Origin of the sequence: Bradyrhizobium sp. U87765 SZCCT0048 (assembly GCF_018131225.1) — a bacterium.
GTDB lineage: Bacteria > Pseudomonadota > Alphaproteobacteria > Rhizobiales > Xanthobacteraceae > Bradyrhizobium_A.
This window is the reverse complement of record NZ_JAFCMM010000006.1, coordinates 399,784-454,872: the sequence shown is the minus strand read 5'-3', so window position 1 is coordinate 454,872 and position 55,089 is coordinate 399,784. Positions and strand designations below refer to the sequence as shown.

The window sequence follows — 55,089 nt, the reverse complement described above, 5'->3', positions numbered from 1 at the left end:
TGCTTCACCCACGCTTGAAGGCAGAGGAAGCGCTAGAGAAAATTGCACAACCTGTTTGCCATAATGGCGCGCAACCTTGTCCCTTAACTCCCTCATGTCATGGCATTCCTTCGCCATACCGATCACTTCATAGCAGCGAGAGACCAATGCTCTCACACCGATATTTTCGGTCAATTGGCGATGCCAACGCACCCCCGGTGGAGGCTTATTGTTCTTCAGATACTCAGCAACAGCAGGATCAAGCGTGTCATAGATCAACTCTATAACCAGTTTGCCCCACCACTTTGGACGACTGTTGAGACTTCCCTGCCAACCCGTGAGCCGACCAAACTCAACCCACAGTTCGTCCGGGAACGTCTTTTCCCACGCTCGCAATTCGTCAGCTATGAACGCCCGCAGTTTTACTTGGAGCGCGTCCTCTGCGCGCTCGTACTGATAGCCGGTGGCCTCATCAATCAGCGCCTCGAGGCCTACCTTCGCGCAAGCAGACAGAAAGATGCTTGCCTTCATTGCCATCTGCATTTGGCGGTCAGTTAACTTTGGCTGGCTAGAGTCTCGAGATGGGTCCAGAGACGATTGAAGCGCCGCCACAAAGCCTTGGCAGACCTCAATCATGAGATCGGCAGGCAATCCCTTTACAGCCCGCTCGAGACCTTCAACTTCGAGTAGCCTGAACGGCACAAATCTCTCGAGCACTAAGTCTTTGTTTATAAAAGGCTCAAGCGCTCTCACGGCTATGTACTTCTCGAGCGCTCCGCCCCCCTTAATGCCGGTCAGAAGTTCGGTAGCAGAGGTGCGGCCAATGATCTTCCGGCCATCATCGAGAACGTAGCAAGGCACCTCCAGCCCCACGATGTTGAGGCTTCCTCGCCACCTAGCAATCGGCATCGCAGGAACCGGCTCGAGCAATTCTTCCGTATCATGCTCGGGGAGTTCTTCCGGTTCGGGGGACGCCTTATCCTTACTCCACCTTGCGGCCGCAGCTCTCCGCGCAATGTCGCGACGCTCCTCGTCCGTCAATGCCGCAGCGCGAGCATCGCCCCCCTTCTTCCCCGCCTCACTAAATCGATCATCTTCCATGACCATCCTCCTGATGCTTGGCATATAGCATACACAGAGACGCCAAGCAATATGCTTGGCATATGCTAAGCATATTGCTTGGCCAGACATCACTGCACGGGCTCGGCAGCCTTTCGGGCGGGGTGCGCAAAAACGCTGCGGAGCGGCCTACTACGCTGAGCATCCCCTTCGGCAGACCTTAGCCAAGATCGTCCAACGCCCAGGCCAATCGCGCGGTCCGACCTACCGACCATCTGCCGGGCCGCGCCTTTCGCAGGCACGGCCCGCGAAGACGCCCTGCCCTGCATGCCTACCCCTGCACCGTCTCCCCCTGCTGCATCTGCACCAGCGGCCGGTAGTGGTGCGGCAGGCGCATCACCATCAGATCCTTGCGGCGGACGACGTTGGTGGGATAGGGCGAGGCGAGATTGGTGGTGTCGACCACGGCTGTTGCATGGCCCTCACCCGCCGCAGCGATCGCTTCGCGGCGCGGAAACTCGAAGGTGTCCGGCCCGAACACGCCGCTGAGGCCGGGATAGCCGTTCGCCGGATCGCGGACATTGGCGAAGGCGAAGAAGACGTTGTTCTCGCCGGCGCGCACCCGGTAGTGATGCCAGTGATGGGGATCGGCCCCCGTCGGGATCGGCGCAGGCTGCGCCACCACCGTGCCGGCATGGGCGGCGCTGAAGCCCTGCTTGATGGCCGCCGGACAGGCGATGACATCGCAGCCGCGCAGCGCCAGCACCCGCCCGGCTTCGGGAAACGATGCGTCGTGGCCGATCAGAAGGCCGACGCGCCCGACCGGCGTGTCGGCGACCGTCCATGTGTCGCCGGCCACCGCCCAGGCCTGCTCAGCCGCCGTGAGGTGGAGCTTGCGGTGCACCGCGGTCACCCCGTCCGGCCCGACGAGGCAGGCGCTGTTGTAGATCGCGCCGCCGTCACGCTCTGCTAGGCCGACGACGAGATGAATCTGAAGGCGCGCGGCGAGCGCGACCAGGCTGTCCGCGACCTCGCCGGCGAGCGGCTGCGCAGTGGCAGCGGGATCGGCGAACCCGGTCAGCGCCAGTTCTGGAAACACCACCAGCGCGGCATCGTCGCCGCGCGCCCGCCCGGCGAGCGTGGCGATCGCAGCGAGGTTGGCGGCCATGTCGGCGGTCGGCGCGAACTGCGCGACGCTGACGCGCGAGCGCCGTCCCTCGGGCCACGGCTGATGGCCGTAGAGGCCGAAGAAGTCGCGTGGATTCCAGCTGTGGGGATTGGTCATCAGCTCGGCATAGAGCTCCGGCCGGCGCTGGGCGAACACCGCCTCGCCCGCGACCTTGCGGGCGCGCGCCCGGCCGAGATCGACCTCGGCGAGCGCGAAACCGTCGCCGCCGTCGATCACCGCGGCGATGGTGCCGTCGGGCGCGATCACGCAGCTGCCGCCGCTGAACTGCACGGTGCGCTCCAGCCCCCAGCGGTTGCTCTCGATGACATAGCAGCCGTTCTCGTAGGCGCGGCTGATCCAGTACGGCGCCGGCGCGCGCTCGGCCAGCCAGTTGGAGATGTGGCAGATGATGTCGGCGCCGCCGAGCGCGGCGAGGCGCGCGGTCTCGATGAAGTGGATGTCCATGCAGATCAGCAGCGCGATGCGCCCGATCGGCGTGTCGAACACCTGGTGGCCGACATCGCCGGGCGCTGCCCATTTCGGCTCGGCGATATAGGGATGGCTCTTGCGGTGCGTGCCGATCACGCCCCGCGGTCCGATCAGCACCGCGCTGTTGAAGTAGATGTCGTCGTCGTCGACCTCCGGCAGGCCGAGGACGATGTAGCAGTCATAGGCCCGCGCGATGGCGACGAACCGCGCCGTGGTCGGCCCCGGCACTGTCTCGACAAAGGGACGGACCTCGTCGCGGTCGAACCAGCAGTAGCCGGTGGTGCCCATCTCCGGCGTCACGATCAGCCGCGCGCCGGCCTTCGCCGCCTCCTCGCAGAGTTCGAGCAGGCGCGCGATGTTGCGCTCCTTCTCGAACATCGTCGGCTCGAACTGCACGGTGGCGACCTTGTGAATTCCCGACATCGCTCTGCCCTCGCTCACCGCAGGTAGGATTTCTTGATCGACGCGCCGATGGTGTATTTGGGATCGACCATGTTGCCGAGCCGGACGCGGCCGGCCTGGGTCAGCAGCATGTAGGCATCGATCTCGTCGAAGCCGTAGTCGGCGGCCATCCAGCGGCAGAGATCGCGATAGGCGATGCGCGCGGCATCCTCCATCGGGCGGCCCGAGCCGATGGTCATGATGAAGTCCGCCGTCTCCAGCCGCGGCCAGGCGATGGTCCAGCCCTTGATGAGGTCGATCTGCACCGTGGTGACGGTGGGATGCTCGATGGCGACGCCGCAGAGTTCGCCGTCGCCCTGCGCGGCATGGCAATCGCCGAGATAGAGCAGCGCGCCGGCGGTGTTGACCGGCAGATAGATCACCGCGCCGACGCCGACATCGGGCAGGTCCATGTTGCCGCCATAGTAGTCCGGCTGCAGCGAGGAGATCGCCTCGATCTCCGGCGAGGTGCCGATGGTGCCGATGAACGGCTCGTAGGGCAGCGTGATGGTGTCGCTCCACTTCGTGCCGGTCGTGGCGTCGATCTCCAGCTTCTTGACCCGTTCGGGCAGCGGCGCGTGCAACAGCGCGGTCTGGTTGGTGCTGACGAGACCGCCGAAGTCCGGCATCACCACCGTCGTGCCGCGCGGCTGCGGCCCGCGCGGCACGATGCTCTCGATGTAGACCGCGAGCGTGTCGCCCTTCTCCGCGCCGTTGACCCAGATCGGGCCGTTCTGCGGATTGAGGTAGGGAAAGTTCAGGATCTTCGAGGGGCTGTCGGTCTCGTGCCGGATCTTGCCTTCGAACGCGTCGTGGGTCTCGGCCGACACCACCGCGCCGGGATCGACGGTGAGCACGGGTTTGGCGAACGGCCCGTAGACATAGTGATACGTCCCCTGGTCGGCCTCGGTGATCATGTGGCGGCTGCCGGCCTTGCCGCCGGCGATGCCCTTGCGCGCCATGATGGAGTTGTCGTGCCAGGCCATGAATGCTCTCCTTGCTTGTTGTCGGGCGGTGGTGGTGTTGGCTTGCGGTGCGGACCGGGGAGGATCAGACCGCGAGATGGCGGCGCATCTCGGCGGCGTCGTCGAGCGCCTCGCGCTCCAGCGCGGCGACGATGCGACCCTTGTCCATGACGTAGCAGCGCTGCGCCATGGCGCGGATCATGTCGAGGTTCTGCTCGACCAGCACGACGGTGACGCCGGTGCGCTGGTTGAGCGCCACCATGTTGCGGGCGATGTCCTGCACGATGTTGGGCTGGATACCCTCCGACGGCTCGTCGAGCAGAATCAGCGCGGGGTCGGCGACCAGCACGCGGCCGATGGCGAGCTGCTGCTGCTGGCCGCCGGACATGGTGCCGGCGCGCTGGCTCCAGCGCTCCTCGAGGATCGGGAAGGCTTCCGTGAGGCGGCGGCGGTCGGTCGCGGTCATGCCGCCGCGGATCGCGGCGCCGACCGCGAGGTTCTCCGCCACCGTCAGGCGCGGAAACACGTCGCGGCCCTGCGGCACATAGCCGATGCCGAGCCGCGCACGCTTGTGTGCCGGCAGTTGCTCGACCGGCTCGCCGCGATAGACGATCGCGCCCCCGGTGGTCGGCACGAGGCCGATCAGGCTTTTCATCAGCGTCGACTTGCCGACGCCGTTGCGACCGATGACCGCGACGATCTCGCCTTCGCGGACCTCGATGTCGAGGCCTTGCAGCACCGGCTTGCCGCCATAGCCTGCGCGCAGGCCCACGGTGGAGAGGATGACGTCCTTACGCATGAGCCTGCCCCAGATAGATGGCGGCGACGCGCTCGTCGGCGACGATCTCGTCGATCGAGCCCTGCGCGAACACCTGGCCGAGATGCAGCACGGTGACCTTCTGTGCGACCTGGCGCACGAAGGCCATGTCGTGCTCGATGGCAAGCACGGTCATGCCGTCGGCGTTGAGCCGCCGCACCATCTCGCCGGTGGCATGGGTCTCCTCCGGCGACATGCCGGCGGTCGGCTCGTCGAGCAGCAGCAGCCGCGGCCTGAGGCTGATGGCCATGCCGATCTCCAGCCACTGCTTCTGGCCGTGGCTGAGATTGCCGGCGGCCTGCCCCTGCTCGGCCTCAAGGCCAAGGAAGACCAGCAGGCGGTCGATCTCGTCGGCGAGCTCGGCGCCGCGATGCAGGCGCTGCAGCGCGGTCTCGAGGTTCTGGCGCACCGACAGGCCCTTGAACACGCCGGGCACCTGGAATTTGACCGACAGCCCGCGATGGATGCGAGCGAAGGGCTTCAGCGCGGTGACATTGTCGCCGGCGAAATAGATGTCGCCGCTGCCCGGCTGATACTCGCCGAGGATCAGGCGGAACAGCGTGCTCTTGCCGGCGCCGTTGGGGCCGATCAGGCAGTGGATCTCGCCGGACTGGAGCGCGAGATCGACCGAGTTGGTGACATGCAGGCCGCCGAAATGCTTGTTCAGAGCGCGCAGTTCGAGCAGCGGCATCAGGCTTCTCCGGTCTTGCGGCGGCGGCCGAGGCGCGCCAGCCCCTGCATCAGCGCCAGCACGAGGCCGTTCGGCGCCAGCAGCACGGTCAGCACCAGCAGCACGCCCATCACCACCAGCGCATACTGGCTGCCATAGATGGTCAGCGCCTGGAACGCGGCGAGCACCAGCAGCGTTCCGATCACGGTGGAGGTCAGGTCCGAGCGGCCGCCGACGGCGACCCAGATCAGCGGCAGCGCCGCCGCGGTCATGCCCATGCTGGACGGCGTGATGTACTGGCCCCAGGCGGTGTAGAGCACGCCCGAGAGGCCGGCGAGCGCCGCGCCGACCACGAAGGTCAGCAGTTGATACTTGCGCACGTCGTAGCCCAGCATCTCGGCCCGCTCGGGATTCTCGCGGATGGCGACGATGACGTTGCCGAACGCCGAGTTGAGAAGAATGCGCAGGCCGAGATAGACCACGACCAGAATGCCGAGCACGACATAGTAGAGACCGACATCGGCGAACAGCACGATGTCGCCGCCCGGCCAGGGGATGGTCAGCGGCGGCATGCCGCTCATGCCGTTGAAGCCGTTGAGCCGCGCCGCGCCGACGCGCCACTCCGGCCCCGCGGTCTGCGCCATGAAGCGCTCCAGCATCAATGTCACCGCGAGGGTGACGATGCCGAGGAAGACGCCGGCGATGCGGCCGAAGAACATGAAATAGCCGAGCAGCAGCGCCACCACCGCGGCGATGATCACCGCCAGCACCAGCGCGACGAAAGTGAAGCCGTAAGCCGAGCCGAAGTTGATGGTGAGGATGCCGTAGCTGTAGCCTGCGATGCCGAAGAACGCGGTCTGGCCGAAGCTGAGCGCGCCGCCATAGCCCCAGATCACGCACAGGCTGAGGGCAATGAATACCCAGATGAAGAAGTACACGGTGTTGCCGACGGTGTAGCCGTCGCTGAACAGCGGATAGGCGCAGGCGGCGGCGAGCACGACCGCGAAGGCGAGCCAGAATGCCGGGCCTCTGCCCATGGTCTGGGGGCCTTCGAGATGGCGCAGGAAACGGACGAGGCCGGCCATGGTCAGGTCCTCTCCCGCAGCAGGAAGCCCGACAGGCCCTTGGGCAGGATGCGGATCACCAGGATGACGGCGACCAGCAGGCCGATCTGGCCGAACAGCTGGCCCTGCCACGATGTCAGTGCCGCCCGCACCACCGCGAGCACGGCGGCCGCCGGCGCGGTGCCGAGGAAGACGTCGGCGCCGCCGACCACCACGGTGACGAACGCCTCCATGATGAAGGTCGCCCCCATGGTCGGCACCAGTGTCATGGTCGGCGCGTAGAGGCCGCCGGCGAGGCCCGCGAGCCCTGCGCCGCACGCGAATGTCAGGCTGTAGATCAGGCGGGTGTCGACACCGAGCGCCGCCGCCATGTGCGGCACCTGGATGGTGGCGCGGGCGATGACGCCGAAACGCGTCCAGTTGAACAGCGCATAGAGGCCTCCGAGCACCGCGACCGCGGCGACGAACAGTACGATGCGGTAGACCGAATAGGAGTAGTGGCCGACCTGGAAGCTGCCGAACGGCGTGCCGACGCCGGCCATGGACGAGCCCAGCACGATCAGTGTGCCCTGCGTCGCGATCAGGCTGAGGCCCCAGGTCGCAACGATGGTGTCGAGCGGCCGGTCGTAGAGATGGCGGATGACGAGGAGCTCGACCAGCGCGCCGACCAGCGCCGAGACGATGGTGCCGGCGGCGATCGCCAGCGGCAGCGGCAGGCCGGCATGGGCGGCGGAGACGGTGACATAGGCGCCGCACATGATGAACTCGCCGTGGGCGAGATTGATCACGCCCATCATGCCGAAGATCACGGCTAGCCCGCAGGCCGACAGCACGAGAAAGGCGAACGCGTCGCCGAATTGATAGAGCGGCGAGAAGACGAGGCTTGCGATATCCATGGATCGTCCGGTTGGCGGAAGGTGGCGCGCTGGCGTGTCGGAAGACCGGCGGTCGTCGTCCCGGCGCTCAGGAGCAGCCGCCGGGACGACGCCTCACCGACGCCGCGTCAGGGTTTGGGCGGCGGGTTGGAGGGCGTGTACTGCGCCATCGGGTCCTTCCGGGTCAGGTCGCAGCCAGCGTCACCGAGCCAGTACGGCTTGATGTCCTGCCACACCTTCGGGAAGGTGATGGAGTGATCGGCCGCGACCTTGGCCAGGTAGATGGTGTGCGACATGTGCTGGCTCTTGGGATCGATGCACACCTTGCCTTCCGGCGCGTCCATGCAGACGTCGCCCTGGGCGATCACCTTGCGGATCTCCTCGCGCTTGGTCGACTTCGCCCGCTCGACCATCTGCTTGTAGAGGTAGACCGCGAGATAGGAGTTCTCGGCCTCCTGGTTGACATAGGGCTCGTTCGGGAACTTGGCCTTGAACTTGGCGACGAACGCCTTGCTCTGGGGCGTGTCGATCTCCTCGACATAGTTGGTGGTGACGTGCATGTCCTTCAGGCTCGGCGGCTTGAAGCGCTTGTGCTCGTAGGCCTGGCCGACATTGATCGACGAGGCCATCGGCAGGCTGACGTTGGCCGCGGCCGCCTGCTCGTAGTAGGACGCCTGCGCGGTACCGACGAGGAGCGTTACGACGAAGTCGGGCTTGGCCTTCTGGATGTTCTGGATGCTCTGGGAGAACTGCGACACGCCGAGCGGGATGAACTCCTCGCCGACCATCTCGCCGCCGTTCTCCTTGACGATGTTGCGCACCCACTCCGCCGAGATCTGGCCGAAATTGTAGTCGGCGGCGAGCGTGTAGACCTTCTTGCCGTAGGTCTGGATCATGTAGGGCAGCAGCGTCGAGAACTGCTGCTCCGGCACGGCGCCGGTGACGATCATGTGGCCGTCGCAGACGCCGCCCTCGTACTGGTTGTTGTAGAACGCAAAGCCGTTGAACTGGTCGACGATCGGACGATACGCCTCGCGCGACGCCGACGAGAAGCCCGCGAACACGGCGTCGACCTTGTCCCGCTGCAGCACGCGCCGCATGAATTCCTGATAACGCGTGTTGTCGGACTGGGTGTCGTAGACGACGAGTTCGAGCGGCCGGCCGGCGATGCCGCCGGCCTTGTTGATCTCCTCGGCGGCGAGCTGAATGGCGTGCACCTTGCCGATGGTGGCGACGGCGAAGTCGCCGGACTGGTCTTCCAGCACACCGAGCTTGATGGGATCGGCGGCGAAAGCGTGGCCATACGCGAGGACAAGCGTCCCCGTGAGGGCTGCGGCACGCAGCCCTCGCAACACATTGCTGGTCATGTGATCGTCTCCTAGGTCGCTTGCTTGTCGCCGCCTCGCAGCTCGACGCCGCTCGTTCGGCAGGACTTGTCGGGCGGTTCGGCCCGCCTGCGGAGTAACTCCTCGCAGTACTGTTCCAGACTGATCCGCGCGCGCATGCTGGCGCCGCGAAGCTGGGAATAGGCTTGATCCTCGTCGAGGCCGGCCTCGCGCATCACCGCGATGATGGCGCTGACCACGGCGCGGCGGCCGCGCCGGCGCGCCTCGAGATCCTGCAGGCGGCCATACATGTCGTTGCGCAGCAGGAACTGGTTGATGCCCATGAACAGCGATGTATAGACCGCGCCGCCATGCACCGGCTTGCGCAGGAACGACGTCGCGCCGAGATTGACCAGCGCCTTGAGGCGGCTCGGCGCCTCGACGCCGACAAGGCCGATCACCGGCACCAGCGGCAGCCGCGACGCCTGATCGACCTCCATCGCCACCACGCCGTCGAGATCGCCGTCGACGAACAGGATGTCGCGATCGGCCTGCAGGCTCGCCATGTCGATCTGCGCGCGGCCGTCGACGATCGCCGGATACTCGCTGACGACGCCGAGCTTGGCGAGCGTGCTCTCCAGCGTCGGCTCCGTTCCGCGCCCGCTGACGATGACAGCGCGGCCGCCCTTGAAGTTCTGCAGCAATCGAGACGTCATGACACCACCCGGAGAATCGGAGCGCGCATCGCCACCGCAAAACGCGGCGACGTCTGGACGAGATAGGGATCGGGCGCCAGTGGCTCGCGCGCTTCGAGCAGCACCTCGAACGTGCCGCTCGACGTCGAGCGCGCGATGCGCGGCGTGAGCCAGGCATGATAGGTCTGCGGATCGATCCGCACGTCGCCCTGCGGCGCCAGCATGGAGCGGCCGGCGACCGCGGCACGCACGGCGCGCGCTTCGTCGGTGCCGGCCTGCGCCAGCGACGCGGCAAGCAGCTTGACCGCGTTGTAGGACGATTCCGCATCGGCGGACGCCACAGGGCCGTCCGGGAATGCCCTGGCATAGGCTGCGACGAAGGCCGCGCTCGCCGGCGAGGACAGCGAGGAGAAGTAGACGCTCGAACTGAGATGGCCGTCGACCGCCTCCGGTCCGATCTCGGCGAGCTCCGGCTCCGACAGCGTGCAGCTGGCCACCGGAATGTCGCTGGCCTGGTCGATGCCACGCGCGAGGCAAGCAGCGCGGAACGCGCGGAAGAAGGCGTAGGCGCTGGTGCCGATCAGGTTGTTGAACACGAAGTCGGGCCGCTGGTCGACGATGGCCGCGACCACCTGGTCGAACTCGGTGTCGCCGACCGGCAGGTAGCGTTCGGCGACGACGCTGCCGCCGCGTGCGGTCAGCGCCTCGCGAAAGATGCGGTTGTTCTCCCACGCCCAGATGTAGTTGGAGCCAACGCAGAACGCACGCTTGCCGCGACGCGCGGCGAGATAGTCGACCAGTGGCAGCACGTGCTGGTTCGGCGACGCACCGGTGTAGATGACATTGTCGGAGCTCTCGAAGCCCTCATAGTGTGACGGGTACCACAGCACGCCGTCGAACTTCTCGAAGCAGGGAATGACTTCCTTGCGGCTCGACGACGTATAGCAGCCGACCACCTGGCGGATGCCGCTGCCGAGCAGCTCGAGACTGAGCGCGCGATAGCGCTGCAGATCGCCGGCCGGGTTGACCACCACTGGCTCGATGGCGATGTCGCCGTCCGTCGCCGCAATCTCCTGGAAGGCGAGCAGCGCGCCGTTCAGCATCGAGCGCACGACGACGCTGTAAGAGCCCGTCGTCGAGAACATCACGCCGATCTGAAACGTCTTGCGCGCCATCCGTCGTTCCAAAATAAAAGCGCCCGCCGGCCGTCAGACCGTGGGCGCTATTGCCACCAACCGAACACGCTGCAAACCGCGTGGTGTTGGAAATCATCGAAAAACTTGCTGCGTTACTGGGCAGCTTTGCCCAACGCTGTAACTTTAGGCTCGCTTAGATCATTCATGATGTCAAGCCGCGAAATCGAGCGAAAGTTGCCTCAAATCATTTCGATGCGTCGAAAAAAGATGCAGCGCACAATGAGACGTCGCGCGCGCGACACCACACGGGTTCATCGTCGCGCGGATGCATCGTCGGCGTGCATCCGCGCGATCGAGCCGACGATCATGCGCGATATCAGGTCACGGATTGCCGGACAGGGAATGCCACGATGAGAGGCCCATCGCCCTGCTGTTCGCCATCGCCGCTACGCAAGCATCGGCGCAGACGCCAAAATGCCCGACATACAGCAATTGCTGGCATCCTGCGCATCGCCATCCGCGACGCATGGATCGCGCTCAGCGACGGGCGCGGCGAGCGCCGTAATCGCTGAGCCGCCGGATACGCATGTCAGGGCAATGCCCGCACCAGATGAATCGCCGCGACCAGCGCGCCGACCGACAGCGCCACCGACGCCAGCATGTAGGCGAACGACGCCATGCTCTGCCCGCGCTCGATCAGCGTGAAGGCATCGAGCGAGAAGGTGGAGAACGTGGTGTAGCCGCCGCAGATACCGACGGTGAGGAAGATGCGCGCGGTCTGCGACAGATCCCACTTCGTTGCGAACAGGCCGACGAACAGGCCGATCAGGAACGAGCCGGTGACATTGATGAACAGCGTGCCCCAGGGAGACGCGATGCCGAGCAGCCGGCCCGACATGACGCCAACGACATAGCGCGCCACCGATCCGATGGCGCCGCCGGCGGCCACGGCGAGAATGAATTGAGGTTCCATCGGCGCGTACTCCTTCCTGCGCTCACGCGCATTGGCAGGAGTCATCAGCCACCATGGCGGTTATCGGGGGAACCCCATCCCCATCCGGAAAGCGTCAGGCTAGCAACTCCGCCGCGAAGCACAAGGCCGCCGTGGCCGGCCGCCGCCATCCCCCACCGCGACCCGCGACCGTCCGGATGCGAACGGCCCGCCGATGATGCCCCGCCGGAAACCGTGCGTTCATCATGATGACCGCTTTCGTGCCAAACGGAGGTGCACAACCGCGAGCACCGCCTTGCAATGACATTTTTTGGATCATTTCCTGGTCCAGATGTCGTGGCCGCCCTCGACGACGCTTCATCCTTTGTGGAAGATTCCCCACCCTCCCTTGATCGGTTTCCTTGACCCAGATCAATGAGGCCGGATCGGCCTCATGAGATCCTTGAACGAACACCCCGCGCAGCAGCAGGTGGCTCATGCCTCGCTACTACTTCCACTTCAAGGACGGCACCCTCTTCAGGGATGAGGAAGGCGAGGATCTGCGCGACGTCGAACTCGCGCGCTGTCATGCCCGGCGGCTCGCGCTCGAACTCGCGTCCGGCGGCGAGCGGGCCGGCTGCATCGAGGTTGCCGACGACAGCGCCCGCCTGTTCGCGGTGCCACTGCCGCGGCCGCTGCCCATCATGACGATCGGCAGCCGTCCGCTGCAGCGAGGCGTTCGCTGATCCGCGTCGACCTCCCCCATCGTCACCGGTCGTATCGTCCGACAAATTCGCCTGCTCCCACATCATGAGCAGGTCGCACCGCCAGCAATGTTCTAGAACGGCCCGGAACCTGAAGACGGTGATTCGTGTTCCAACTTCACGATATGCGGTTGTTGTGCCATGGAAGGACCATGGGAAGGCCGGATGGCACTGTCGTACCTGACAGCGTCCGGCCGCCACGGACTTCGTTCAGCGCGTTTGGGGACACCAGGATGATGCCAGAGCAAGACGACACCGAGGCTCATCACGAGGAAGCCATTCGCACCGAGGAAGCGCTGCGCCTCGTGAAGGCATTCCGCAATGTCGAGAACCGTGCGGTGCGCGAGGCGCTGATCGTGATCGCGGAGCATCTCGGCGGCAGCAAGGAATCGCTGCAGTAGCTTATCGCCCACGATGATCGCGCGTGCGGTAACGCCAGCCGGCGCGATTTATTCCATAACGGGATCGTGCGCGGCCGCCGCGGCCAAATGTCCGGTTTCGACCTTTTTCATATTGCGACTCACAGCGTTCAGGAATCCGATGGCGGCACCGGAGGGCCTGGAGGACTGAATCCATGAACAGCCCATTTGCGGTGGCTGCCCACATCGGGCCTGCGTGCCTGGAGATGAAACGGCTCGCGGAAAAGGCCAACCTGACCCTGCTCGCGCACATCCTCGACATGGCAAGCCTGCAGGCGTCGAAAGACCAGCTCGCCGCCATGCCCCAGCAGCCCGTTGAAGCGACGCCCGAAAACACGGTGCGTCTGCATGCGGTGCGCGGCGGACTCGCAGGCAGCAAGGCGCGCGACGCGCTGCGCTGAACTGCGGCCCGCGCGACGATTTGACCGCGCGTGCCCCAACGTCGCTTGATGCGCCCCGGCGGCGCCGGTCTTCAGCACGTCCCCAGTCCTTATTCGTCCCAGGCCCGGTCTCGCGCGGCGATCCTGCGCGGGTTTTGTGACGCCTGAACGCGCACTGGTTGCAAAACAGGCTTCTGAGAATCAATCTGATATTTTACGATCATGCCGTTGCCGGACGTCCCCGTCGCTGCCGACGGAGTGACGCGTTCGGCAGCCGACAGTTTGTCAGCTTCGTTACTTCATCACGTTCATTGCGACATTGTTCGATAACGTCTTTGCTTGACAGCCGGCGAAGACCCGGCTCGCTCGTTTGTTCGATACCGTTCGTCACAGGATCATCGTGCCGCGGATGGGAGCGCGGCACGCAACGAACCTTGGGGGAAGATCATGATCTGGGGGAAGTCCATCGGCAACGGCGCCTTTGACGATCCGGACGAGATCGGAGAACCGGATACGGAGGCCTTCAGTGCAGAGGAAGGGCTGGAGCTGATCCAGGTATTTCAGGGCATCCGCTATCGCGCCGATCGGCGCGCCGCGCTCGACCTGATCCGCCACCTCGCCGCACACAACAAGCTGTCGGAGGGCGCAACGGTCAAGCCGCACGCCTGACGGGCCGCACAGGAGCCCGCGCCGAAACGACGCGGCCGCCGCCATGATTGCGCCCGGCCGCGCTGGGACAACGTCGGCAGCATGCGACTGGCCGGGTGCGTGCAGGCTTGTCGTTCGCCGACCGGCGACGACGGCCGCAGGCCGCCCCGCAGTGGACGACGGAGCCCAAAGATGACCATGACGCGAAAAACCCTGCTCGCCGGACTGCTGGCCACCGGCGTCGCGGCCTGCATCGGCCAGGCCCAGGCCCAGGCCCAGACTCAGGGACCCGGGCGCTCGGGGCTCGACGGCGGGCGGCTGACCGGGACGGTCGCCTATCGCGAGCGCATCGCCCTGCCACGCGACGCGGTGATCGAGATCAGCCTCGTCGACGTGGCGCGGCAGGACGCCCCGGCCCGGCGTATCGCCCGCACCCGCATTGTCAGCCGCGGCCGGCAGCCGCCGATTCCGTTCGTGCTGAGCTATCCATCCGATCGCTCCCGCGACGGTTATGCCGAATATGCCGTTCAGGCCCGGATCGAGAGCCGCGGGCAGCTGCTGTTCATCACCGACACACGCAACGCGCTGCCCCCCGGCGGACGGATCGACCTGATGCTGGTACGCGTCGACCGCTGACGGCGCAGGCCGTCACTGCGCGGTGGCCGGCGGCTTGGCCTGGGTGGTCTTGGGAGCTTTGGGGGCCGTGTGAGCCTTGGGGTGCGCCGGCAGGGGATTGGCCGCCGGCTTCGTCGCCGCGGACTTCGCCGAGTCGGAGCCGCGGACCGTGCTCCAGGGGTCGGAACTCGCCTTGCCGTTCGGGATCTTCTTCAGCGATTCCTTGTAATCGCGCTCGATCGCCTGCTCGCGCTCGATCTGGTCGGGCGTCTTGGCCGGCGCCTCCGGAATGATGCTGGTCCCGAGGCTCTGGGCCGCAGCCGGCCCGGCCAGCAGCGCCGCGATGATCACCATCATCGCCATACGAAACGTCTTCACTCTCACTCTCCCCGTGGTGTCATCTGCACCCCGCCCGAAACTACCCAATCGCCGGCCGCGAGGAAACCAGGCAGATGCAATCCTTCGCCGCGGCTGAAAACCCCCGCCACCCCCTCCCCAAAGCGGCCGGGGGCCGTTAGGGTGCCGGCGCTCCACATCGGAGCCACAATTATCGCGTGACGCTTGGCCCGGGGGGATCGCGGGCGCCGCGGTTCCGATCGCCTTACCGGGCCCAGACGAGGAGACTGGCATGAAACGGGTTCTGATCGCCCTCTCGATCATGGCGCTGGCGTCGCCGGCGATCGCCGCACCGGTCCGCGGCAGCGACGGCCCGGCGCCGCCGACCGAATCGCAGAACCGCGCCGCCGCGCGCAAGGCCAAGGAAGACGAGAGGGCCTACAAGGACGCGCTGGAGCGCATCCCGACGTCGAGCAAGAAGCAGGACCCCTGGGACAAGATGCGGTGAATGCGTACGCATTTTACCGACGTCCTGTTCTGAATTCCGGCACGAAAGATTAACGGTGCCGGCCTAGCTTGCTGCACGGCAAGATTGAAGGCGCTGCGAGCAAACGCGCACCCTTGCAGGAGGCATCGGGTCGGCACCATGGACGAACATCGCACGAGTCCGCGGCAGCGGGTCCTCAAGGCGGGCACCATCGCGTTCAACGGCAATGCCGGTATCAGCTGTACCGTGCGCAACCTGTCGACCACGGGTGCCGCGCTCGACGTGGTATCGCCGCTCGGCATTCCCGATCATTTCACGCTCGTGTTCGAGGGCGACCGAACCACCCGCCCCTGCCATATCGTGTGGCGCAAGGAGCGCCGCATCGGCGTCGCCTTCGACTAGCGGGACAGTCAGCGTTTCGTCACCTTGCCGGCTGCGGCCACGGGCTTGTCCGGTGCGCGCCATTCCATCACCGGGGCATAGCGGCAGTTGGCGTCGCCCGGCTGCAGCGGCGGTGCGCCGGGCTTGATGTCCACCCCCATCACCGCACGCGCCGAGCCGAAGCTGACCACGATGATATCGCGGGTGCGCTGGTCGGGGCGCGGCTGGGCGTCCTCGATGCGCAGCAATCCCGGCTCGTTCAGGCGCATCCGGCCAGCCTTCCACCACTTGCCGGTGCGGGCCTCGCGGAAGTCGTCCACCGTCTCGCCGGTGAACGCGATCTGGTTGGCCGAAACGCGATAGCCATGCCGCGCGAAATACGCGACGACCTCGTCGTCGCTCATGCGAATGCGTTCACGGGCGTTCTGCATGTTTCCCCCAAAGGGATCCCAGAGATCCCGCGCCGGTGTTGCCACACCCGTCAACAGGATCGTCTTGTGGAGGCCGTCTTGCTGCGGCCCTGTGCTGAGGTACGATAGTGCGCGGCAAGTTTGAGCAAATCCTTGCCATCGCACTCATTGCGCGCCACGCGACGCTTCATGGTGAAGAAAGCATGAAGGCCACGCCGGCAATTTGACGCGCTTCACGCACGTAATTTTTCGATCTGCCCCGTAACGTCACACCATCACAGGGGAAGACGGCGCCGCGCCGGGAACGCGGTGCAGGGGATGGACAGCGTGATCGACATCACGAACATGACACAGGCCAGCGGAGCGCGACGCGACATCGGCGGTCTGCCGGACCGGCCGCAGCCGTTGCGCGCAACGCCCTATCGTGGAGCAGGCGCCGGTGCGCCGCCACTGCGGACGACGCCCCCGCGGCTCGACCGCCCGGTGCCGCTGTCCGATATCGGCAGCGAGGCCTGGCAGCGTCTCGCGGACGCCGCCATCGAACCGAACGGCTATTTTCTCCCCGACTGGGAAGCCGCCGTGAACGCCTTCGCCCGCGGCCGCGGTGGTGCTTCCGCACTCACCGCCTGGGGACGCGCCGACGACGCCACGAGCGCCGCGCCACTGATCGGCCTGCTGCCGGTGATCTCCGCCTGGCGCGCCTACCGGATTCCGCTCCCGGCGCTGGTCAGCGCCGATCCCTATGGTTCGCTCGGCACGCCGCTGCTCGACCGCGACGCCGCCGAGGACGCCGCGCGGCGGCTGATGCGGCAGGCGCGCGACGCCGGCCAGCATGCGCTGATCCTGCGCGAGGTGCCGCTCGCTGGCGCTGCGCTTGCCGCTTTCAGCCGCGTGCTCGAGGCCGATGGCCTGCGCCTGCGCGTGCTGCAATCCTGGCAGCGTGCCGCGCTCGACGCCACCGCTGCGGCGGAGACGCGGCTGAGCGAAGGCATGAGCGGCAAGAAGCTCAAGAACCTGCGACGGCTGCGCCATCGCCTGACCGAGCACGGCGAGGTCGTGTTCTCGGTCGCGCGTACGCCCGCCGAGGTCGCCGCCGCGCTCGACGTCTTCCTGGCGCTGGAAGCCCGCGGCTGGAAGGCCCAGCGCGGCACCGCCCTCGCCCAGCACGACGGCGACATCACATTCATGCGCACCGCGACCGCGGCGCTCGCCGCGCGCGGCGCCTGCGAGATCGTCACGCTGACCGCCGGCGACACGCCGGTCGCCGCCGGCGTGGTGCTGCGCCATCAGGACCGCGCGTTCTGGTTCAAGATCGGCATCGACGAGCGCTTCGCCAAGGTGTCGCCCGGCGTGCAGCTCGCGCTCGACCTGACACGGCACCTGTGCGCCGACGCAACCATCGCCTGCGCCGATTCCACGGCGATGCCGGGCCATCCGATGATCGACCCGATCTGGAGCGCGCGCCTCGCCATCGCGGACGTGCTGGTCCCGCTGCGGCGCAACGACCCGATGCCTGCGGCGATTCATGCCGCGCTGCGTCTGCGCGAGGCGGCGCGCGTGCCCGCCCGCCGTCTCGTCCATACCCTCAGAGCGATCAAGGAGCGTCAACAATGAATGCCACGTCGCCGCTGTCTCCGGTCATCAGCGCCGCCCACAACGCGCTGCGGCTCGACTTCCCGCTGAAGCCGTTCGCCATCCGCCATCAGCTCGCCAGCCATCCGCTGCTGACGCTGCCGGCGATCGCCCATCTCGCCGCCAGCCTGCCGCGCGACCTCATCGAGTACAACTCCGGCGACGCCGCGATCAGCCAGGATCCGGACACCGTGAAGCTGGTGCCGCTCGATCCCGTCGAGGTGGTCAACCGCATCGAAACCGCCGGCGCCTGGATGGTGCTCAAGCGCATCGAGACCGCGCCGCAGTATCGCGCGCTGCTCGAGGACACGCTGCTGTCGGTTGCCCGCGCCCGCGGCTTCAACAGCCTGCAGGACGCCGGCTTCGAGCAGGTCGAGGGCTTCCTGTTCGTGTCGTCGCCATACTCGACGACGCCGTTCCACCTCGACAGCGAGGACAACTTCTTCGTCCAGATCCATGGCGAGAAGTTCTTCACGATCTACGACAACCACGATCGCAGCATCGTCTCGGACGACGAGATCGAGCGCTCGATGACCAGGCACCGCAACCTCAAGTTCGACGACAGCTTCGCGCCGCGGGCCAACGAATTCCACCTGTTCGAGGGCGACGGCTGCTTCGTGCCGTACCAGTGGCCGCACTGGGTGCGCACCGCCTCCAGCTACTCGATCTCGGTCGCAATCACCTGGAAGACCGCGGCCGTTCGCCGCAACAACGACCTGCACTTCTGCAATTCGCTGCTGCGCAACCTTGGCATGCCGCAGCTGCCGCCGGGCGCGCACCCGGCGCTCGACGCGGTCAAGCTCGCGGTCTACCGCTCCGTCGTCGGCCTCATTCAGCCGCTCCGCCGCAGCGAATCGCTGCGCCGCGTGATCCGCCGCATCGCGCTCGGCAAGCGCGCCAACTACTACCTCAAGGGCGCGTAACCGCGCGCTGCGACATGCGTCGCGTGCGTGCCCTCCTCACGCCGCGACGCGCCAGTCCGCCTCACATGCACACACAGGCACAACGCGACAATTCGCTGCGAATTGTCGCGCGTGTCGGCGTGCGCGACGCCTGAAAGTGAGACAATTTTAACGGCCAGAGCCGAACACTTCGCGGCAGCCGGCGCACGAGAGGGAGCGCCGGCCGTTTTTCATCCGCGAAGGTGACGCAGTCGCGCAAGACCGACCGCCCTTCGCGATGCGCACCGAGGGGCTTTCATGATCACAATCAACCGTATCGGCTACAAGCTCGGCGCCGCCGCACTTGTCGGTATCATCGTGTGCGCAGGCATGGCGGTGAACCAGCAATTGACCCAGCGTGCAATCGCCGACGCGACGCGGCGCGCCAACGTCGAAGACAAGATCCGCAAGCATGTCATCGAGGCCGGCGGCGACCTCAACGCCATGCGGCTCGCCAACGCCAGCCTGCAGATCGCCCGCTCGCCGGCGGAAGCCGCGGCGCTGCGCACCGATCTCGACCAGGCGCGCGTGCTGCTGTCGACCCACCTGCAGGAAGCGCTGTCGGCGACGACCGACGACACCGTGAAGCAGCGCCTTGCCGCGATCCAGCAGGCCGCCACCGACTACGTCGACGCCGCGCGCGAGTTCGCCGAGCTGCAGATCAGGATCCTCGCCGCCAACGGCAAGCGCAGCGAGATCGCCGCGACGTTCGCCAAGGGCCTCGACACGCTGCGCGCCGCGCCCGCGCTCGCCGGCTCGCTGCAGCGCGCGGTGGTCGAGGAGCGCCTCGGCGCCGCCGACGTCGCCTTCGGCGCGCTGCGCGAGGCCGCCTGGCACTATGCGGCGACCGCCGATTCCTCGCTGCGCGACGTCATGGACAAGGCGACCGAGCGGGTCGAGGCCGAACTCAAGGCCGCCCGCACCGCCCTTGCCGACGACAGCGCCAGCGGCGATTTCAACGCCCTCGGCGCGGCGCTGACGGCCTATGGCGAAGCGGTGCAGACCACCGTCTCCAGCCAGAACGACATGGCGAGCGCGATGATGCTCAAGATCCGCCCCGCGGTCGACCAGGCCACCGGTATCATGCACGACGCGGTCGCGTTCGCCGAGCGCGGCGCGCGCGACACCAAGGACGCCGCCGAGGCTGAGGCGGAGCGCGCCGGCCGCATCGACTTCGCGCTGTCGCTGGTGGTGATGCTGGCGATGATCGGCGCCGCCGCATTCGCCTTCATCGGCGTCGCCCGTCCCCTCACCCGCCTCACCCGCGCACTCGGCCGCATGGCCGCCGGCGAGACCGCACTCACCATTCCCGGCGCGCGCCGCGGCGACGAGATCGGCGATCTCGCCCGCACCGTCGTCGTGATCGCCGACAACGCCGAAGCCAATGCCCGGACGGAAGCGGCGACGCGCATTCGCCAGGACGAGGTCGTCGCGCAGCAGCGGCGGCAGGAAATGCGCCGCCTCGCCGGCGACTTCGAAACCCGCGTCGGCCAGATCGTCGAGACGGTGTCGGCCGCGGCCCACGAGCTGGAGACCTCGGCGGGCATGCTCGCCGGCACGGCGGATCGGGCCAGGGAACTGACCAGCGCCGTGGTTGCGGCCTCCGACGTCGCCTCCAGCAACGTGCAGTCGGTGGCGACCGCGACCGAGGAGCTGAGCTCGTCGGTCGGCGAGATCAGCCGCCAGGTGCAGGATTCCGCCCGCATCGCCGGCGACGCGGTGGCGCAGGCCGAGCGCACCAACGCCCGCGTCGGCGCGCTGGCGCAGGCAGCAAACCGTATCGGCGACGTCGTCGAGCTGATCAACACCATCGCCGGCCAGACCAACCTGCTGGCGCTCAACGCCACCATCGAGGCGGCGCGCGCCGGCGACGCCGGCCGCGGCTTCGCTGTGGTCGCCTCGGAGGTCAAGCAGCTCGCCGAGCAGACGGCCAAGGCGACCGGGGAGATCAGCCAGCAGATCGGCGCGATCCAGGCCGCCACCGGCGAGTCCGTCGGCGCGATCCGCGACATCGGCCAGACCATCGGCCGGATGGCGGAGATCGCCTCGGCCATCGCGGCCGCCATCGAGCAGCAGGGCGCGGCGACGCAGGAGATCTCCCGCAACGTGCAGCGGGCGGCACAAGGCACCCAGCAGGTGTCCGGCAACGTCACCGACGTGCAGCGCGGCGCGGCCGAGACCGGCATGGCATCGTCGCACGTGCTCACCGCCGCGCAGGCGCTATCGGTCGAAAGCGCCCGCCTGAAGAGCGAGGTCGCCGGCTTCCTCGACACCGTGCGCGCGGCATGACGATGGTCGCGGGTATGGCGGACATCACCTCCGGAGAGGCCCTTCACCCCTCATGGTGAGGAGCGCGGCAGCGCCGCGCATCTCGAACCATGAGGCCGAAGCGTTGCGGCCTTCATCCTTCGCGACGCCCGCTCACGCGGGCTCCTCGGGATGAGGGGAAAAGCACTTCGACGCACAGCCGGGGTGAGCGCGGCGGGAGACGGCACGAACAGCGCCAGGGCGTCGCGCGAACACGTCACACGAACACCTCGCACGAACACAGAGGCAAGCGCAGTTACTGCGGCTGCGCCGCGAGTTCGGCGGCGACCTGGCGGATGGCGGCGGCGAGCTGGTCGGCGGGCTGGGCGCCGGACAGGCCATACTTGCCGCCGAGGATGAAGGTCGGCACGCCGCTGACGCCGGCGCGGGCGGCGGCTTCCGCCTGCTGCGAGATCAGCGCGACATCCTCGTCGCTGGCGAGCCGGCGGCGGACATCTTCAGCGTCGAGGCCGACATCGGCGGCCGCCTGCACCAGCACCTCCGGATCGGTGAGATCGCCGCCGTCGCGGAAGTACAGCTCCATCAGGCGCTGCTTCATCGCCCCGGCCTTGCCGGATGCGTCCGCCCAGTGGATGAGGCGATGGCAGTCGATGGTGTTGGGCTGGCGCTTGACGCTGCCCGGCTTGTATTCGAGGCCCTCGGCCGCCGCCGTCTCGACGACGCGACCGGAGATGCGGCCATAGGCTTCGACCGAACCGAACTTCTTGGTGAGATACTCGTCGCGGCTGATGCCCTCGCGCGGCACCCACGGGTTGAGGAAGAACGGATGCCAGCGCACCTGCACGTCGACATCCGGCAGTTCGGCGAGCGCGCTCTCGAGCCGGCGCTTGCCGATGTAGCACCACGGGCAGACCACGTCGGAGACGACATCGACCGTGATCGAGGGATGCGGCGCGGCGGCGGTCATGGGCGGTCTCCTTGGCGGCAGGGATGACGGTGACGACGGTGTCCGGCACATAAGCCGGCCCTCCGCCGGACACAAGATGCGGTTCCCGAAGGGTAACCCGCCAGCACATGTCAGCCGCCGGCCGGACGCAGCGACGACGGCGCCTGCCCCATCACCTTGCGGAACGCGGCCGCGAACGCGCTCGCCGAACGATAGCCATTGGCGACGGCGACCTCGCCGATCGGCGCGCCGGCGACGATCGCCTCCATGGCGCTGTGAAAGCGCACGCGCTGGCGCCACGCGGCGAAACTGAGGCCCGTCTCGGTCTCGAACAGCCGCGCTAGCGTGCGCACGGAGGCGCCGGCAGTCTCGACCCAGCCGTCGAGCGTGGTGCGGCGCGCCGGATCGGCAAGCAGCGCCTCGCACAGCCGCAACAGCCGTGCATCGCGCGGCATCGGGATCATCAGCGACAGCCGCCGCGCGCTGGCGATCTCGGCGAGGATGAGATAGGCGACGGCGCCGCCGCGGCCTTTTTCGTCATAGACCACCGGCTCCTCGATCAGCGCCAGCACCAGCTCGCGCAGCAGCGCCGACACCTCGATCACCGTCGGCGCCGCCGGCAGGTCGTCATGGGCATCGCGGGCGATATACAGCGTGCGCATCTCGACCCGGCCGCGGATGCTGATGGCGTGCACGGTGGCGGCCGGCAGATACACCGCACGGTCCGGCGGCACGATCCACGCCTCCTGCGCGGTGCGCACCCGCATCACGCCGGTGACGGCATACACCAGCTGGTCGCGGACATGGCGATGCGGCCGGATCTCGAAGCCGTCGGCGAAGCTCTTGGCCATCGCCGCGAGCGGCCGCGGCACGAACTGATAGGCGTCGGCGTCACTGCTGTCGCCCGACCGCGCGCGCGGCGGCGCGGAAGCGGACAGCAGCGGCGGAGGCGGAAGCGGAGGCGGCTTGGCGATGTGACGCGGCATCGGCACCCCTCGGGCGAAAAGGCTGGGCGAGCTTGGCAGATTTTCGACGAAAATTGGCACGACAACGCCAATATGCCAAGCCTATCGTCAGCCCGACGCAACCGACGGGGCTGCCATGAATCGCGACCGGACCCTCTTCCTGTTCCTCAACATCGGTCACTTCCTCGACCACCTGTTCACCCTGATCTTCGCCACCGTGGCGGCGCTGGCGCTGTCGCGGGAATGGGGGCTGGGCTACGGCGAACTGCTGAAATACGCCACGCCCGGCTTCTTCGCATTCGGGCTGTTCTCGCTGCCGGCGGGCTGGCTCGCCGACAAGTGGAGCCGCGAGGGCATGATCAGCGTGTTCTTCATCGGCATCGGCCTGGCCGCGATCGCCACCGCGTTCGCGGCGACGCCACTGCAGGTCGGCATCGGGCTGTTCGTGGTCGGCGTGTTCGCCGCGATCTATCACCCGGTCGGGCTCGCCATCGTCACCCAGCGCTGGAAGAACACCGGCATGCGCCTCGCGGTCAACGGCGTGTGGGGCAATCTCGGCGTCGCCAGCGCCGCGCTCGTCACCGGCTACTTCATCGACCATGGCGGCTGGCGCGCGGCATTCGTGGTGCCCGGCGTCGTCTCGATCATCACCGGCGTAATCTACACCGTCACGGTGTGGCAGGACATCACCCGGCCGAAGACCGTGTCCACTGCGCCGGCCACTGCTGCCGTCGTGGACGCGGCGAGCCATCGGGCGCTGCTGCTGCGGATCTCGGCGATCGTGTTCCTGACCACGTCGGTATCGAGCATCGTATTCCAGTCGACGACCTTCGCGCTGCCAAAAATCTTCGACGAGCGCCTGCAGGGCACGGCGCAGGCGCTGGCCGACTGGCTCAACACCAGCGGCCTCACCGCCCGCGCCGACGTCGCCACCATGGTCGGCGCCTTCGCCTTCACGGTGTTCGCGGTGGCGTCGATGGCCCAGCTCGCGGTCGGCCATCTGCTCGACCGCCATGGCCCGCGCGTCGTGTTCCTCGGCGCCGCCGCGATGCAGCTGGTGTTCTTCGCGCTGATGCCGGGCCTGCACGACGGCCTCGCGCTGGCGGTCGCGCTCGGCTTCATGCTCGGCGCGTTCGGCCAGATCCCGATCAACGACTACATGGTCGGCAAGATGGCGAGCGGCGAGGCCCGCGCCCGCATCTATGGCGTACGCTACGTCGTCAGCTTCACCGCGCTCGCCACAGCGCTGCCGCTGATCTCGATCGTCTACGAGCGCTGGGGCTTCGACACGCTGTTCAAGATCCTCGCTGGCGCGGCTTTCGTGGTCCTGCTCGCAGTGTCGTTCCTGCCGGCAAGATTGCCCAAGCCGGCCGTGGCGGGAGCATGAGGAGGACCGCCCGAGACCGCCACATGCGACGACAACGCCCGGGGGCCGTTCACCTAAACCCTGCCGGGCGGTGACCGGCCGCGAGCGAACGTCAATCGGCCGGGATGAAACGAAGCGTGCCTGCGCGACGGGTCGGCTTGCCGGTGTCGCTGGTGTGGTTGATGCCGTCCATGACCGGCACCTCGGCGAAATCGAACGGGCTGATGCCGTCGAGGCAGGCGACGTTGACGGCGTAGAGGCTCTGGTCGGATCGCCGCTGATGATGGGTATAGATGCCGCAGCGCGCGCAGAAGAAGTGCTGCGCCGATCCTGTATGGAAACGATAGCTTGTCAGCGCATCCTCGCCCTGCAGGATCTCGATTCCGCCCATCTCCGCCATGACGACCACGGCGCCGCGCATCCGGCAGTACGAGCAGGTGCAGCGGCGGATCGAATGGAAGCCGTCGCTGAGCGTCACCTTGAAGCGCACCGCGCCGCAGTGACACTGACCGGACCGAACGTTCGTGTCGCAGACCATGCCGGGTGTGTCTCCTGTTCGGATCGCGTCTGCGCCCGCCCCGCGCGGGCCGCGCGATCCCGATGCGAGGGTATCTCTCGCAAGCGCGCCGGACAATTCAGGAAAATTCGCAGGTCATGTGAGAAAAGCTGACACAAAAACAAGGCCCGACTTTCGACCGCGCAGCGCATGACAGGCAGATGTCGCACGCCACGATCGCCCCGGCGGCAGGATCGCGTCCTTCGGACAGACCGCGCCCGTCACATCCCCGCCGCGATCTCGCGCATCCGCGCGGCGGTCGCATCGTCCGCCGGGAAGAACGTCTCGATGGCCAGCTCCGACAGCGTGATGTCGATGGGCGTGCCGAACACCATGGTGGTGGAGAAGAAGCTGAGCACGTCATCGCCGAGCCGCATGCGAAACGGCACCGCGACGCTGTCCACCGCCGGCGCATGCGGCGTGCGCCGCGCCGGGATCGGATAGCTCTTCAGTTCGTCGTAGAGCGCGACCAGCACCGGATCGGCCGAGGCTTCGCACTGGCGCTGCAGCCGCTCCAGCAAATGCGCGCACCATTCGGCGAGGTTGACCGTGCGCGGCGCGAGGCCTTCGGGATGGAAGCTGAGCCGCAGCACGTTGAGCGGATTGCCGAGCAGGCGCTGCGGCACGCCTTCCAGCAGCGGCGTCACCATGCGGTTGGCGGTGACCAGATTCCAGTGACGGTCGACCGCGAGCGCCGGATTGGGCTCGTGGGCCTTGAGCACGAGATTGACCGCCTGGCGCGCCGCCTGCAGCGCCGGATCGTCGAGCGAGCGCAGCGGGTACGCCGGCGCGAAGCCCGCGGCCACCAGCATGACGTTGCGCTCGCGTAAGGGCACGTCGAGCCGCTCGGTGAGACGCAGCACCATGTCGCGCGACGGCGTGGCGCGGCCGGTCTCCATGAAGCTGAGATGGCGGGCGGAGATCTCGGCCTCGGAGGCGAGGTCGAGCTGGCTGAGCCGGCGGCGCTGGCGCCATTCGCGCAGGTACTCGCCGACATGGACAGGCCGCGCAACGGCGGCCTTCGAAGGGGCGACGTGGGTTGTCATCATGTCCGAACGCTAACATGCACCCTGCACACGATCCATTACCTGCCAGGTAATCGAACCGGCCGCGCCGATCCGCCATGGTCGGCGTCAGATCACAGCCCCCGCGCCGGGCCCCTGCCCGCCGCACCGAGGTTCGGGAGACCCGTCATGCTGTCGCTTGCCCTTCACGTCGGACGCGCGTTCGTGCGCCACCCCGCCGTCGTCCACGAGGCCCGCCTGCTCACACGGCTGCTGGTGATGGCCACGACCCGGCTCGTCGCCGGCGCGCTCCACATGCCCGACACCGTGGTGCGCGACACCGGCGCGTTCGTCGTCGCCTACGTCGCCGCCGTCGAGCAGCGCGCGACGCTGGTGTGTCCGAGGAAGGTCATGCGCGAGGTGCGGCGGAGGCGGCACGAAGACCAGCAGGAATAAGTCCCGCAGACTTGAAGAAGGCGACCAGGCGAGAGATCACCTGACCGCCAACGATGACCACCACTCAGTGCGCCTTGGCGCGCTTCTTGGCCGACGCGGTCTTGCCGGCCACGGACGTCTTGCGCTTGCCGACCACCCTGGAGGCGACGGCATGACCGTTGGCGCGGCCGGTGCCGTTGGTCGTCTTCTTCGCCGCCGCGCGCTTCTCGGCACGGGCCTTGGCCTTCTTTTTCGCGGCGCGCTCTTCGGCAGCCGCGAGCTTGCGCTTCTTCACGCAGGCCTCGCACAGGCAGCCGATCGGCTTGAGGTATTCCTTGAAGTAGTCGCGGCCGTAGTCGTAGTTGATCTCTTCGCCCGGCTGGATGTTCTTGATCGCGCGGATGAACACCTTGCGCTTGCGCTCCTGCACGTCCGACTCGGCGTTGGGCCGGCAGGCATGGTTGATGTAGCGCGCGATGTTGCGGCGGACGGAACCGTCGATGGTCCAGCGGTTGTTGATCTCGAACAGGTACTTGTTCTCGATGGCGTCGTGCTTCTCGTTGCGCGAGTCGAGCAGCGGACCGAAATACTCGATGATCTCGTCGCCCTTCTTGATCGGCTTGGTGGCGAACAGACCGAGGCCGGTCTTGGAGCGACCGATGCGATAGGGCTTGCGGCTGGAAATGACAGGCATGGGAGCGAAGCGGCTGATCCGTGACGTGGGGTGATCTGCAATCCCGCCGCCGATCGCAGGCCTGCGACTCGGGACGAGCCCTGCGGCGATTCTTCCGTGGACGTTTCTCTATAGAGCTTTCGAAGCAAAAGTCATGCCTTGCCACGCGGTTTCACCGAACCGATCCACATCCTATTGCGACCAACCGCCCATGATCCGAGCCGCGTGTTTGCCATGACAGCCCCTGCCGCTCGTCGCTCCCGTGCGGCGGGCCCGCTCGCCGCCATGCTGGCGGCGCTCGCATCCCCCGCCGCCGCCGATGACCCGCCGTCGCTGGCGGTCACCAGTTGCCCTGCGCCCTCGGGCCATCGCGATCCGCCGCCACCCCGAGCCTGCCGCGGCCCCGCGGGCTGGATCGTCCGCAAGACGGAAACGGACCTGCGCGAAACCGTCTCCGCCGGCCGCACCGTCCGGCAGGCGAGCGCGGAACCCGCGGCCACGCAGAGCTTCGGCCCGTTCAACTCCACCGACGCACGCATTGCATGGCGGCTCGCCGGCGGCCAGCCCTTTGCCATGATCCAGCGCTGGCATCTCGCCGACAATGACGATGCCAGCCCCGACGGCCGGCCGCGCACGCGGGCGCTGCTCGTGGTCACGCGGCTGTCGCCCGGCGCTGTCTGCCATGTCGCTTATGTCGACGTTGCCGCCAACGTGGATGCCGAGGCGCTGGCGCAGCGCACCGCCGACACACAGGCGCGCGGCTTCGATTGCGCGACGGACAAGATTATCGTTGCCGGAACGCCGGGCCGCGCCACGGAGCTGGCGTTGCCGCGCTGAACGCGCGCCGGTGTCCATCGCGCACGAAACCGTTTACGTGGAGACAGCCTCCAGGTGCGCCTTCTCGCCATAGAGCCGCACGAGCTCGGCGGCGAGTGCGGCGATCCTCAGGCGCAGCGCTTGCGGCGCCAGCACCTCCGCTTCCGGACCGAACGACATCAGTTCCGCCGCCGCCTGGCGCTCCGAGCCCACCGGCAGCGTCACCACGCGCCAGCCGTCGGCGTCGGCCTCCGCAGCAATGACGGCGCCGTTGCGCACCAGGGGCGACAGCAACATTTCCATCAGCTTCACGCCCATCGGCGACAGCCGCACCGTGGCGCGGTTGCTGTGCAGCTCCTCGCCGAGCCGCTGGGTGCTGTCGGCCCAGAACGTCGCGAGATCGAAGCTCTCCGGCCGCTCAAAACGCTCGTCGAGCATGGCGAGCTCGCGGATGCGGGCGATGCGGTAGATCCGCACGCTGGTCCCGACCTGGCCGGCGACGTACCAGGAGCCGCCCTTGAGCACGATGCCGAGCGGCTCGATGCGGCGGTGCTTCTCCGCCTTCCAGCTGCGATAGCGGATCTGCAGCGCGCGCTGCTCCCATACCGCGTTGGCGATGGCGGTGAGATGGGCAGGCTGCTCGGCCTCGCCGAACCATCCCGGCGCATCGAGATGGAAGCGCGCCCGCACGCGCTCCGCGCCGGCGCGCAGCTCGACCGGCATCGCCGCCAGCAGCTTGGTCTGCGCCGCCGCCATCACCGCGCCAAGGCCCAGATCAGCCGCAGGCCCCGACAGCCCGGTCATGAACAGCGCCTCGGCCTCGCGGGCGGACAGGCCGTTGAGGCGGGTGCGGTAGCCGTCGAGCAGGCGGTAGCCGCCCTCCGAGCCGCGCTCGCTGTAGACGGGAATGCCCGCCGCGCTGAGGGCATCGACGTCGCGATAGATGGTGCGCAGCGACACCTCGCACTCGTCGGCCAGCGTCTTTGCTGTGACCCGGCCGCGGGCCTGGAGGGTGGTCAGGATGGTAAGGAGACGGCTGGCGCGCATGTGAGACAGTCTAAACCAACCTGACAGAAACTGACAGGTATGGCCCCGTATCGTGGCCCCGGCCGGCGCGACATCGGACGCCGGACCTTCCTCACGTCAGGACAAGCCATGACCACCGACACCATCACCCTGTTCCACTCGCCACAGAGCCGCTCGGCCGGCGCGCTGACCCTGCTCAAGGAACTGGGCGCGCCCTATCAGCTTCACATCCTCAACATGAAGGCGGGCGAGCAGCGCCAGGCGCCGTATCTGGCCATCAATCCGCTCGGCAAGGTGCCGGCCATCCTGCACAACGGCGCCCTGATCACCGAGCAGGTGGCGATCTTCATCTACCTCGCCGACCTCTTTCCCGAGGCGGGCCTTGCGCCGGCGATCGGCGATCCGCTGCGCGGGCCCTACCTGCGCTGGCTGGTCTATTATGCCGCCTGCTACGAGCCGGGACTGGTCGACCGCTCCATGAACAATCCGAAGGCGCCGCTGGCGATGTCGCCCTATGGCGATTTCGACACCATGCTGGCGACGCTGGAAGCGCAGATCGCGCGCGGGCCGTACCTGCTGGGCGAGCGGTTGACCGCCGCGGACATCCTGTGGGGGCTCGCGCTGAACTGGGGCATGATGTTCAAGATGGTGCCCGAGAGCGACGTGATCGTCGACTACACCCGCCGCCTGACGGCGCGGCCGAGCTTCACCTCCGTCGCCGCCGAAGATACCGAGCTCGCGGCCCGGCATGCGGCGGCGGTTGCAGCCGCAGCGGCGACATAGCGCGGCCGTCTCGCGCCGGCGCGCCATGCGGCGCCAGCCCCAGCGGCGCGCAACCTCAGCACACCGGCGCGGGCGGCAGCAGCACCGCACGCAGCAGTGCATCCTCGTCCGCCCCGCGCGGCAGGTGGGCGAGGATATGGCGAAGACGGCCATCGAGCAGCAACACCGCATAACCATGCACCATCGCCCACGCCCGCACGATGTCGGCGGCCTGGGTCAATGACGGCGCCTCCGGCGCGATCGTCTCCTGGCGGCGCGCACCCACCGCCTGCGCCAGCGCCGCGCCCGCGGCATCCATCGCCTCCGCCAGCACTTGGCGGCCGAGATCGAGCCGCTCGCTGCGGAACATCAGCGTGAACATGCCGGGATAGCGCTTGGCGAACGCGACATAGGCGCCGCCCATGGCGTCGAGCCGCGCGCCGGTCCCCGTCTCGGCGGCCGCGGCAGCGAGCAGCGCCTCGCGGAAGCGGCGAAAGCCGACCGCGGCAAGCTCGCTGAGCAATCCCGTGAGATCGCCGAAATGATGGGTCGGCGCGGCATGGGACACGCCGGCTTCGCGCGCCGCGGCGCGCAGCGTCAGGCCGACAAGGCCGTCGCGCTCGAGGATGCGCTCGGCGGCGGTCAACAGCGCCTCGTGCAGCGCGCCATGATGATAGGGCGCGAGCGCCTCGGCCTTGCGGCCCCCCTTCGGCCGGCCGCGTGCGGGCGTGTCCGCGCCGTCCCGCGGCTCCGTGCGCGCGGCGCGCTTTGCGGCTGGCTTCATCTCGGTCTTGCTGGTCATGCGTCACTTATCGGTCGCAATATTTACACTGTCAAGATTTCGCTTGACGGCGTCCGACGCCGCGGTCTAGCTTTATCTTGACGATGTAAAGATAACTGCAGCGGTCGCACAGCACCGCAAGCCCCGGAGAGGAACGCCGATGTCGGACCCGAACGCCCTTCCCCCACGCAGCAACGTCGCGCCGATCCCGATGGAATGCGACGCGCCTTTCCTCAAGGTCGAGGGCGAACTGCCGCGAGAGCTCAACGGCACGCTCTACCGCAACGGCCCCAACCCGCAGTTCGAGGCACCGGGCGCGCACTGGTTCGTCGGCGACGGCATGCTGCACGCCTTCCATATCGAGAACGGCCGCGCCAGCTATCGCAACCGCTGGGTGCGCACGCCGAAGTGGCTCGCCGAGCACGACGCCGGCCGCGCGCTGTTCGGCGGCTTCGGCCGCCGCCTCGGCAACGTACCCGAAGGCACGACGCAGGACAGCGGCGTCGCCAACACCAATATCGTGTTCCACGCCGGCCGCCTGCTGGCGCTGGAAGAAGGCCACATGCCGACGGAGATCGAGCCGGGCACGCTGGCGACGCGCGGCTACCAGACCTATCGCGATGCCATCGCCGGGCCCTTCACCGCGCATCCCAAGCTCGATCCGGTCACTGGCGAGATGGTGTTCTTCGGCTACAACGCCGGCGGGCCGTTCACGCCGAAGGTCAGCTACGGGGTCGTCGGCGCCAACGGCGAGGTGTCGCAGTTCGAACGCTTCGACGCGCCCTACGCCAGCATGGTGCACGACTTCATCGTCACCGAGAAACATGTGCTGTTCCCGATCCTGCCGCTGACCGGCAGCATGGAGCGCGCCATGGGCGGCCGTCCGCCCTACGCCTGGGAGCCGGACAAGGGCGCTTACGTCGGCGTGATGAAGCGCGGCGGCAGCACGAAAGACATCATCTGGTTCCGCGGCGACAGCTGCTACGTCTTCCATGTCATGAACGCGTGGGAGGACGGCCAGCGCATCATCGCCGACGTCATGCAGTTCGCCGAGCCGCCGCTGTTTCCCTATCCCGACGGCCGCCCGACCGATCCGGCGAAGTCGAAGGCGCGGCTGTGCCGCTGGACTTTCGACCTCTCAGGCGGCACCGACCGCTTCACCCAGCACTACCAGGACGAGACCACCGGCGAATTCCCCCGCATCGACGATCGCCATGCCGGCCTCGCCTATCGCCACGGCTGGTACGCCTGCGGCAATCCCGCGGGCGCCGCGGCCTCGGGCCTGTCCGGCATCGTCCATGTCGACCACAAGGCCAACCGCCGCGCGCAGTACCTGCTGCCCGACGGCGACACTATCTCCGAGCCGGTGTTCGTCGAGCGCGGCGCGGAGGCAGCTGAGGGCGACGGCTGGCTGATCGCCGCGGTGTGGCGCGCGCGCGAGAACCGCAGCGACGTCGCGGTGTTCAACGCCCAGGATGTCGAAAGTGGCCCCGTTGCGCTCGTGAAACTCGGACACCGCGTGCCCGACGGCTTCCACGGCAACTGGGTGAACGGCCGCTGACGCGCCATCTCGACCGGTGGCCGGGACATCCGGCCACCGATCGAACCACCGCTGCCGATCCATCGCCCCATCCGGAGAGCCGTTGCCATGGCCGATGTCATTGCCAAGCGCATGTGCGCCGAACTCGACGGCGACTTCGTCGTGTTCCTGATCGGCATGCGCATCAACAAGCCGTGGAAGGTGTGGCGCTGGGCGCCGGTGGCGCGCGCGATGCCCCGCATGCTCGCCGAGCTGGCGCGGCAGCCCGACCTCGGCCTGCTGCACGCCCGCACCCATTTTGGCTTTCCGGTGATCATGGTGGTGCAGTACTGGCGCAGCTTCGACGCGCTGGAGGCGTACGCGAAGAACCGCAATGCCGCCCATCTGCCGGCGTGGCAGGCGTTCAACCGCGCGGTCGGCGAGAGCGGCGACGTCGGCATCTGGCACGAGACGTACGTCATCAAGGCCGGCCAGTACGAAAACGTCTACAACAACATGCCGCCGTTCGGCCTCGGCGCCGCTGGCACGCTCAAGGACGCCGTCGGCGCACGGCAGTCGGCAAGGCGACGGATCGATCGCGTTGTCGAGGGCGTGTGAAAGGCCCCGACGCCATCGGCTTCACGACCGCTTCAACTGCCGACGATGCCCAACAGACGCCCCCGGCGTTGCGTTGCATGCCTGCTCTCGACCGGCAGGGCCCGCAGCCATGCGCGGAAGCTGACGACCTCGGGACAATCTGCGCTGCCTTCGGCCATCACCAGCCAATCCCCGAGACCAGCCCCCTCGTCGACCCGGTCGCAGCGATAACCCGGATGGTGGCCAAGACCGCGGGTGATCAGCATGTCGACCTTGCCTTCGACCAGTTCGTGCAGGCCGGCGGGCTGCAGCACCCGCAAACCGATGTCCACATGCGCGCCGCGAAACTCCGCCAGTGCGAGGCGGCGCAGATCGAGGCCGCCATGGACGCCCAGCCGCAGCAGCACCGCGCCTGCCGGCTTCAATTCCGAGGTCGCGTCGGCAATCCGGCGAAAGCCGTCGGATATTCCGGGCAGATAGGCCTGCCCCGCCGCGGTCAGAATGAGCTGCTTGTGCAGCCGCTCGAACAGGCGCACGCCAAGGCGTGCCTCCAGCGCCTTCACCTGCTGCCCGACGGCGGCCGGCGTGACGTGCAGCTCATGCGCGGCCAGCTTGAAACTGAGATGCCGCGCCGCCGCTTCGAAGGCGCGAAGCGCGTTGAGGGGCGGGAGGATGTAGGTCATCGCGGCGCAGTTTGACACCGATGACCCGTGGCCTTGCAATAGATTTTCTAGTGCTCAACCGAAGGAACCATGCTTTGCGCTGATCTGGAGCCCCGGACTACGGTTGGTTCACGACATTCGAGGGCCCCATGCGCCCCCGACCAGACTGATCGTGTTGAGGAGGCGTCCAATGGCCGAAGTCATCCATCCCTTTTACGAGTCGCATCGCGCTGCAATGGAGGCTGACATGCACCATCGCCTCCTTCTTGCCGAAGCGATGTTGCGCGAACGCACGCACCTCTCCGATTTCGACGGGATCAGGCAGGAGGTGATGGGCGAGTTCGGCATCGTGCTCGCCGAGACGCCGTATGTCGGCGGCACAGCCAATCGCATGAGCGATTTCTACATGCGCCTGATGGGCTTCATGGCCATCAGCCGGGTGCTCCGGCGGCACGGCGTGCCGCTGCCTGTCATCGGCGAGATCGAGCGGGACACCTACAAGGCGCAACTGCTCACTCTGCCCGAAGCGGACCGTCTCGCCGCGGGGCGCCGTTTCATGTCACCGGAAAATCAGGACCTGCTGCGCGAGCAGGCGGCCCAAAGCACGACGGAAAGCCATCAGGCAGAATTTCCGGAAGACTTCGTCTACGATTTCGTCGAGCCCGGCCCCGGTGACAACTTTGCATTCGGCATCAACTACACGGCCTGTGGCTTTTGCAAATTCGCGGCCCGCCATGACGACAAGGACATCCTGCCTCACATCTGCGGACTTGATTTCAACGCGTATGCTGCACAGGGCATCCGCCTCGAACGGACGCAGACATTGGCCGGCGGCGCGAAGCACTGCAATTTCCGGTTCTCGAAGCTCCCGCCGGAGTAGAGCGACGCACATGATCTGCAATGAGAAGAAGGCAGAGCCCAGCGACAAAGCCGGGCTTCGCCCCATGTCATCTCAGGCGCGATTCAGCGCCCGAAACGCCAGCCGCCAGCGCGTGCCGGCGGGATCGCTCAGCGGCCTGACACAGCGGTCGAAACTCATCACCGTGCGCGCGTCGTCATAAGCGTCCCACGGCGGCAATCCCGCAACCTCGGTGCGGCCGGTGCGCGCGAACGCGCCCCAGTAGCCGCGCAGGGTTGCGCCGAGATGGGCGTAGTCGTCGTCATCGGCGCCGCGGACCATCGGCGCGTCGGCCCAGGCATCGCGGTTGCCGAACAGGAACGGCAGCTCGAGACAGTGGTTGGCGCCGAAGCCAGCGCGCGGCGACTGCCAGTCGAACGAGAACAGATGGATCGGCCGTCCCGCCCGGCGCTGCAGGTGGGCGAGTTCGTGGGTCGGGCCGACGAAATGCGCGTCAGTCTGCACATCGGACAGCAGCGCCGCCGGATGGCGCTGCCGGCCACGCAGCGCCTGGTACTCGGCAAGCAGCGTCGCGGCATCATCACCGAGGCGTTTCTCCAGAATCGCGAGCAGGCCCGCCTCGTCGAGGGTGGCGAGCGCCGGATCGATCGCGGCGAACACCGTGCATTCCTCGCGGGTATAGCCGGCGATCATCGGACACCATGACGCCGCGCCATCGGCAACCGCCTTGAGCAGCGGCCCCTGGATCAGCTCGCCATCAATGCACGGCAGATAGGGTGGCGTGAAATCACCGGGCCCCGAAGCGAACTGCCGCGCGACCACGCCGCTCGCTGCGACGATGCGATCGACAGCGACCTCGCGCAGCGCGTCGGCGCGGCCATCGGCGACCGTTTCCGCCAGCAGGCGCCCCCGCGCCTCGGCGCGTTCCGGCGCATCCGGCTGGATCACGAACGGGCCGCTCTGCAGGATCGCGCGCCGGAACAGGCCGCGCGCCTGCGGCATCACCGCCAGCGCCAGCACCGCGAACGCGCCGGCCGACTGGCCGGCGATGGTGACATTGTCGGGATCGCCACCAAAGCCGGCGATGCTGCGCTGGACGAAGCGCAGGCTGGCGAGCTGGTCGTGCAGGCCGAGATTGCCGTCGCTCACGCCGGGGATGCGGGCATAGCCGAGCGGCCCGAGACGGCTGCTCACGGTGACCACCACGAGCCGTTCGGCATGGCTGAGCGCATGGCCCGAGTAACACGGCAGCGATCCCGCGCCGGTCATGAAGGCGCCGCCGTGAAACCACACCAGCACCGGCAGCCGTTCGTCGGCGGCGGCATCCGCCGGCCGCCAGATCGTGAGGCGCAGGCAGTCCTCGCCCTGCGCCCCGGACTGCGGCCCCATCGCGTTCTCGAGCCGCGACGGCAGTTGCGGCGGCATCGGGCCGTCCTCGCCCGCATCGATGTCGCCGGCATGGAGCGGCATCTCGACGGGCCTTGCGAACCTGCGCGCGCCGACCGGCGGCTGCGCATAGCGAATGCCGCGGAACACGGCGACGTCACCGTCGCGCCGTCCGATGAAACGCCCGAACGGCGTGGTGGCGTGGGGATGAGTCGACATCTGCATTCCTTTTCCTGGAGACGTTTCTGGTTGTGGCGGGCTCAGCGTTGCGCGATGCCGGCGGGAGCGACACGGCGTCCGGCGAGTGACAACGCCGCGAGCGCGAAGATCGCGGCGATCACCGCCGGCGCGGCGGTGAGCACGATGTCGCGCGCCGGCCAGCCGATGGACAGCAGCGCACCGCCGACCGCCGGCCCGACGATCGAACCGATGCGCCCACTCGCCGCCGACCAGCCGACGCCGGTGGTGCGCAGCGCCGGCGGATAGAACGATACTGCGAGCGCGCTTTGGCCGACGCAGCCGGTGATCAGCCCGGCGCCGACGGCCCCGATCGCGAGCAGCAGCAATGCCGGCGGAACGAGCCCGCAGCCGATCGCGACGATGCAGGCGAGCGCGCAAAGCGCCGCCGCCGCGAGCGCCGGCGTGATGCCGGCCCGGCCGACGAGCAGCATCACGATGGCATTGCCGACGAGGCCGCCGGCGCCGAACGCCGCCGCCGCCAGAGGGGCATCGGTCGGCGCGAAGCCGAACGCGACCAGCAGCGTCGGAATCCAGAACAGCAGCGCGTAGCTCACCAGAAAGATCAGGAACGCGAACGCCCACAGCAGCGCCGTCGCTGCCGCGAGGCCGTCGGCGAACAGCGCACCGAGCGTGCCGTGCCCGCCTGCCCGCGTCATCGCGCCATGGGCTGCGTCGGCGCTGCCGAGCATGCGCCACAACGCCGGCAGCAACAGCAGCGGCAGCACGCCGCCGACGACGAACACCGATGCCCAGCCGAAGCGGACCATCAGCGGCCCGCTGATCAGGCCGCCGACCACGCCGCCCGCGGACAGCCCGGTCGCCACCAGCATCGCCACGGTCGTCCGCGTCTTCTCGGACGCTTGCGTCGTCGCCACGGTGACCGCGACCGGCAGCGCGCCGCCGAGCCCGACCGCCGATACCAACCGCATGATCGCGAGCACCGCGACATCGCCGGCCAGCGCCGTCAGCAAGGTGCCGACACCGAACAGAACGACGCTGGCGACCCCGACCACACGCAGGCCGACCCGCTGCGCCAGCGGCCCGCACGCCACATAGCCCACGACGGCGCCGACACTGGTGGCGACGAAGGCCGGCGTCAGCGCCGCCGGCGCGATCCCCCACTGCCGCGCCAGCACCGGCGCGACCAAAGCCACCGCGCTGGTGTCCAGCCCGTCGAGCAGCACCACGACGAAACACAGCGACAGCATCCACACCCGTGCGTATGTCAACGACATTCCTCCTCACCCCTCGCGCCCCGTCCGGGACGTCCCTGCATGGCAGGCTCCCCCGGCCCGCGGCCGGAGGAGCAGCGATGCCCTTTTGCCTTTTCCGGTTCAGCCTTGCGCGATCAGAAGCTGCGCAGGATCTGAACGCCGCCGTTGTAGAGATTCTGGTTCTTCATCTCATACGTCGTGCCGGCGACGACGCCGGGGATGCCGGCGCCGGCGGTGTAGATGCCGCTCTGGTTCTGGATCAGGCGGCTGTAGACGAACTCCGCCGACAACGTCAGGTTCTGCACCGGCATCCATGCCGTGCGGGTGCCGACCTGCGCGATCGCGAAGTTGAAGTTGCCGGTGTTGGTGCCGTTGAACGAGCCGGTGGTGACCGGCGGCGTCGTCACCGTGCTCGACAGCAATCCCGTGCCGTTCGCCGCCGCGAGCAGCGCCGCGTTGGCCGACGTGCCATAGTTGATCGCGGTGTACGATCCGAACAGCGAGGTGCGCCACGCCGGCGTCCAGTAGTGCTCGTAGAACGCACTGACATCCCACGCGCTGCTGAGATCGATGCCCGAGCCGTTCGCCGCGGTGGTGCCGGAGTAGACGCCGTCGAGCACATAGCCGAAGGCCATGCTGCCGCCGGTCCCTGCGCCCGAGCCGATCTTGGCATAGCGACCGCCGCCGACGAGATCGGCGGTGCCACCGAACACGTACTTGGCAGCGCCCTTGGCATAGGTCGCCTCGACCTTGAGGCTGTCGCCGAGGCCGGTCGGCAGGTTCTTCAGCTCGAACGCGCCGGTGAAGGCATAGCCCCAGGCCGACGACGGATGGCCGGTGTCGCTGTTGGAGCTGGTGTAATAGGTGCCGTGGACTTCATGGGCGGCGGCGCCGACGTGCAGCGTGCCCCATGCCTGGTCGAGACGCACGTTGGCGACGATGTCGGGGACATGATCGCCGGTTTCGACATTGCCGAGGAAGGTGTTGGCGGCAGCGCCGTAGAAGCCGTTCTGCAGGCCGCTCGCGGCGACATTGGCGCCGAACGGACCGAGCAGACCGAAGCTGGCATTGACGACGCCGGCGGAGCGATAGGGCTGCGCGTCCTCGAGGCCGATGGTCGCCGACACGCCGTTGCCGAACGCGGCGGTGTAGGCGAGTTGCGGAATGCCCGTGGCGTCGTTCGAGCCGGCGTTGACGCCCGACGAGATGATCGGCTTGGCGAGCGCCCACTGCGGATCGAACTGCGACACCGCCTTGCCGAAGGTGAAGCCGGCGAACTGGATGAACACCCAGTCGACCGCGAGATAGCCGCCGGCGATGCTCTCGCGCGCCTGCATGAAATCGAACTGCAGGTTGGCGTAGGTGCGCACGACGCCGTAGTCGGTGGCGGTGCGCGTGTCGAGAAACAGGTTGAGGCGTTCGCGGGTGTTGAAGTAGTTGCGGTTGTAGGCGTTGGCGCCGCCCGTGCCACCCTGCCACAGCGGCGTGTCGAACGTCACGCCGTTGAACGCGGTGTCGAGGCGGATCGCGCCGCCGATGCGAATGCAGGTGTCGGTGCCCGGGATGTAATAGAAGCCCGCGCCGTACAGCGAACACACCTTGACGTATTCGACCGCCTTCGCCTTGACCGGCAGATCGGCCGCCTGCGCGCAGCTCATGAGCGCAAGGCCCGCCGCCGGGCCGTACGCGAATTGCTTCATCATCGTCATTCCCCCTCCAGCTGCCCACAGGTCATCGTTCGCACAAGGGCAGGTTGTGCGGCGTCAGATTTGCGTTGGAGCAAAGCCGGTCCCGTGCGGCGCGCGCCTGCGCGCCGCTTCATGCTTGCGAGATGATGGGCCGGCGACGTGCGCCACTCGTCCTTGGCATTCCCGGCGTCGCGACTCTTGCGGACGATCGCTTCGCGCCTGCGCCGCACAGATGCGAACGCGCCGCCAAGCTCAGATTTTTCATGCAAGGTGTCGAGATCTGAAGTTAGAATGCATCGTTTCGATTTCAGGACGCTCGACCATCGCCGGAGGCTGAATGGGCAACGTGGACGATCTGACGCTGCTCGCCGAGGTTGTCGAAGCGGGGAGCATCTCCGCCGCCAGCCGCAGGACGGGAATCCCGAAATCGCGGCTCAGCCGGCGGATCGAGGATCTCGAAAGCCAGCTCGGCGTGCAACTCATCAACCGCGGCCCGCGCAGCTTCGCCGTCACCGAGATCGGCCTCAGCATCATGCGCAGCGGCCAGCGCATCCGCGAGGAATGGGAGAGCGTGAAGGCGCTGGCGCAGGACAGCAGCAGCGCACATCCCGGCGGCAAGCTGCGCATCGCCTGCCCCGAGGTGCTGACGGAAATGTTCGTCGGCGAGTTCGCGACCAATTTCGCCGTCGACTATCCCGATGTCCGCGTCACCCTCGACATCGCCAAGGGCCAGTTCGCGCCGAACATGGAGAACTACGATCTCGTGATCCAGCCGTCGCGCGAGGCGCTGCCGGATTCCGACATCATCTGCCAGAAGCTGATGGCCGTGCCTTACGTGCTGGTCGCCGCGCCGACGCTGTTCGCCGCTGCGCCGCGTTCGCTGACGCTGTCGGATCTGGCGAACTGCGAGGCGATCGGCTGGAATGCGGACGGCTACGCGACGCGCTGGAAGCTCTATGGCCCGAACGGCACCGAGCACGACCTCGACGTCGATCTGAAATTCTCCACCAACAGCCTCAAGCTGATCTACCAGGCCGCGCTCAAGGGCCTCGGCGTCGCGCGGTTGCCGGCGGTGCAGTGCCGTGACGACATCGCCCATGGCCGGCTGATCGCGCCGCTGGCGGACTGGCAGCCGCATCCGGTGTCGGTCTACGCGCTCTACCCGTCGCGCCGCTCCCTGACGCGGACCGTGCGCACCTTCATCGCCGGCCTGTCGGCGTTCATCGAGAGCCGGCTCGCGGTCCGCACGCCATAGACCCCACGCTCCTCGAAATATTACCCGGATAATATTGACGAGCCTCCCCGGGCCTGCTATCCCCTCGCCTTTCGATGGGGTGCGAGAGACGAGCATGAAGGGCGAAGCGAGACGGGCCGCGATCATGGCCTACAAGGAGCGCAAGGCGATGGTCGGCGTATTCGCCGTGCGCTGCGCGCCGGCCGGTGCCGTCTGGGTCGGCGGCTCGCCGAATCTCGACACCATCCAGAACCGCATCTGGTTCACCCTGCGCACTGGCGGCCAGGCCGATGCCGGGCTGCAGGCCGCCTGGCGCGACCACGGCGCGGACGCCTTCAGCTTTGAGATCCTGGAGGAATTCGACGAGGAGGCGCCGGCCTATGTGCGCGCCATCGCGCTCAAGGAGCGCACCGCGCACTGGCGGCAGGCGCTGGATGCCCGGCCGATCTGACCGCCGGCGCCACCGGCTTCTCTCCCACCTGACGGCCGCCGCAGCGACCCGACCACGCTCCATTTTTACACTGTAAAGATTTTGCTTGCGATCGATCCGCCGGCAGGCTAGCATCTTTACATCGTAAAGATACTGGACGAACCGGTCATGCTGTTCTTCATCATCTTCCTGCCCTTCCTTACCCTGGGCGTGCTGAGCTGGATCGCCACCGTGACGGTCAGCCTGTTCGGCGGTGCCGGCGTCGCCCTCGCGCTGATCGTGTTCGAGCGCGCCCGCGGCCGCTCCGCCAAGATCCTCAACATCGCCACCGCCGTCCTGCTCGGCGGCCTCGGCCTCGCCATGGTGCTGCTCGATGGCGGACTGACGCCCGCGACCATCCGCGTCAGCATCAGCGCCGGGCTGCTGCTGGTGGCGCTGACCTCGATCGCGCTGCGCTTTCCGTTCACGCTGCAGTACGCCCGCGAGGAAGTCGCCCCCGAGGTGATGGCGATGCCGACGTTCCTGCGCACCAACTACATCCTGACCTGGGCGTGGGTCGGCGCGTTCGTGCTAATGCTGGTCGCCGACATCGTCTCGGTGTGGTGGCCGAGCGCACCGCTGTGGATCGGCGTCGCCGCGACCTTCGCCAGCCGCAACGCCGCGGTGCAGTTCACCAAGTGGTACACCCAGCGCGCCCGGGCGCGCGCCGCCCAGATGCAGGCCTGAGCGCGGCCGACGCCCTCGTCACTCCGCCACGACACGACAACACACGACACAACACGCCATCAGGGAGATTTCGCCATGGGCATTCTGCTGAGCTTCTCGCCGTTCATCGCGTTCGCGATCCTGATGCGCTCGACCAGCGCGCAGATCGCCCTGTTCGCCGGCGCGGCCATCGCCGTGGTTCTGGTGGTGCGCGAGCTCGCAAGCGGCAAGTCGGTCAAGGTGCTGGAGGCCGGCACCGCCGTGCTGTTCGGCGCGCTCGGCCTCTATGTCACGCTGGTGCCGTCGGCCTGGAGCATCCTCGGCGTGCGGCTCGCGGTCGACACCGGCCTGCTCGCCATCGTGCTGATCTCGATCGCAATCCGCCTGCCGTTCACGCTGCAGTATGCCCGCGAGCAGGTCCCGGCCGAGATCGCCGCGCTGCCGGCCTTCCTCGCAGTCAACGCCGTGATCACCTGGGGCTGGGCCGGCGCTTTCGCGGTGATGGTGCTGGCGGACGTGATCATGCTCTACCTGCCGCAGGTGCCGCTGTGGATCGGCATCGCCCTCACCGTCGCCGCCTTCGTCGCCGCGGTGTGGTTCACCCGCTGGTATCCGGCGCGCATGCGCGCCCGCGCCGTCGCCGCGGGGGTCCGCGCCGGCGCATGAGATCGCCCGCAGACTGTCCCCCGGGCGCGATTTCGTGGCTCCGCGACGTTATCGCCGGTTGCACCTGCCGCCAGATCGCCTAGCTTTGACCGTGCCGGGCTCTCTCTCGCAAGTGCGGGTGCAGCGCTCACATGGGCCCATTGAACGAAGAGAATGTCGGCGGTTACTCGGTCACCTACAGTCGCGAAGACACGTATTTCCCGATCTATGTGACGGCCGCGGTCGCCGTGCTGTTCGTCGGCGCTGCGTGGCTGACGCGGGCGTGGTACTGGCTGCCGTTCGCCGCCGCCATCGCCGGCTTCACCTACCACAACCTGCCGATGCTGGAGACCGGGCGGCCGATCATCGGCGCCAACCAGTACGGCATTTTCGTCCAGGCGCTCGGCCTCGTGCGCTGGCGCGCCATCGCCCGCATTGACCTCGTGCCGATCGCCGACCGCGCCATGATCTCCCAGCAGTTGCAGATCACGCTGAGCACGCCGCTCGCCAGCGCGCTGGTCGCCGACTGGCGGCGCCAGCCGCTTTACCGGAAATTGATGCGCCGGCCGTGGCGGCTCGACCGCGACGGCCGGGTGCTGGTCAACGTCGAGCCGCTCGACCAGCCGGCCGAGGAGGTTCACGCCACCTTCCTGCGGATGTGGCGGTTCTACCGCAGCTGACCGACGACGACCGTCCCGGTCGGCGAAATCCCCGCCCCGGGCCATTGCCGTCGGCGGGCGGCCATGATAGGGAGCACGCCATGTTTGCGATGAAAACCAGCAAAACCACCACCAAAACGACCGTTTCGACGGGGCGTTCGCTGGTGCTCGCGCGGTTGTCGCAGCAAGTCTGATCCCAGCCAAAGCCCCAACCGGAGACGGATGGGGCACGCGCGAACCACAGACCCCGTCTCTCTCCGTCCCCCTGACCGAGAGAGAGACCTATGCCGAACTCCCCTGATTCCGCTGCCTCGCCCCGCCGCATGCCGGCTGCCCCCGTCGTCGCCATCGTCGGCGCCACCGGCGCCGTCGGCGTCGAACTGCTGACCTGCCTCGCCGCACGCAACTTCCCGCTCGGCGGCCTGCGCCTGCTCGCCTCCGCCCGCTCCGCCGGCAAGACCCTGCCGTTCCGGGGCGACAACCGCGTCGTCGAGGAGCTGACCGAGACCAGCTTCGCCGGTGTCGACATCGCGCTGTTCTCCGCCGGGAGCGGCATCTCCAGGCAATATGCCCGCACGGCCGTGCGCGCCGGCGCGGTCGTCGTCGACAACTCCTCGGCCTTCCGCATGGAGCCGAAGGTGCCGCTGGTGGTGCCGGAGGTGAACGGCGATGTCATCGCCGCCCACCACGGCGTCATCGCCAACCCGAACTGCGTCGCCGCCATCGCAACCGTGGCGCTGGCGCCGCTGCACCGCGCAGCGCCCATCCGCCGCCTCAACATCGCGACCTATCAGGCGGCGTCCGGCGCCGGCGCCGCGGCGATGGAAGAGCTGCGCGCATCCACCGCCGCCTATCTCAAGGGCGAGGCGTTCACGCCGCGTGTGCTGCCGCACCCCTACGCCTTCAACCTGTTCAGCCACAACGCCGAGGTCGACACCGACAGCGGCTACAATGGCGAGGAGCTGAAGGTCGTGGCCGAGACGCGCCGCATCATGGACACGCCGGAGCTGCCGATCGGAATCACCTGCATCCGCGTGCCGGTGCTGCGCGCCCACGCCATGGCGATCAACGTCACCTTCGACGAGGCGATGACGCCCGCCCGCGCCCGCGAGCTGCTCGCCGCCGCGCCGGGCGTGCGCGTCGTCGACGACCGCGTCGCCAACCACTTCCCGATGCCGTCGGAAGCCTCCGGCCAGGACGACGTCCTCGTCGGCCGCATCCGCCCCGATCTCGGCGATCCCTCCGGCCGCAGCCTCGCGCTGTTCGTGTGCGGCGACCAGCTCCTCAAGGGGGCGGCCCTCAACGCCGTGCAGATCGCCGAGCGGCTGCTGGCACGGTGAGCGTGTCATGCCGGCCGCGGGTGAAGCCTGCGGCCGGCCTATGCCAAGACCATTCGAAACAGATGGCTGCGGGACAGGCGGCGCTCGGCTCTGCTTCCTGTCCTCGCGCGCCCGCCGCGACGCGTTCATTTCACAAAAATCTAGGACGAAAGGCCCGAATAATCAGCTAGCATGGCCACGGGACGTCAGCACAAAGACGAGACCGCGGCATGCCTGTGACAGTCGTGAACCAGCATTTCGAGCCGCCGGAGCGGATCACGGCGGCCAGAATCATGGACACGATCGAGAAGAATCGAGATCGGATCCGTGTGACCGCCAACATGATGGTCACGCTCTCAGGAATCCTGATCTCGTTCTGCTCGACATTCGTGTTTTTTCTCACGAAAGAGCACATACCCGGGCATCTACCGGTCATTGCGTTTACGGCCGGAGCAATTGCATTTCTGTTTGTTGCGACGCTGGGAATTGCCTCAACATACTTGCGGATCGACTATCCAGTGCTGGACGAGCCCAGATTCATTCACGACCTGCTCGACCGCTACCACTCGGAAATGCGCCTGCTCCGCATCTCCACCGCGATCATGATCGCCGGGCTTCTGTGTATCGTGCTGGGCGCCTCGTCATTTGCGATGCGAGCGTAGATCGAACATGGACACGCAGTTCATCGGTCTTCTGGAGTGCCCGTATCGATCGGGCTGGATCGAATTCACCTACGCGGAGGGTGATCGCGTCGGCACATTGAAGCAGAGCATCGAGCAACATTTCGGACAGCTCGACGAAAGTCGCTTCAAGTATTATGGAAAATCGTGGACGATCTTTTGCCAGCAAGTTGACGGCACGTATTGGGCGCTGCGGAACAAGGACCCCATCCCCACGTCACCCCCCAATACAGCGCCGGAGGATATTTCAATAGCGTTGCACGACGGCATTGTGTGGGAGACCAGCTTCGTTGAGGAGTATTGGTGGCTCAATTTCCAGAAAAAGAAGAAGGCCGGCTTTACTTTCGATCCCATCGCCAACTTCGGCATGCATATTGACTTCAAACGCAACTACGAACTCCCTGAGCGGAGAATTCATGCCGTCACATTGCTCGCCCTTGTCGCGCTTGGCGGCGGCTAGGACACCGGCTCATCAACACAGCCCCTCAAGCCTGATCGACGCCAGCCGTTGACCTGACAAGTCGGCCTCAATACCAGATCTGCATCTTCAGACCGCGGGTATCACGCGGCGCTGGTCCCTCGGGACAACTCGCACGCGCGTCGCGGGCGGCGATCGCCATGGCGCAGGCATCGAGCACGTCGTCCGCTTTCGCACCGGTGCCGATCCGAGCATGGTCGAGCCAGTCGTCGAGCGCGGCAAAGCCGGCGCTGAGCAGCAGCGCGCGGCGCAGCGCAAGGCCGTCGGCGTCCTTCTTGCGCGGCAGCGGCGTGTGGCCGTTGAGGCGCCAGAACACCAGTTCGGGATGGGCCTCGATGACGCGGCGCTGGCGCTCTGGCGTAATCGCCGCATCGACCTCCATGATCTTCGGCCCGAGATTCCACAGCTGCGCCGACACCATAGCCTCGCCGCGCGCCTTGAGCACGCGGTTAGCCTCCGCTTGTGAGCCGTGCGCCCACAGCCCGCGGCGCGCGCCACCGAATACGCGTGAGCCATGCGGCCGCAGCAGAATGCGCGCCGCGCGATCACAGGCGCGCTCGCCCGCGTCCGGCAGACCAATGGGCATGTCGATGGCGGCGCGCTCGAAGCCACGCGCCCACAGCGCATCGAGCTGCGGCCAGAAAAACAGGCTCCGGCGGCGCGGCGCGATCTCAACAGCGACCCAGCCGCGGCGGAAACCATCGAGTCCGATGAAGGTGGTCATGCGCCACCATGGAAAGCGGCGCAGCTCGCGTCAACCACGCGCGCGCTGACAGGCCGGCAACAAGCAGGCTGGGGTCGCGCATGTCCATGAAAGCAGTGCGCCGGCAACCCGCCGCTTGGCGCGCGGGGATCAGTCGCTGCCGAGGAATGCGCTGCCGACCGACCACGACGCGGCGCGCTCTGCGATCTCCACGCGGAGCGTCGCGGTTGCGCCGGCGAAACGGCCATCGCCCTCGTATTCGGCGCTGAGCGTGTGCAGCCCGCCGGGCAGCGCCGCGGTGACGAAGCTGGCATGGCCGCTGTGGTCGAGCCGCACCCGCGCCATCAGACCATGATCGCCGTCGCGGAATGTCACCATGCCGGTCGGCGTGCCCGATGGCGTGACCACCGTCGCCGACAGCGTCAGCGGCTCGCCGGGCGACGCCGGATTGGACGACGACGACACTTCGAGGCGCGGCCGCGCCTGAACCTGCTGCACCAGAACCTGCGATGAACTGGGCAGCGCGATGAACGGCATGAAATCGCTGGTGCCGGTGTAATGGGCGCGCACCGGATGCACGCCGGGGACGAGATCGGACACCGTGACCGCCGGCGCACCCACCGGCGCACGGCCAAGCCAGCGCATGGTCGATTCGTCGAAGAAATCGATGAAGCCGCCGGGCACCGCGCCGTGATCGGCCTCGATGCGGGCGGTGAAGGTGATGGCGTCGCCCGACGCCGCGGTCGGCGACGACGAGGTCAACGTGGTCGTGGTGCGCAGCGCCACCACCTCGGTCTGCGCCCGCGCGGCGTGAACCAGGGCGCACAGCAGCACGAGCGCGACGCAGGCGGTCGCGATGGCGGCGGACCAGACATGGAATGCAGGACTGGCAATGCGGGCCGGCCGGGCAGCCCGCGGCAATTCACTGAAGCGCAAGATCGATCACTCCCTTCGGGCACCGGACATCGGCGGCCATCGGATCGTTCGTTCGCGGCATGGTGTCCCGGCCCTGCCAGCGGCCTGGGAATGTTCCACAAGTTCCACGGAAAATCGTCTCAATCCGTGCAACCCACGGCACTTTCGCGCCGGTCTGCACATGCGGTTAAGGCATGCATAACGGCGCGGGAAGACCCGATGATCTGTCGGAGAGGCTGAGGGAAAGGTTCAGCGGCGCAACAGGCTCCGGCCTTTGCTGGCGGCGGCCGCGGGCCGCAACGCCCGCACGCTAGGGCTTGCAGACCTCGCGCATGCGCGGCGCCAGCGTGACGATGCGGGTGTCGACGTCCTGCACGTTGCGCGACTGGTTGGGCCCGCGATCGCAGCGCGCGATCACGCTGCGCAGCTCCGAAAGCGCATCGATGTGGCGGCGATAGGCGGTGCACTGCGCACCATCGGTATCGCCGGCGGCGTTGTCGAGGCCCTTCTGGCTCCGGCGAACGTTCTGGTCCGCGGTCAGCATGTCGTCGCGGCAGCCGCCCGCAGCCACCGGCATCACCTGCCCGAGCATCGCTACGGCCACGGCGGCGAACACGACGAGAGAGGTCTTCATGGCGTGATGATCATCCTCTGCACACGCATTGCCGTCACGATGTCCGCCGGACTGCGGCCAGCACCACCGGCATCTGGGCGGGAATGTGTCGCAGGCTCACCAGCACCTGCACCTCGTCCCCTTCCACCCGCGCTTCGGAACGGCCGTAGCTGTTGCGCCTGACGCCGTTCAATGCGACGCCCTGGCAGGCGACCGGGCCGCCGTCCAGATTGAGCGCGATCGTCAGGTCGAGCGGCGCATCGAGCAGGAAGCGCGCGAGCCGTGCCAGCGAGAAGAACGCATCGGTCGTGGTGCCGACGATGATGCGACCGGCAACATCCTGACCGACAAAGCTGCGCGTCGCAAGCCAGCGCGACGGCTTGGTGACGCGGCTCGTGCCGTTCGACAGCGGCAGCGGATACGACACCATGGCGTCGGTCGCGCCCTGGAAGGCGGCGCGCCAGTCCGTGCCGGCGAGGTCGTACACCCGGGCTGACGACGCCGACGCCACGAAGGCGCCGGCGCGCGCGTCATAGACCTTCGGCCCAAGCAGCGTGCCGCCGCTCAGGAACGGCGTCGCCGGCTCGCTGTGCCGCGAGAAGAAGCTGCCGTTGACCACCAGCGCCGCGCTGGTTTTCGCCAGCCAGTGATCGAGATCGCGCGGTCCGGACACCGCGTTGTGGGCGACGAAGCGAAAGCGTGCGGGATCGATGCGGGCCAGCAGCAGGTGTTCGACCGCCGCACCGTTCATCAGCACCGGCAGGTCGGCGATCTCAAAACCTTCGTCGATGGCCTGCCAGTCGAGGCGACCCGGCGTCGGCGCGGCGTTGCTGGCCAGCGCGACACGCATCGCCGGAGTGAGCAGCGGGCTGGTCGGCGTCACCGCGAGCCAGTAGGCACCATCGTTGCGGACCAGCGGCAGCGGCCCTCTGAGGCCGACGAACACCCACAGGCCGGCGACCGCGGCCAGCACGGCCACCCCACCGAGACTCCTGACCGCGAACCGCATCGCCCCGCCCCTCATGAGTCGGCCACGGCCGGATCATATCTCCGGCCGCGTGACGGGATGGCGATGCAACCATGGCGTCACGCGGGCATCATTTCGGCGATCCCCAGCGGATCGGCAGGCGGATACCGCGGCGATCAGCCGAGGTTCAGCTCCTTGAAGAAGTCATTGCCCTTGTCGTCGATGATGATGAAGGCCGGGAAGTCGACGACCTCGATCCGCCAGATCGCTTCCATGCCGAGCTCGGGATATTCCACCACCTCGACCTTCTTGATGCAGTGCTCGGCGAGGTTCGCCGCCGCGCCGCCGATCGACCCGAGGTAGAAGCCGCCGTGCTTCTTGCAGGCCTCGCGCACCGCGGGGGCACGATTGCCCTTGGCCACCATCACCATGGAGCCGCCGGCGGCCTGGAACTGGTCGACGAAGGAATCCATGCGGCCTGCGGTGGTCGGGCCGAACGCACCGGAGGCATAACCGTCCGGGGTCTTCGCCGGGCCGGCATAGTACACCGGGTGGTTCTTGAAGTACTCCGGCAGGCCCTCGCCCTTGTCCAGGCGCTCGCGCAGCTTGGCATGGGCGGCGTCGCGGGCGACGATCATGGTGCCGGTCAGCGACAGGCGGGTCTTGACCGGATATTGCGACAGCGTGGCGAGCACATCCTTCATCGGCTTGTTGAGGTCGATCTTCACGACCTCGCCGCCGAGCGCGCCCTCGACATCCGGCAGGTACTGCGACGGGTTGTGCTCGAGCTCCTCGAGATAGACGCCGTCCTTCGTGATCTTGCCGACCACCTGACGGTCCGCCGAGCAAGACACGCCGAGGCCGATCGGCAGGCTGGCGCCGTGGCGCGGCAGGCGGATGACGCGCACGTCATGGCAGAAGTACTTGCCGCCGAACTGCGCGCCGACGCCGAGCGACTGCGTCATCTTGAGGATTTCCTGCTCCATCTCGAGATCGCGGAAGGCATGGCCGTCCGCCGACCCCTGCGTCGGCAGCGCGTCGAGATAGCGCGCCGAGGCGAGCTTGACGGTCTTCATGGTCAGCTCGGCCGAGGTGCCGCCGATGACGATGGCGAGGTGATAGGGCGGGCACGCCGCGGTGCCCAGCGTCAGCACCTTCTCTTTCAGGAAGGCCAGCATGCGGTCGCGGGTCAGGATCGATGGCGTCGCCTGGAACAGGAAGCTCTTGTTGGCCGAGCCGCCGCCCTTGGCCATGAACATGAACTTGTAGGCCGAATCTATTTCTGAAGAGCCGCCCTCGGCGTAGATCTCGCACTGCGCGGGCATGTTGTTCTGGGTGTTCTTCTCCTCGAACATCGACAGCGGCGCGACCTGCGAGTAGCGCAGGTTGCGCTTGAGGTAGGCGTCGCGCGCGCCCTCGGCGAGCGCCGCCTCGTCGTCACCCTCGGTGATGACGCGCGAGCCCTTCTTGCCCATGATGATGGCGGTGCCGGTGTCCTGGCACATCGGCAGCACGCCGCCGGCGGCGATGTTGGCGTTCTTGAGGAAGTCGAAGGCGACGAACTTGTCGTTGTCGCTGGCTTCCTTGTCCTCGAGGATGTTGCGCAGCTGCTTGAGATGGCCCGGGCGCAGATAATGGTTGATGTCGACGAAGGCGGCTTCGGACAGCGCCTTGAGCGCCTCGCGCGACACCACCAGCATCTCCTTGCCGAGCACGGTCTCGACACGCACGCCGTCCGAGGAGATCTTCCGGTACGGGGTCTCGTCCTTGCCCAGCGGAAACAGCGGGGTGTGCTTGTAGGGCGGCACGGCGGGGACCTTGGCGGGGGCGTTCATGGTCGGCTCTCTCTGGCTGGCTTGCGACAGGCTGGCAGTCTTGAGAGGGTTGATAGACCACCACATCGGGCGGGTGCAACAGCGGCGCCGACCCGCCGCGGCGCCCTGCCCATCCACTTTCGCGGGAGCGCGGAATGGCGATTTTCGTATTGATCCCAGGGGGTTGGCACGGCGGCTGGGCGTTCGCAGGCTTCGCCGCGACGCTGCGCCGGCATGGCCATGACGTCTACACCCCGACGCTCAGCGGCCTCGACGAGGGCAGCCGCCAGTCGCCCGGCGGGATCAACCTCGAGACGCATATCAGCGACGTCCAGGAACTGCTGACGGTCGAGGACCTCTACGAGGTGGTGCTGTGCGCCCACAGCTATGGCGGCATGGTCGCGACCGGGGTCGCCGACCGGGCGTGCGAGCGCATCGCCGCCCTGGTCTATCTCGACGCCTTCGTGCCGGAGGACGGCCAGTCGTGGTGGGACCTCGCAGGCGACGGCTATCGCCGGCTGGCGCTCGACCGCTCGCGGCGCGACGGCATCGGCGTGACGCCGCCCGACGGTCTCGACCGCCGCTGCGCGCCCCACCCGATCGCCGCGTTCCTGCAGGAGATCTGGCTGTCCGGGCGCGAGCAGTCGGTTCCACGACGGCTGTTCGTCTACGCCAGCGACTGGGAAGCGACGCCGTTCACCGAGCAATACGAGCGCTTCAGGGACGATCCGGCGTGGGAGGTGCACAGCATCGCCTGCGGCCACGACATCGTCCGCCACGCCCCCGACGAGATCCTGGCCATCCTGCAGCGCCTCGCCGCGGCGCTGTAGCGAAGGCCAAGGTTCACGCCGCCCATGTGGACCACGAAAAAGCGCTGCCGGGCGCCGGCGTTCGTGCTTTAATGCGGCGCAAGGGGCTGTGATGATGACGGTGACTTTTCGACGGCTTCGCGCGGCGATCGCCGCTGCGGCGCTGACCATGACGATCTGCGGACTGCCGCTGGCGGCGGCGACCACCGCGCATGCGGATGCCTGCGACGACCTCGCCAAACAGCTCACCGGCCAGATCGACGGCCTCGTCGTCGGCGCCACCAGTGCCAACGCCATCGCACTGAAGCATCCGGCGGTCAGCCGCGCCTCGCTCGGCTGCCGCAGCCGCAACGTCACCAACGAGGTGTTCGCGGCCACCGCGAGCCGCAAGCCATCGGACGCTTTCTACGGCTTCACCTCCCAGGCCGCCGCACTGGTGTTCACCATTCCGCGCGACGACGTGCGCAAGGGCATCGCCCGCTGCATCGGCCGCATCGGCCTGTTGCGCGGCGACACCATCGCCACGCGCTACCGCCGCCTCGACATCCGCTGCACCGGCAGCAAGGCCGGCACCACCGTCAGCGTGTCGCGGGAACTCGACAGCTGACGGGGCGCCCTGCCGATTAGCCCAACCGGAGTTTTCCGATGGTCGCCGTATTCGTCGATGCCAACGAATCGCTGGCGCTGGAGTTCGAGCGCCAGTTCCGCGACGACGATCCCTCGGTGCGGATCAACCGTGACGCCGACGTCAAGCCGCAGGCGCTGCCTGCGGTGCTGGCCGACGCGCGCATCGCCATCATCGACCACACGTATCTGCCGACCGACATCGCCCGGCAGTGCAAGACGCTGCAGCATGTCGTGTTTCTCGGCACCGGCGCGCGCAGCTACATGAATCCGGAAGAGCTGGCCGCGCTCGGCATCTCCGTGCATATCATCAAGGGCTATGGCGACACGGCGGTGGCCGAATGCGCCATCGCGCTAATGTGGGCGGCCGCGCGCAGCCTTGCGCTGATGGACCGCGCCATGCGCGCCGGCAACTGGCTGCGCGAAGACGGCATGCAACTTACCGGCAAGACGCTGGGACTGATCGGCTTCGGCGGCATCGGCGCCGAGGTGGCGCGCATCGCCGCGGGCAGCGGCATGAAGGTGCTGGCCTGGAACCGGACGCCGAAGACCGTGCGCGGCGTCACCTTCGTGCCGCTGGAACGGCTGCTCGCCGACAGCCATGTGGTGTCGATGCACCTGCTGCTCGGCGACGAGACCCGCGGCTTCCTGTCCCGCGAACGCATCGCCGCGATGCGGCCGGGTGCGATCCTCATCAACACCGCGCGCGGCGCGCTGGTGGACGAAGCCGCGATGATCGATGCGCTGCGGAGCGGCCACCTGCGCCATGCCGGGCTCGATGTGTTCGATATCGAACCTCTGCCCGCCGGCCATCCGCTGACGCAACTGCCCAACGTCACGCTGTCGGCGCATTCGGCGTTTCGTACCCCGGAGGCCGGCGAAAACCTCGTGCATGCGGCGCTGGAGCATTGCCGGCGGATTGTGAAGGGCTAGAACCTCACGACTTAAAATTCCTAAGCTTGGAGGGCGCCGACATCTACATGCTGGCCAAGAACTGCCGGAACAGCGTCGAGATGATCGAGAAGTACTATGCCGCCCACCTGAAGGACGTGTTGGACGCCAGCGCCATCAACGCCAGGAAGAAGAAGCCGCCAAAGAAGGAAGTGGCGGAAATCCGCCGAGGCGAGCTGAAAAACCTGCGCTAAGCCGCTCAAAGCGCGTGCGGAATCGACTGTATTCTCTTTGCCGAAAGGGCATTTGCGCCGTATAGATAGACCGATGCGGGCTTGGCGGAACTGGTAGACGCATCGGACTTAAACCATTGAGTGCCCTGGGGGAAACCCCAGGTGCAGAACTGCTCAAAATCGGGGAAGCCTTCACTGGCAATCCCGAGCCAAGCCCCCGCCAGGGGGAAGGCTAGACGGGCAGCACCTACAGCGGACATCGCCAGGTTAAGGATAGTCCAGACCACGAACGCCGGACGGGCGGCGGCGAAAGCCGAAGTGGTAAGAAAATCCGTGGGGCCGCAAGGCCTGTGCCGGTTCGAGTCCGGCCGCCCGCACCACACTCGTTCACCAAACCCTCGGTGCGCGAATTCGTAGCGGTTGCCAGAATCTGCAACCTGAAGGTAGACTCGCGGAGTGAGCAGCAAAGTACGTCCCATGGCCAGCGCAGACCAATTGAAGGCGCTTTTGAAAGCATACGCCGAGGGCGATGCCGGTCAGTTTCATTCGATCGCCATGCAGATCGCTGCTGGAGAAGCGCGAAGCGGACACGGCAAGCTGGCGGAAGAGCTGCGCGATCTTATCGACAAATCCCGCGCAAGAGTGCCCTCTCCGGGCCCTTCGCCCATTCCTCTTGCACGCCCCCGTGGCGAGATAGCCGACCTCCTAACGGTCACTTATCCGCACACGCGTCTGCACGACCTTGTACTAAGCCCTAAAACCAAAACCATTCTGGAAAGAGTCGTTCGCGAACATAAGACAATTCGCGATATCCGCGCGCATGGCTTAGCTCCTCGTAAGAAGCTCCTGCTCGTCGGCCCCCCAGGCACTGGAAAGACCTTAACCGCGTCAGCTATTGCAGGTGAATTGTCGCTGCCTCTCTTCGTGGTTCGTCTTGATCGGCTTATCACACGTTATATGGGCGAGACCGGCGCTAAGCTGCGATTGATTTTCGATGCCATCGCGCAAACCCGCGCCGTCTACCTGTTTGACGAATTCGATAGCATTGGTTCCGAACGTGGCCTGAGTAATGACGTTGGCGAAATCCGCCGAGTCGTGAACAGCTTTTTGCAAATGGTCGAGCAAGATGAGTCAGACAGCCTCATCATTGCCGCGACCAATCATCCAACTATTTTGGACAGAGCTCTTTTCAGACGGTTCGACGATATCGTCGAGTATTCGCTGCCCAATGAGAAAGAGATCATTGAAGCCCTCAAGTTCAAATTTACATCAAGAAGGATTGCAGATGCCGTGAAATGGGACACGTTGGCCAAAAGGGCCAGGGGGCTGAGCTACGCGGACGTTACACGCGCCGCTAGCGACGCCATCAAGCACGCGCTGATTGAACGTCGGGAGTTGACCAGCAAGGATCTGACTGCCGCGATTTTAGAGCGCAAAAGTGTCCTGGCGCACAGGAAGCCAGTCAAATAACTCACATCCATTTTTGAATGCCTCGCTATCCGCACCTATTAGTGGACGCTCCTGCGGAAACTGCCCGCTACACGGCGACCCGTGGGCATTCTCCTAAGTTCAGCCTGCCCGATCGCGTGCGGCCCACGCATGCGGCGCATTTGCGTGGCGCCCTTGATGCCGCACTCGCACAACGGGGTCAATTTCCCGTTCAGGCGGGAAACGGATTCTACGAGTCACCGGGCATCATCCTGTCTTTTGAAAGCGACTCCAACTTTCCCCTCGCTTTTGAAAGCCTTGAGCTACGCAAGAGCGGCATTGAGCTGCTTTCGGTCATAACCGATGCGCAGAACCGAACGGTTGCGACCGTTATCGTACCCGACAACAAGATCACGCGCTTCGTATCGGTTTTGGAAGCCTACCGGAATGCAGTCCCCGGAAAGCGGGACAACAAGAAGCTCGTTGAAAGTATCGCCAACATCAAGTTGGCCACGTTGCGCGAATTGTGGACCGATGATCCGGCGCTGTTTCCGGCCGCCAATTCTGACTTCGTGTGGGAAGTCTGGCTACGGGCAACGCAGGAAGGCGCCCAAGACCCACTCACCCGCTTACAGGAAGCCGCCGAAGACTTTGGCTATCAAATCATCTCGAATGAGTTGAGATTTGTTGACCGGACCATCGTTCTCGTCCGCGGCACCCCCGAACAACTGTCGCGCAGTGCCGATGTACTCGGGGTCACAGCCGAAGTCCGGAAAGCCAAAGCTACTGCAGATCTTTACTCGACTCGCGACGCCGAAGAACAGACACTTGAAATCGAAGACACACTCGCCGGACTCACACCGCCGCCGACCAACTCGCCGGTAGTCGGCTTGCTCGACACTGGCGTGAACCGTGGTCACCCTCTCCTGGCACAAATCATTAGCGATGCGGATACGCAGACGCTCAAGCAGGCGTGGGGCGCTCACGACGGAAATCAAGGCGGCCATGGCACTCAGATGGCCGGGCTCGCGCTATACGGAGACCTCACGGCAGTTTTGGACGGCGATGGGCCGATCGAACTCACGCACGGCCTCCAATCATTGAAGCTTATCCATCCAACCGATCATCACGACCCCGACCTCTACGGAGCCGTGACCATCGAGGGCGTATCCCGCCTTGAAGTCGACGCTACTCGTCGGAAGGTCTACTGTATGGCCATCACCACGACCGACGGCCTCGACCGCGGACGACCGTCCTCCTGGTCGGCTGCGATCGACAACCTGGCTTTTGGGGCGATCAACGACACCCCCCGAATGATCCTGATCTCGGCAGGCAATACCGGACTGGACGACAGGGCGGACTACCCCGCCTCCAACGAAACTTCCTCTGTGCACGATCCGGCGCAGGCCTGGAATGCCTTGACGGTCGGCGGATACACCAATCGCGCGTTCATCGACGTTGAAAGGAGCCCAGGCTGGACGGCCTTGGCAGCCCAAGGTGACTTGGCGCCAAGTAGCACAACGTCAGTTACTTGGCCGCGCTCCAACAAGAC

The 55,089-nt window shown here is 67.0% G+C and carries 60 protein-coding genes and 1 riboswitch (2 of these 61 cut by a window edge); of the genes, 31 read left to right on the top strand and 29 right to left on the bottom strand.

Translation table 11 applies throughout. The features are described from left to right. The 11 genes from JQ639_RS32300 to crcB form a co-directional block, all read right to left on the bottom strand. Nucleotides 1-1,080, bottom strand: the 5' portion of a protein-coding gene (locus JQ639_RS32300; protein ID WP_249122876.1) for a P63C domain-containing protein. It extends 33 nt beyond the left edge of the window; the window shows 1,080 of its 1,113 coding nt (coding positions 1-1,080); the start codon lies at nt 1,078-1,080; its stop codon lies beyond the left edge, outside the window. A gap of 289 nt (nt 1,081-1,369) precedes the next feature. Next, nucleotides 1,370-3,118 carry a nitrilase-related carbon-nitrogen hydrolase gene (locus JQ639_RS32295; protein WP_211964115.1) on the bottom strand — a complete coding sequence of 583 codons (1,749 nt, stop codon included), beginning with the start codon at nt 3,116-3,118 and terminating at the stop codon, nt 1,370-1,372. A gap of 14 nt (nt 3,119-3,132) precedes the next feature. After that, nucleotides 3,133-4,122 (bottom strand): acetamidase/formamidase family protein, encoded by a 990-nt coding sequence (locus tag JQ639_RS32290; RefSeq protein ID WP_211964106.1) that lies wholly within the window; start codon nt 4,120-4,122, stop codon nt 3,133-3,135. Between the two features lie 64 nt (nt 4,123-4,186). Further along, entirely contained in the window at nt 4,187-4,900 is a 714-nt protein-coding gene (locus tag JQ639_RS32285) for an ABC transporter ATP-binding protein (protein ID WP_211964105.1), read from the bottom strand. Then, nucleotides 4,893-5,609, bottom strand: coding sequence for an ABC transporter ATP-binding protein (locus JQ639_RS32280; RefSeq protein WP_211964104.1), 717 nt, complete (start codon nt 5,607-5,609; stop codon nt 4,893-4,895). Before JQ639_RS32280 ends, JQ639_RS32285 begins: the two co-directional genes overlap by 8 nt. Beyond that, nucleotides 5,609-6,673 (bottom strand): branched-chain amino acid ABC transporter permease, encoded by a 1,065-nt coding sequence (locus JQ639_RS32275; protein ID WP_211964102.1) that lies wholly within the window; start codon nt 6,671-6,673, stop codon nt 5,609-5,611. The genes JQ639_RS32280 and JQ639_RS32275 overlap by 1 nt, the downstream gene beginning before the upstream one ends. Nucleotides 6,674-6,675: 2 nt before the next feature. After that, on the bottom strand, nt 6,676-7,548 hold the full coding sequence (locus tag JQ639_RS32270; RefSeq protein ID WP_211964100.1) for an ABC transporter permease subunit: 873 nt from the start codon (nt 7,546-7,548) through the stop codon (nt 6,676-6,678). A gap of 107 nt (nt 7,549-7,655) precedes the next feature. Continuing rightward, nucleotides 7,656-8,894 carry an urea ABC transporter substrate-binding protein gene (locus JQ639_RS32265; RefSeq protein WP_211964098.1) on the bottom strand — a complete coding sequence of 413 codons (1,239 nt, stop codon included), beginning with the start codon at nt 8,892-8,894 and terminating at the stop codon, nt 7,656-7,658. An 11-nt stretch (nt 8,895-8,905) separates the two neighbouring features. After that, nucleotides 8,906-9,568, bottom strand: coding sequence for an ANTAR domain-containing response regulator (locus JQ639_RS32260; protein WP_211964096.1), 663 nt, complete (start codon nt 9,566-9,568; stop codon nt 8,906-8,908). Continuing rightward, entirely contained in the window at nt 9,565-10,722 is a 1,158-nt protein-coding gene (locus tag JQ639_RS32255; protein WP_211964094.1) for a transporter substrate-binding domain-containing protein, read from the bottom strand. The genes JQ639_RS32260 and JQ639_RS32255 overlap by 4 nt, the downstream gene beginning before the upstream one ends. Before the next feature lie 550 nt (nt 10,723-11,272). Further along, entirely contained in the window at nt 11,273-11,656 is a 384-nt protein-coding gene (crcB, locus tag JQ639_RS32250) for a fluoride efflux transporter CrcB (protein WP_211964092.1), read from the bottom strand. 28 nt (nt 11,657-11,684) lie between these two features. Beyond that, a riboswitch (Fluoride riboswitch) is annotated at nt 11,685-11,747 on the bottom strand. Between the two features lie 364 nt (nt 11,748-12,111). On the opposite strand from crcB, the gene JQ639_RS32245 reads away from it, so the two are divergent. The 5 genes from JQ639_RS32245 (at nt 12,112) to JQ639_RS32225 (ending at nt 14,461) form a co-directional block, all read left to right on the top strand. Beyond that, on the top strand, nt 12,112-12,360 hold the full coding sequence (locus JQ639_RS32245; protein ID WP_211964091.1) for a DUF6894 family protein: 249 nt from the start codon (nt 12,112-12,114) through the stop codon (nt 12,358-12,360). Between the two features lie 254 nt (nt 12,361-12,614). Further along, complete coding sequence (locus JQ639_RS32240) at nt 12,615-12,779, top strand: hypothetical protein (RefSeq protein WP_211964090.1); 165 nt, start codon at nt 12,615-12,617, stop codon at nt 12,777-12,779. Nucleotides 12,780-12,952: 173 nt separating this feature from the next. Next, entirely contained in the window at nt 12,953-13,198 is a 246-nt protein-coding gene (locus JQ639_RS32235; RefSeq protein ID WP_211964089.1) for a hypothetical protein, read from the top strand. 318 nt (nt 13,199-13,516) lie between these two features. Then, nucleotides 13,517-13,846 carry a hypothetical protein gene (locus tag JQ639_RS32230; RefSeq protein WP_211964088.1) on the top strand — a complete coding sequence of 110 codons (330 nt, stop codon included), beginning with the start codon at nt 13,517-13,519 and terminating at the stop codon, nt 13,844-13,846. A 171-nt stretch (nt 13,847-14,017) separates the two neighbouring features. After that, nucleotides 14,018-14,461, top strand: a complete 444-nt coding sequence (locus JQ639_RS32225; RefSeq protein ID WP_211964087.1) for a YbaY family lipoprotein — start codon at nt 14,018-14,020, stop codon at nt 14,459-14,461. A 12-nt stretch (nt 14,462-14,473) separates the two neighbouring features. On the opposite strand, the gene JQ639_RS32220 is transcribed toward JQ639_RS32225, so the two are convergent. Continuing rightward, nucleotides 14,474-14,818, bottom strand: a complete 345-nt coding sequence (locus tag JQ639_RS32220) for a hypothetical protein (protein WP_211964086.1) — start codon at nt 14,816-14,818, stop codon at nt 14,474-14,476. A 250-nt stretch (nt 14,819-15,068) separates the two neighbouring features. Here JQ639_RS32220 and JQ639_RS32215 point away from each other — a divergent pair, with 250 nt between their 5' ends. Together JQ639_RS32215 and JQ639_RS32210 are read left to right on the top strand one after the other, a co-directional pair. After that, the gene (locus tag JQ639_RS32215; protein ID WP_211964085.1) at nt 15,069-15,284 is read left to right on the top strand and encodes a hypothetical protein; all 216 of its coding nucleotides are present in this window, start codon (nt 15,069-15,071) and stop codon (nt 15,282-15,284) included. Between the two features lie 138 nt (nt 15,285-15,422). Next, the gene (locus JQ639_RS32210; RefSeq protein ID WP_211964083.1) at nt 15,423-15,665 is read left to right on the top strand and encodes a PilZ domain-containing protein; all 243 of its coding nucleotides are present in this window, start codon (nt 15,423-15,425) and stop codon (nt 15,663-15,665) included. 8 nt (nt 15,666-15,673) lie between these two features. On the opposite strand, the gene JQ639_RS32205 is transcribed toward JQ639_RS32210, so the two are convergent. Next, nucleotides 15,674-16,075 carry a hypothetical protein gene (locus tag JQ639_RS32205; RefSeq protein WP_211975083.1) on the bottom strand — a complete coding sequence of 134 codons (402 nt, stop codon included), beginning with the start codon at nt 16,073-16,075 and terminating at the stop codon, nt 15,674-15,676. A gap of 306 nt (nt 16,076-16,381) precedes the next feature. Between JQ639_RS32205 and JQ639_RS32200 the strand changes: the two genes are divergently transcribed. From JQ639_RS32200 to JQ639_RS32190, 3 genes are all read left to right on the top strand, one after another. Further along, nucleotides 16,382-17,668 carry a GNAT family N-acetyltransferase gene (locus JQ639_RS32200; RefSeq protein ID WP_349644662.1) on the top strand — a complete coding sequence of 429 codons (1,287 nt, stop codon included), beginning with the start codon at nt 16,382-16,384 and terminating at the stop codon, nt 17,666-17,668. After that, entirely contained in the window at nt 17,665-18,609 is a 945-nt protein-coding gene (locus JQ639_RS32195; RefSeq protein ID WP_211964080.1) for a JmjC domain-containing protein, read from the top strand. The genes JQ639_RS32200 and JQ639_RS32195 overlap by 4 nt, the downstream gene beginning before the upstream one ends. 276 nt (nt 18,610-18,885) lie before the next feature. After that, complete coding sequence (locus tag JQ639_RS32190; RefSeq protein WP_211964079.1) at nt 18,886-20,916, top strand: methyl-accepting chemotaxis protein; 2,031 nt, start codon at nt 18,886-18,888, stop codon at nt 20,914-20,916. A gap of 274 nt (nt 20,917-21,190) precedes the next feature. Here the strand turns inward: JQ639_RS32190 and JQ639_RS32185 are convergent, their stop codons facing one another. Continuing rightward, the gene (locus tag JQ639_RS32185; RefSeq protein ID WP_211964077.1) at nt 21,191-21,862 is read right to left on the bottom strand and encodes a DsbA family oxidoreductase; all 672 of its coding nucleotides are present in this window, start codon (nt 21,860-21,862) and stop codon (nt 21,191-21,193) included. Nucleotides 21,863-21,972: 110 nt separating this feature from the next. Further along, complete coding sequence (locus tag JQ639_RS32180) at nt 21,973-22,827, bottom strand: AraC family transcriptional regulator (RefSeq protein ID WP_211964075.1); 855 nt, start codon at nt 22,825-22,827, stop codon at nt 21,973-21,975. A gap of 115 nt (nt 22,828-22,942) precedes the next feature. Between JQ639_RS32180 and JQ639_RS32175 the strand changes: the two genes are divergently transcribed. Further along, the gene (locus JQ639_RS32175; RefSeq protein WP_211964073.1) at nt 22,943-24,193 is read left to right on the top strand and encodes an MFS transporter; all 1,251 of its coding nucleotides are present in this window, start codon (nt 22,943-22,945) and stop codon (nt 24,191-24,193) included. Nucleotides 24,194-24,284: 91 nt separating this feature from the next. On the opposite strand, the gene JQ639_RS32170 is transcribed toward JQ639_RS32175, so the two are convergent. Next, a complete protein-coding gene (locus JQ639_RS32170) occupies nt 24,285-24,710 on the bottom strand; it encodes a GFA family protein (protein ID WP_211964071.1) in 426 nt (141 codons plus the stop codon). A gap of 239 nt (nt 24,711-24,949) precedes the next feature. Next, nucleotides 24,950-25,774 (bottom strand): helix-turn-helix domain-containing protein, encoded by an 825-nt coding sequence (locus JQ639_RS32165; RefSeq protein ID WP_211965062.1) that lies wholly within the window; start codon nt 25,772-25,774, stop codon nt 24,950-24,952. A 147-nt stretch (nt 25,775-25,921) separates the two neighbouring features. On the opposite strand from JQ639_RS32165, the gene JQ639_RS32160 reads away from it, so the two are divergent. Continuing rightward, entirely contained in the window at nt 25,922-26,188 is a 267-nt protein-coding gene (locus JQ639_RS32160; protein WP_211964069.1) for a hypothetical protein, read from the top strand. Between the two features lie 64 nt (nt 26,189-26,252). Here JQ639_RS32160 and JQ639_RS32155 read toward each other — a convergent pair whose 3' ends face one another. Then, a complete protein-coding gene (locus JQ639_RS32155) occupies nt 26,253-26,861 on the bottom strand; it encodes an SET domain-containing protein (protein ID WP_211964068.1) in 609 nt (202 codons plus the stop codon). A 264-nt stretch (nt 26,862-27,125) separates the two neighbouring features. On the opposite strand from JQ639_RS32155, the gene JQ639_RS32150 reads away from it, so the two are divergent. Further along, the gene (locus JQ639_RS32150) at nt 27,126-27,677 is read left to right on the top strand and encodes a hypothetical protein (RefSeq protein ID WP_211976414.1); all 552 of its coding nucleotides are present in this window, start codon (nt 27,126-27,128) and stop codon (nt 27,675-27,677) included. A gap of 33 nt (nt 27,678-27,710) precedes the next feature. Here JQ639_RS32150 and JQ639_RS32145 read toward each other — a convergent pair whose 3' ends face one another. Next, a complete protein-coding gene (locus JQ639_RS32145) occupies nt 27,711-28,703 on the bottom strand; it encodes a helix-turn-helix transcriptional regulator (protein ID WP_211964066.1) in 993 nt (330 codons plus the stop codon). Nucleotides 28,704-28,811: 108 nt separating this feature from the next. Here JQ639_RS32145 and JQ639_RS32140 point away from each other — a divergent pair, with 108 nt between their 5' ends. Continuing rightward, nucleotides 28,812-29,465 (top strand): glutathione S-transferase family protein, encoded by a 654-nt coding sequence (locus tag JQ639_RS32140; protein WP_211964065.1) that lies wholly within the window; start codon nt 28,812-28,814, stop codon nt 29,463-29,465. Between the two features lie 55 nt (nt 29,466-29,520). On the opposite strand, the gene JQ639_RS32135 is transcribed toward JQ639_RS32140, so the two are convergent. Continuing rightward, a complete protein-coding gene (locus JQ639_RS32135; RefSeq protein ID WP_211964064.1) occupies nt 29,521-30,246 on the bottom strand; it encodes a TetR/AcrR family transcriptional regulator in 726 nt (241 codons plus the stop codon). Between the two features lie 139 nt (nt 30,247-30,385). Between JQ639_RS32135 and JQ639_RS32130 the strand changes: the two genes are divergently transcribed. Both JQ639_RS32130 and JQ639_RS32125 read left to right on the top strand, forming a co-directional pair. Next, nucleotides 30,386-31,786: a carotenoid oxygenase family protein gene (locus JQ639_RS32130; RefSeq protein ID WP_211964063.1), complete on the top strand. Its 1,401-nt coding sequence runs from the start codon at nt 30,386-30,388 to the stop codon at nt 31,784-31,786. An 87-nt stretch (nt 31,787-31,873) separates the two neighbouring features. Next, nucleotides 31,874-32,362, top strand: a complete 489-nt coding sequence (locus JQ639_RS32125) for a DUF4188 domain-containing protein (protein WP_211964061.1) — start codon at nt 31,874-31,876, stop codon at nt 32,360-32,362. Between the two features lie 32 nt (nt 32,363-32,394). Here the strand turns inward: JQ639_RS32125 and JQ639_RS32120 are convergent, their stop codons facing one another. Then, nucleotides 32,395-33,024 carry a LysR family transcriptional regulator gene (locus tag JQ639_RS32120; protein WP_211964059.1) on the bottom strand — a complete coding sequence of 210 codons (630 nt, stop codon included), beginning with the start codon at nt 33,022-33,024 and terminating at the stop codon, nt 32,395-32,397. 169 nt (nt 33,025-33,193) lie between these two features. Between JQ639_RS32120 and JQ639_RS32115 the strand changes: the two genes are divergently transcribed. Beyond that, nucleotides 33,194-33,883: an L-2-amino-thiazoline-4-carboxylic acid hydrolase gene (locus tag JQ639_RS32115; RefSeq protein WP_211964057.1), complete on the top strand. Its 690-nt coding sequence runs from the start codon at nt 33,194-33,196 to the stop codon at nt 33,881-33,883. 72 nt (nt 33,884-33,955) lie between these two features. On the opposite strand, the gene JQ639_RS32110 is transcribed toward JQ639_RS32115, so the two are convergent. From JQ639_RS32110 to JQ639_RS32100, 3 genes are all read right to left on the bottom strand, one after another. Next, nucleotides 33,956-35,473, bottom strand: a complete 1,518-nt coding sequence (locus tag JQ639_RS32110) for a carboxylesterase/lipase family protein (protein ID WP_211964052.1) — start codon at nt 35,471-35,473, stop codon at nt 33,956-33,958. A 35-nt stretch (nt 35,474-35,508) separates the two neighbouring features. Further along, nucleotides 35,509-36,723: an MFS transporter gene (locus JQ639_RS32105; RefSeq protein ID WP_211964051.1), complete on the bottom strand. Its 1,215-nt coding sequence runs from the start codon at nt 36,721-36,723 to the stop codon at nt 35,509-35,511. A gap of 113 nt (nt 36,724-36,836) precedes the next feature. After that, nucleotides 36,837-38,402 (bottom strand): porin, encoded by a 1,566-nt coding sequence (locus JQ639_RS32100; protein WP_349644661.1) that lies wholly within the window; start codon nt 38,400-38,402, stop codon nt 36,837-36,839. Between the two features lie 325 nt (nt 38,403-38,727). Here JQ639_RS32100 and JQ639_RS32095 point away from each other — a divergent pair, with 325 nt between their 5' ends. The 8 genes from JQ639_RS32095 (at nt 38,728) to JQ639_RS32060 (ending at nt 44,522) form a co-directional block, all read left to right on the top strand. Continuing rightward, a complete protein-coding gene (locus JQ639_RS32095; protein WP_211964049.1) occupies nt 38,728-39,645 on the top strand; it encodes a LysR substrate-binding domain-containing protein in 918 nt (305 codons plus the stop codon). A 94-nt stretch (nt 39,646-39,739) separates the two neighbouring features. After that, entirely contained in the window at nt 39,740-40,075 is a 336-nt protein-coding gene (locus JQ639_RS32090) for a GIY-YIG nuclease family protein (protein WP_211964043.1), read from the top strand. Between the two features lie 147 nt (nt 40,076-40,222). After that, entirely contained in the window at nt 40,223-40,780 is a 558-nt protein-coding gene (locus JQ639_RS32085; protein WP_211964041.1) for a hypothetical protein, read from the top strand. 75 nt (nt 40,781-40,855) lie between these two features. After that, on the top strand, nt 40,856-41,425 hold the full coding sequence (locus JQ639_RS32080) for a hypothetical protein (protein WP_211964039.1): 570 nt from the start codon (nt 40,856-40,858) through the stop codon (nt 41,423-41,425). A gap of 131 nt (nt 41,426-41,556) precedes the next feature. Next, complete coding sequence (locus JQ639_RS32075; RefSeq protein ID WP_211964037.1) at nt 41,557-42,084, top strand: hypothetical protein; 528 nt, start codon at nt 41,557-41,559, stop codon at nt 42,082-42,084. Nucleotides 42,085-42,347: 263 nt separating this feature from the next. Next, the gene (locus tag JQ639_RS32070; RefSeq protein WP_249122875.1) at nt 42,348-43,403 is read left to right on the top strand and encodes an aspartate-semialdehyde dehydrogenase; all 1,056 of its coding nucleotides are present in this window, start codon (nt 42,348-42,350) and stop codon (nt 43,401-43,403) included. A gap of 209 nt (nt 43,404-43,612) precedes the next feature. Beyond that, entirely contained in the window at nt 43,613-44,044 is a 432-nt protein-coding gene (locus JQ639_RS32065; protein ID WP_211964036.1) for a hypothetical protein, read from the top strand. A 7-nt stretch (nt 44,045-44,051) separates the two neighbouring features. Continuing rightward, a complete protein-coding gene (locus tag JQ639_RS32060; protein ID WP_211964035.1) occupies nt 44,052-44,522 on the top strand; it encodes a hypothetical protein in 471 nt (156 codons plus the stop codon). A gap of 67 nt (nt 44,523-44,589) precedes the next feature. Here the strand turns inward: JQ639_RS32060 and JQ639_RS32055 are convergent, their stop codons facing one another. The 5 genes from JQ639_RS32055 to JQ639_RS32035 all read right to left on the bottom strand — a co-directional run bounded on the left by JQ639_RS32055 (nt 44,590) and on the right by JQ639_RS32035 (nt 49,573). Then, complete coding sequence (locus tag JQ639_RS32055) at nt 44,590-45,264, bottom strand: DUF429 domain-containing protein (RefSeq protein ID WP_211964034.1); 675 nt, start codon at nt 45,262-45,264, stop codon at nt 44,590-44,592. Nucleotides 45,265-45,393: 129 nt separating this feature from the next. Then, nucleotides 45,394-46,179, bottom strand: a complete 786-nt coding sequence (locus tag JQ639_RS32050) for an Ig-like domain-containing protein (protein WP_211964033.1) — start codon at nt 46,177-46,179, stop codon at nt 45,394-45,396. A gap of 289 nt (nt 46,180-46,468) precedes the next feature. Then, complete coding sequence (locus JQ639_RS32045) at nt 46,469-46,792, bottom strand: hypothetical protein (protein ID WP_211964031.1); 324 nt, start codon at nt 46,790-46,792, stop codon at nt 46,469-46,471. 34 nt (nt 46,793-46,826) lie between these two features. Beyond that, nucleotides 46,827-47,750 carry a phosphodiester glycosidase family protein gene (locus JQ639_RS32040; RefSeq protein ID WP_211964029.1) on the bottom strand — a complete coding sequence of 308 codons (924 nt, stop codon included), beginning with the start codon at nt 47,748-47,750 and terminating at the stop codon, nt 46,827-46,829. Nucleotides 47,751-47,914: 164 nt separating this feature from the next. Beyond that, nucleotides 47,915-49,573: a fumarate hydratase gene (locus tag JQ639_RS32035; RefSeq protein ID WP_211964027.1), complete on the bottom strand. Its 1,659-nt coding sequence runs from the start codon at nt 49,571-49,573 to the stop codon at nt 47,915-47,917. A 134-nt stretch (nt 49,574-49,707) separates the two neighbouring features. Between JQ639_RS32035 and JQ639_RS32030 the strand changes: the two genes are divergently transcribed. The 6 genes from JQ639_RS32030 to JQ639_RS32005 form a co-directional block, all read left to right on the top strand. Then, on the top strand, nt 49,708-50,382 hold the full coding sequence (locus JQ639_RS32030) for an alpha/beta fold hydrolase (RefSeq protein WP_211964025.1): 675 nt from the start codon (nt 49,708-49,710) through the stop codon (nt 50,380-50,382). Between the two features lie 94 nt (nt 50,383-50,476). Then, nucleotides 50,477-50,968, top strand: coding sequence for a hypothetical protein (locus JQ639_RS32025; RefSeq protein WP_211964023.1), 492 nt, complete (start codon nt 50,477-50,479; stop codon nt 50,966-50,968). Nucleotides 50,969-51,006: 38 nt separating this feature from the next. Further along, entirely contained in the window at nt 51,007-51,918 is a 912-nt protein-coding gene (locus JQ639_RS32020) for an NAD(P)-dependent oxidoreductase (RefSeq protein WP_211964021.1), read from the top strand. Between the two features lie 47 nt (nt 51,919-51,965). Continuing rightward, nucleotides 51,966-52,130, top strand: a complete 165-nt coding sequence (locus tag JQ639_RS32015; protein ID WP_249122874.1) for a hypothetical protein — start codon at nt 51,966-51,968, stop codon at nt 52,128-52,130. Nucleotides 52,131-52,586: 456 nt separating this feature from the next. After that, nucleotides 52,587-53,579: an AAA family ATPase gene (locus JQ639_RS32010; protein WP_211964019.1), complete on the top strand. Its 993-nt coding sequence runs from the start codon at nt 52,587-52,589 to the stop codon at nt 53,577-53,579. Nucleotides 53,580-53,596: 17 nt separating this feature from the next. Continuing rightward, nucleotides 53,597-55,089, top strand: partial view of a S8 family peptidase gene (locus tag JQ639_RS32005; RefSeq protein ID WP_211964017.1) — the 5' portion only. It continues 985 nt past the right edge of the window; only the first 1,493 of its 2,478 coding nucleotides appear in the window; its start codon is at nt 53,597-53,599; its stop codon lies beyond the right edge, outside the window.

Coding starts and splice junctions, on each gene's coding strand:
- JQ639_RS32240 (WP_211964090.1), top strand. CDS start 12,615: ATGCCAGAGCAAGACGACACCGAGGCTCATCACGAGGAAGCCATTCGC.
- JQ639_RS32025 (WP_211964023.1), top strand. CDS start 50,477: ATGACGGTGACTTTTCGACGGCTTCGCGCGGCGATCGCCGCTGCGGCG.
- JQ639_RS32080 (WP_211964039.1), top strand. CDS start 40,856: ATGGGCATTCTGCTGAGCTTCTCGCCGTTCATCGCGTTCGCGATCCTG.
- JQ639_RS32175 (WP_211964073.1), top strand. CDS start 22,943: ATGAATCGCGACCGGACCCTCTTCCTGTTCCTCAACATCGGTCACTTC.
- JQ639_RS32205 (WP_211975083.1), bottom strand. CDS start 16,075: ATGCAGAACGCCCGTGAACGCATTCGCATGAGCGACGACGAGGTCGTC.
- JQ639_RS32010 (WP_211964019.1), top strand. CDS start 52,587: ATGGCCAGCGCAGACCAATTGAAGGCGCTTTTGAAAGCATACGCCGAG.
- JQ639_RS32195 (WP_211964080.1), top strand. CDS start 17,665: ATGAATGCCACGTCGCCGCTGTCTCCGGTCATCAGCGCCGCCCACAAC.
- JQ639_RS32255 (WP_211964094.1), bottom strand. CDS start 10,722: ATGGCGCGCAAGACGTTTCAGATCGGCGTGATGTTCTCGACGACGGGC.
- JQ639_RS32130 (WP_211964063.1), top strand. CDS start 30,386: ATGTCGGACCCGAACGCCCTTCCCCCACGCAGCAACGTCGCGCCGATC.
- JQ639_RS32085 (WP_211964041.1), top strand. CDS start 40,223: ATGCTGTTCTTCATCATCTTCCTGCCCTTCCTTACCCTGGGCGTGCTG.
- JQ639_RS32150 (WP_211976414.1), top strand. CDS start 27,126: ATGCTGGCGGCGCTCGCATCCCCCGCCGCCGCCGATGACCCGCCGTCG.
- JQ639_RS32265 (WP_211964098.1), bottom strand. CDS start 8,894: ATGACCAGCAATGTGTTGCGAGGGCTGCGTGCCGCAGCCCTCACGGGG.
- JQ639_RS32105 (WP_211964051.1), bottom strand. CDS start 36,723: ATGTCGTTGACATACGCACGGGTGTGGATGCTGTCGCTGTGTTTCGTC.
- JQ639_RS32185 (WP_211964077.1), bottom strand. CDS start 21,862: ATGACCGCCGCCGCGCCGCATCCCTCGATCACGGTCGATGTCGTCTCC.
- JQ639_RS32295 (WP_211964115.1), bottom strand. CDS start 3,118: ATGTCGGGAATTCACAAGGTCGCCACCGTGCAGTTCGAGCCGACGATG.
- JQ639_RS32075 (WP_211964037.1), top strand. CDS start 41,557: ATGGGCCCATTGAACGAAGAGAATGTCGGCGGTTACTCGGTCACCTAC.
- JQ639_RS32280 (WP_211964104.1), bottom strand. CDS start 5,609: ATGCCGCTGCTCGAACTGCGCGCTCTGAACAAGCATTTCGGCGGCCTG.
- JQ639_RS32245 (WP_211964091.1), top strand. CDS start 12,112: ATGCCTCGCTACTACTTCCACTTCAAGGACGGCACCCTCTTCAGGGAT.
- JQ639_RS32055 (WP_211964034.1), bottom strand. CDS start 45,264: ATGACCACCTTCATCGGACTCGATGGTTTCCGCCGCGGCTGGGTCGCT.
- JQ639_RS32180 (WP_211964075.1), bottom strand. CDS start 22,827: ATGCCGCGTCACATCGCCAAGCCGCCTCCGCTTCCGCCTCCGCCGCTG.
- JQ639_RS32140 (WP_211964065.1), top strand. CDS start 28,812: ATGACCACCGACACCATCACCCTGTTCCACTCGCCACAGAGCCGCTCG.
- JQ639_RS32090 (WP_211964043.1), top strand. CDS start 39,740: ATGAAGGGCGAAGCGAGACGGGCCGCGATCATGGCCTACAAGGAGCGC.
- JQ639_RS32170 (WP_211964071.1), bottom strand. CDS start 24,710: ATGGTCTGCGACACGAACGTTCGGTCCGGTCAGTGTCACTGCGGCGCG.
- JQ639_RS32115 (WP_211964057.1), top strand. CDS start 33,194: ATGGCCGAAGTCATCCATCCCTTTTACGAGTCGCATCGCGCTGCAATG.
- JQ639_RS32035 (WP_211964027.1), bottom strand. CDS start 49,573: ATGAACGCCCCCGCCAAGGTCCCCGCCGTGCCGCCCTACAAGCACACC.
- JQ639_RS32145 (WP_211964066.1), bottom strand. CDS start 28,703: ATGCGCGCCAGCCGTCTCCTTACCATCCTGACCACCCTCCAGGCCCGC.
- JQ639_RS32210 (WP_211964083.1), top strand. CDS start 15,423: ATGGACGAACATCGCACGAGTCCGCGGCAGCGGGTCCTCAAGGCGGGC.
- JQ639_RS32165 (WP_211965062.1), bottom strand. CDS start 25,774: ATGACAACCCACGTCGCCCCTTCGAAGGCCGCCGTTGCGCGGCCTGTC.
- JQ639_RS32225 (WP_211964087.1), top strand. CDS start 14,018: ATGACCATGACGCGAAAAACCCTGCTCGCCGGACTGCTGGCCACCGGC.
- JQ639_RS32095 (WP_211964049.1), top strand. CDS start 38,728: ATGGGCAACGTGGACGATCTGACGCTGCTCGCCGAGGTTGTCGAAGCG.
- JQ639_RS32020 (WP_211964021.1), top strand. CDS start 51,007: ATGGTCGCCGTATTCGTCGATGCCAACGAATCGCTGGCGCTGGAGTTC.
- JQ639_RS32015 (WP_249122874.1), top strand. CDS start 51,966: ATGCTGGCCAAGAACTGCCGGAACAGCGTCGAGATGATCGAGAAGTAC.
- crcB (WP_211964092.1), bottom strand. CDS start 11,656: ATGGAACCTCAATTCATTCTCGCCGTGGCCGCCGGCGGCGCCATCGGA.
- JQ639_RS32290 (WP_211964106.1), bottom strand. CDS start 4,122: ATGGCCTGGCACGACAACTCCATCATGGCGCGCAAGGGCATCGCCGGC.
- JQ639_RS32160 (WP_211964069.1), top strand. CDS start 25,922: ATGCTGTCGCTTGCCCTTCACGTCGGACGCGCGTTCGTGCGCCACCCC.
- JQ639_RS32045 (WP_211964031.1), bottom strand. CDS start 46,792: ATGAAGACCTCTCTCGTCGTGTTCGCCGCCGTGGCCGTAGCGATGCTC.
- JQ639_RS32275 (WP_211964102.1), bottom strand. CDS start 6,673: ATGGCCGGCCTCGTCCGTTTCCTGCGCCATCTCGAAGGCCCCCAGACC.
- JQ639_RS32100 (WP_349644661.1), bottom strand. CDS start 38,402: ATGAAGCAATTCGCGTACGGCCCGGCGGCGGGCCTTGCGCTCATGAGC.
- JQ639_RS32030 (WP_211964025.1), top strand. CDS start 49,708: ATGGCGATTTTCGTATTGATCCCAGGGGGTTGGCACGGCGGCTGGGCG.
- JQ639_RS32125 (WP_211964061.1), top strand. CDS start 31,874: ATGGCCGATGTCATTGCCAAGCGCATGTGCGCCGAACTCGACGGCGAC.
- JQ639_RS32270 (WP_211964100.1), bottom strand. CDS start 7,548: ATGGATATCGCAAGCCTCGTCTTCTCGCCGCTCTATCAATTCGGCGAC.
- JQ639_RS32215 (WP_211964085.1), top strand. CDS start 15,069: ATGAAACGGGTTCTGATCGCCCTCTCGATCATGGCGCTGGCGTCGCCG.
- JQ639_RS32110 (WP_211964052.1), bottom strand. CDS start 35,473: ATGCAGATGTCGACTCATCCCCACGCCACCACGCCGTTCGGGCGTTTC.
- JQ639_RS32070 (WP_249122875.1), top strand. CDS start 42,348: ATGCCGAACTCCCCTGATTCCGCTGCCTCGCCCCGCCGCATGCCGGCT.
- JQ639_RS32285 (WP_211964105.1), bottom strand. CDS start 4,900: ATGCGTAAGGACGTCATCCTCTCCACCGTGGGCCTGCGCGCAGGCTAT.
- JQ639_RS32155 (WP_211964068.1), bottom strand. CDS start 26,861: ATGCCTGTCATTTCCAGCCGCAAGCCCTATCGCATCGGTCGCTCCAAG.
- JQ639_RS32135 (WP_211964064.1), bottom strand. CDS start 30,246: ATGACCAGCAAGACCGAGATGAAGCCAGCCGCAAAGCGCGCCGCGCGC.
- JQ639_RS32120 (WP_211964059.1), bottom strand. CDS start 33,024: ATGACCTACATCCTCCCGCCCCTCAACGCGCTTCGCGCCTTCGAAGCG.
- JQ639_RS32065 (WP_211964036.1), top strand. CDS start 43,613: ATGCCTGTGACAGTCGTGAACCAGCATTTCGAGCCGCCGGAGCGGATC.
- JQ639_RS32060 (WP_211964035.1), top strand. CDS start 44,052: ATGGACACGCAGTTCATCGGTCTTCTGGAGTGCCCGTATCGATCGGGC.
- JQ639_RS32235 (WP_211964089.1), top strand. CDS start 12,953: ATGAACAGCCCATTTGCGGTGGCTGCCCACATCGGGCCTGCGTGCCTG.
- JQ639_RS32260 (WP_211964096.1), bottom strand. CDS start 9,568: ATGACGTCTCGATTGCTGCAGAACTTCAAGGGCGGCCGCGCTGTCATC.
- JQ639_RS32190 (WP_211964079.1), top strand. CDS start 18,886: ATGATCACAATCAACCGTATCGGCTACAAGCTCGGCGCCGCCGCACTT.